The sequence below is a fragment of the Streptomyces venezuelae genome, from assembly GCF_008642375.1.
GTDB classification, from domain to species: domain Bacteria; phylum Actinomycetota; class Actinomycetes; order Streptomycetales; family Streptomycetaceae; genus Streptomyces; species Streptomyces venezuelae_G.
This window is the reverse complement of sequence record NZ_CP029194.1, coordinates 6,809,103-6,865,479: the sequence shown is the minus strand read 5'-3', so window position 1 is coordinate 6,865,479 and position 56,377 is coordinate 6,809,103. Positions and strand designations below refer to the sequence as shown.

The 56,377-nt window shown below is 71.5% G+C and carries 48 protein-coding genes and 1 pseudogene (2 of these 49 only partly in view); 22 read left to right on the top strand and 27 right to left on the bottom strand.

The genetic code is table 11. The annotated features are described in order from the left end of the window. Window positions 1-148, bottom strand: the start of a protein-coding gene (locus DEJ46_RS31380) for a right-handed parallel beta-helix repeat-containing protein (RefSeq protein WP_150271785.1). 1,997 nt of this gene lie to the left of the window's left edge; only the first 148 of its 2,145 coding nucleotides appear in the window; its start codon is at window positions 146-148; the stop codon falls past the left edge of the window. 166 nt (window positions 149-314) lie between these two features. Between DEJ46_RS31380 and hmgA the strand changes: the two genes are divergently transcribed. The 3 genes from hmgA to DEJ46_RS31365 all read left to right on the top strand — a co-directional run bounded on the left by hmgA (window position 315) and on the right by DEJ46_RS31365 (window position 3,796). Continuing rightward, window positions 315-1,628: a homogentisate 1,2-dioxygenase gene (gene hmgA, locus DEJ46_RS31375; protein ID WP_150271783.1), complete on the top strand. Its 1,314-nt coding sequence runs from the start codon at window positions 315-317 to the stop codon at window positions 1,626-1,628. Window positions 1,629-1,724: 96 nt separating this feature from the next. Continuing rightward, complete coding sequence (locus DEJ46_RS31370; protein WP_150271781.1) at window positions 1,725-2,474, top strand: GntR family transcriptional regulator; 750 nt, start codon at window positions 1,725-1,727, stop codon at window positions 2,472-2,474. 14 nt (window positions 2,475-2,488) lie between these two features. Beyond that, on the top strand, window positions 2,489-3,796 hold the full coding sequence (locus DEJ46_RS31365) for a type ISP restriction/modification enzyme (RefSeq protein WP_190622986.1): 1,308 nt from the start codon (window positions 2,489-2,491) through the stop codon (window positions 3,794-3,796). A 6-nt stretch (window positions 3,797-3,802) separates the two neighbouring features. Here DEJ46_RS31365 and DEJ46_RS31360 read toward each other — a convergent pair whose 3' ends face one another. Further along, entirely contained in the window at window positions 3,803-4,525 is a 723-nt protein-coding gene (locus DEJ46_RS31360) for a TetR/AcrR family transcriptional regulator (RefSeq protein ID WP_150271780.1), read from the bottom strand. 63 nt (window positions 4,526-4,588) lie between these two features. On the opposite strand from DEJ46_RS31360, the gene DEJ46_RS31355 reads away from it, so the two are divergent. The 3 genes from DEJ46_RS31355 to DEJ46_RS31345 all read left to right on the top strand — a co-directional run bounded on the left by DEJ46_RS31355 (window position 4,589) and on the right by DEJ46_RS31345 (window position 7,559). After that, window positions 4,589-5,527, top strand: coding sequence for an ATP-binding cassette domain-containing protein (locus DEJ46_RS31355; protein WP_150271778.1), 939 nt, complete (start codon window positions 4,589-4,591; stop codon window positions 5,525-5,527). After that, window positions 5,524-6,300 (top strand): ABC transporter permease, encoded by a 777-nt coding sequence (locus tag DEJ46_RS31350; RefSeq protein ID WP_150271776.1) that lies wholly within the window; start codon window positions 5,524-5,526, stop codon window positions 6,298-6,300. The genes DEJ46_RS31355 and DEJ46_RS31350 overlap by 4 nt, the downstream gene beginning before the upstream one ends. A 62-nt stretch (window positions 6,301-6,362) precedes the next feature. After that, window positions 6,363-7,559, top strand: a complete 1,197-nt coding sequence (locus DEJ46_RS31345; RefSeq protein ID WP_150271775.1) for a CaiB/BaiF CoA transferase family protein — start codon at window positions 6,363-6,365, stop codon at window positions 7,557-7,559. Window positions 7,560-7,714: 155 nt separating this feature from the next. Here the strand turns inward: DEJ46_RS31345 and DEJ46_RS31340 are convergent, their stop codons facing one another. Then, window positions 7,715-7,987: a hypothetical protein gene (locus DEJ46_RS31340; RefSeq protein WP_079037679.1), complete on the bottom strand. Its 273-nt coding sequence runs from the start codon at window positions 7,985-7,987 to the stop codon at window positions 7,715-7,717. A gap of 323 nt (window positions 7,988-8,310) precedes the next feature. Here DEJ46_RS31340 and DEJ46_RS31335 point away from each other — a divergent pair, with 323 nt between their 5' ends. Beyond that, window positions 8,311-9,312 carry a serine/threonine-protein kinase gene (locus DEJ46_RS31335; protein WP_150271773.1) on the top strand — a complete coding sequence of 334 codons (1,002 nt, stop codon included), beginning with the start codon at window positions 8,311-8,313 and terminating at the stop codon, window positions 9,310-9,312. Here DEJ46_RS31335 and DEJ46_RS31330 read toward each other — a convergent pair. Beyond that, window positions 9,296-10,102 carry an SGNH/GDSL hydrolase family protein gene (locus tag DEJ46_RS31330; RefSeq protein ID WP_150271771.1) on the bottom strand — a complete coding sequence of 269 codons (807 nt, stop codon included), beginning with the start codon at window positions 10,100-10,102 and terminating at the stop codon, window positions 9,296-9,298. The two genes, DEJ46_RS31335 and DEJ46_RS31330, sit on opposite strands and share 17 nt — an antisense overlap. A gap of 668 nt (window positions 10,103-10,770) precedes the next feature. Between DEJ46_RS31330 and DEJ46_RS31325 the strand changes: the two genes are divergently transcribed. The 4 genes from DEJ46_RS31325 (at window position 10,771) to DEJ46_RS31310 (ending at window position 14,643) form a co-directional block, all read left to right on the top strand. Beyond that, window positions 10,771-11,601 (top strand): glycosyltransferase family 2 protein, encoded by an 831-nt coding sequence (locus DEJ46_RS31325; RefSeq protein ID WP_150271769.1) that lies wholly within the window; start codon window positions 10,771-10,773, stop codon window positions 11,599-11,601. Continuing rightward, window positions 11,598-12,629 (top strand): glycosyltransferase family 2 protein, encoded by a 1,032-nt coding sequence (locus tag DEJ46_RS31320; RefSeq protein WP_150271768.1) that lies wholly within the window; start codon window positions 11,598-11,600, stop codon window positions 12,627-12,629. The genes DEJ46_RS31325 and DEJ46_RS31320 overlap by 4 nt, the downstream gene beginning before the upstream one ends. A 44-nt stretch (window positions 12,630-12,673) precedes the next feature. Then, window positions 12,674-13,438, top strand: a complete 765-nt coding sequence (locus tag DEJ46_RS31315; protein WP_150274918.1) for a polysaccharide deacetylase family protein — start codon at window positions 12,674-12,676, stop codon at window positions 13,436-13,438. An 86-nt stretch (window positions 13,439-13,524) separates the two neighbouring features. Next, complete coding sequence (locus tag DEJ46_RS31310) at window positions 13,525-14,643, top strand: DUF5925 domain-containing protein (RefSeq protein ID WP_150271766.1); 1,119 nt, start codon at window positions 13,525-13,527, stop codon at window positions 14,641-14,643. Between the two features lie 24 nt (window positions 14,644-14,667). Here the strand turns inward: DEJ46_RS31310 and DEJ46_RS31305 are convergent, their stop codons facing one another. After that, complete coding sequence (locus DEJ46_RS31305) at window positions 14,668-15,042, bottom strand: GntR family transcriptional regulator (protein ID WP_150271764.1); 375 nt, start codon at window positions 15,040-15,042, stop codon at window positions 14,668-14,670. Between the two features lie 73 nt (window positions 15,043-15,115). Between DEJ46_RS31305 and DEJ46_RS31300 the strand changes: the two genes are divergently transcribed. Together DEJ46_RS31300 and DEJ46_RS31295 are read left to right on the top strand one after the other, a co-directional pair. Further along, entirely contained in the window at window positions 15,116-16,039 is a 924-nt protein-coding gene (locus DEJ46_RS31300; protein WP_150271762.1) for a GNAT family N-acetyltransferase, read from the top strand. Next, entirely contained in the window at window positions 16,020-16,502 is a 483-nt protein-coding gene (locus DEJ46_RS31295) for a DUF402 domain-containing protein (protein WP_150271761.1), read from the top strand. The genes DEJ46_RS31300 and DEJ46_RS31295 overlap by 20 nt, the downstream gene beginning before the upstream one ends. A gap of 4 nt (window positions 16,503-16,506) precedes the next feature. Here the strand turns inward: DEJ46_RS31295 and DEJ46_RS31290 are convergent, their stop codons facing one another. The 5 genes from DEJ46_RS31290 to DEJ46_RS31270 all read right to left on the bottom strand — a co-directional run bounded on the left by DEJ46_RS31290 (window position 16,507) and on the right by DEJ46_RS31270 (window position 20,446). Then, window positions 16,507-16,917 (bottom strand): DUF6299 family protein, encoded by a 411-nt coding sequence (locus DEJ46_RS31290; RefSeq protein WP_150271759.1) that lies wholly within the window; start codon window positions 16,915-16,917, stop codon window positions 16,507-16,509. 81 nt (window positions 16,918-16,998) lie between these two features. After that, a complete protein-coding gene (locus tag DEJ46_RS31285; RefSeq protein WP_150271758.1) occupies window positions 16,999-17,463 on the bottom strand; it encodes a GNAT family N-acetyltransferase in 465 nt (154 codons plus the stop codon). Further along, a complete protein-coding gene (locus DEJ46_RS31280; protein ID WP_150271757.1) occupies window positions 17,460-18,956 on the bottom strand; it encodes a tripartite tricarboxylate transporter permease in 1,497 nt (498 codons plus the stop codon). The genes DEJ46_RS31285 and DEJ46_RS31280 overlap by 4 nt, the downstream gene beginning before the upstream one ends. A gap of 3 nt (window positions 18,957-18,959) precedes the next feature. After that, entirely contained in the window at window positions 18,960-19,466 is a 507-nt protein-coding gene (locus tag DEJ46_RS31275; protein ID WP_150271755.1) for a tripartite tricarboxylate transporter TctB family protein, read from the bottom strand. After that, a complete protein-coding gene (locus DEJ46_RS31270) occupies window positions 19,463-20,446 on the bottom strand; it encodes a Bug family tripartite tricarboxylate transporter substrate binding protein (protein WP_150271753.1) in 984 nt (327 codons plus the stop codon). Before DEJ46_RS31270 ends, DEJ46_RS31275 begins: the two co-directional genes overlap by 4 nt. Window positions 20,447-20,579: 133 nt before the next feature. Here DEJ46_RS31270 and DEJ46_RS31265 point away from each other — a divergent pair, with 133 nt between their 5' ends. Further along, on the top strand, window positions 20,580-21,248 hold the full coding sequence (locus DEJ46_RS31265) for a response regulator (protein WP_150271751.1): 669 nt from the start codon (window positions 20,580-20,582) through the stop codon (window positions 21,246-21,248). Window positions 21,249-21,390: 142 nt separating this feature from the next. Next, complete coding sequence (locus DEJ46_RS31260) at window positions 21,391-22,434, top strand: lytic polysaccharide monooxygenase (protein WP_150271749.1); 1,044 nt, start codon at window positions 21,391-21,393, stop codon at window positions 22,432-22,434. Window positions 22,435-22,459: 25 nt separating this feature from the next. On the opposite strand, the gene DEJ46_RS31255 is transcribed toward DEJ46_RS31260, so the two are convergent. The 5 genes and pseudogenes from DEJ46_RS31255 to DEJ46_RS31225 form a co-directional block, all read right to left on the bottom strand. Continuing rightward, on the bottom strand, window positions 22,460-23,212 hold the full coding sequence (locus DEJ46_RS31255) for a D-Ala-D-Ala carboxypeptidase family metallohydrolase (protein ID WP_150271747.1): 753 nt from the start codon (window positions 23,210-23,212) through the stop codon (window positions 22,460-22,462). A 131-nt stretch (window positions 23,213-23,343) separates the two neighbouring features. Then, window positions 23,344-24,213: an esterase/lipase family protein gene (locus DEJ46_RS31250; protein WP_150271745.1), complete on the bottom strand. Its 870-nt coding sequence runs from the start codon at window positions 24,211-24,213 to the stop codon at window positions 23,344-23,346. Window positions 24,214-25,926: 1,713 nt separating this feature from the next. Further along, a pseudogene (locus tag DEJ46_RS40585) lies at window positions 25,927-30,563 on the bottom strand (RHS repeat domain-containing protein); the annotation flags it as partial. Window positions 30,564-31,292: 729 nt separating this feature from the next. Further along, on the bottom strand, window positions 31,293-32,252 hold the full coding sequence (locus DEJ46_RS31230) for a DNA polymerase thumb domain-containing protein (protein WP_150271741.1): 960 nt from the start codon (window positions 32,250-32,252) through the stop codon (window positions 31,293-31,295). Next, a complete protein-coding gene (locus DEJ46_RS31225) occupies window positions 32,249-35,818 on the bottom strand; it encodes a DNA polymerase III subunit alpha (RefSeq protein WP_150271739.1) in 3,570 nt (1,189 codons plus the stop codon). Before DEJ46_RS31225 ends, DEJ46_RS31230 begins: the two co-directional genes overlap by 4 nt. Window positions 35,819-36,000: 182 nt before the next feature. Here DEJ46_RS31225 and DEJ46_RS31220 point away from each other — a divergent pair, with 182 nt between their 5' ends. Both DEJ46_RS31220 and DEJ46_RS31215 read left to right on the top strand, forming a co-directional pair. After that, window positions 36,001-37,050 carry a DUF3533 domain-containing protein gene (locus tag DEJ46_RS31220; protein WP_150271737.1) on the top strand — a complete coding sequence of 350 codons (1,050 nt, stop codon included), beginning with the start codon at window positions 36,001-36,003 and terminating at the stop codon, window positions 37,048-37,050. 93 nt (window positions 37,051-37,143) lie between these two features. After that, the gene (locus tag DEJ46_RS31215; protein WP_150271735.1) at window positions 37,144-38,085 is read left to right on the top strand and encodes a GNAT family N-acetyltransferase; all 942 of its coding nucleotides are present in this window, start codon (window positions 37,144-37,146) and stop codon (window positions 38,083-38,085) included. A 75-nt stretch (window positions 38,086-38,160) separates the two neighbouring features. Here the strand turns inward: DEJ46_RS31215 and DEJ46_RS31210 are convergent, their stop codons facing one another. From DEJ46_RS31210 to DEJ46_RS31175, 8 genes are all read right to left on the bottom strand, one after another. Then, complete coding sequence (locus DEJ46_RS31210) at window positions 38,161-39,015, bottom strand: S1 family peptidase (protein WP_190623291.1); 855 nt, start codon at window positions 39,013-39,015, stop codon at window positions 38,161-38,163. Between the two features lie 186 nt (window positions 39,016-39,201). After that, window positions 39,202-40,056 carry a S1 family peptidase gene (locus tag DEJ46_RS31205; RefSeq protein WP_150271731.1) on the bottom strand — a complete coding sequence of 285 codons (855 nt, stop codon included), beginning with the start codon at window positions 40,054-40,056 and terminating at the stop codon, window positions 39,202-39,204. A gap of 222 nt (window positions 40,057-40,278) precedes the next feature. Beyond that, window positions 40,279-41,067 (bottom strand): DUF1684 domain-containing protein, encoded by a 789-nt coding sequence (locus DEJ46_RS31200; RefSeq protein WP_150271729.1) that lies wholly within the window; start codon window positions 41,065-41,067, stop codon window positions 40,279-40,281. A 50-nt stretch (window positions 41,068-41,117) separates the two neighbouring features. Continuing rightward, window positions 41,118-42,092, bottom strand: a complete 975-nt coding sequence (locus tag DEJ46_RS31195) for an ABC transporter substrate-binding protein (RefSeq protein WP_150271727.1) — start codon at window positions 42,090-42,092, stop codon at window positions 41,118-41,120. Between the two features lie 51 nt (window positions 42,093-42,143). Then, window positions 42,144-42,953, bottom strand: a complete 810-nt coding sequence (locus tag DEJ46_RS31190; RefSeq protein ID WP_150271725.1) for an amino acid ABC transporter ATP-binding protein — start codon at window positions 42,951-42,953, stop codon at window positions 42,144-42,146. Further along, window positions 42,950-43,867: an amino acid ABC transporter permease gene (locus DEJ46_RS31185; RefSeq protein WP_150271723.1), complete on the bottom strand. Its 918-nt coding sequence runs from the start codon at window positions 43,865-43,867 to the stop codon at window positions 42,950-42,952. The genes DEJ46_RS31190 and DEJ46_RS31185 overlap by 4 nt, the downstream gene beginning before the upstream one ends. A 69-nt stretch (window positions 43,868-43,936) precedes the next feature. Next, window positions 43,937-45,796, bottom strand: coding sequence for an FAD/NAD(P)-binding protein (locus tag DEJ46_RS31180; protein WP_150271722.1), 1,860 nt, complete (start codon window positions 45,794-45,796; stop codon window positions 43,937-43,939). Continuing rightward, on the bottom strand, window positions 45,793-46,641 hold the full coding sequence (locus DEJ46_RS31175; RefSeq protein ID WP_150271720.1) for an amino acid ABC transporter permease: 849 nt from the start codon (window positions 46,639-46,641) through the stop codon (window positions 45,793-45,795). Before DEJ46_RS31175 ends, DEJ46_RS31180 begins: the two co-directional genes overlap by 4 nt. Before the next feature lie 420 nt (window positions 46,642-47,061). On the opposite strand from DEJ46_RS31175, the gene DEJ46_RS31170 reads away from it, so the two are divergent. Next, window positions 47,062-47,541 carry a GNAT family N-acetyltransferase gene (locus DEJ46_RS31170; protein WP_150271718.1) on the top strand — a complete coding sequence of 160 codons (480 nt, stop codon included), beginning with the start codon at window positions 47,062-47,064 and terminating at the stop codon, window positions 47,539-47,541. Further along, window positions 47,538-48,515, top strand: coding sequence for an ABC transporter substrate-binding protein (locus tag DEJ46_RS31165; protein ID WP_150271716.1), 978 nt, complete (start codon window positions 47,538-47,540; stop codon window positions 48,513-48,515). Before DEJ46_RS31170 ends, DEJ46_RS31165 begins: the two co-directional genes overlap by 4 nt. Window positions 48,516-48,614: 99 nt before the next feature. Here DEJ46_RS31165 and DEJ46_RS31160 read toward each other — a convergent pair whose 3' ends face one another. Beyond that, window positions 48,615-49,880, bottom strand: coding sequence for a DUF5685 family protein (locus DEJ46_RS31160; protein ID WP_150271714.1), 1,266 nt, complete (start codon window positions 49,878-49,880; stop codon window positions 48,615-48,617). A gap of 311 nt (window positions 49,881-50,191) precedes the next feature. Between DEJ46_RS31160 and DEJ46_RS31155 the strand changes: the two genes are divergently transcribed. After that, on the top strand, window positions 50,192-50,626 hold the full coding sequence (locus DEJ46_RS31155) for a cell division protein SepF (RefSeq protein WP_141297324.1): 435 nt from the start codon (window positions 50,192-50,194) through the stop codon (window positions 50,624-50,626). Between the two features lie 42 nt (window positions 50,627-50,668). Here DEJ46_RS31155 and DEJ46_RS31150 read toward each other — a convergent pair whose 3' ends face one another. Continuing rightward, window positions 50,669-52,399: an MFS transporter gene (locus DEJ46_RS31150; RefSeq protein WP_150271712.1), complete on the bottom strand. Its 1,731-nt coding sequence runs from the start codon at window positions 52,397-52,399 to the stop codon at window positions 50,669-50,671. 406 nt (window positions 52,400-52,805) lie between these two features. Between DEJ46_RS31150 and DEJ46_RS31145 the strand changes: the two genes are divergently transcribed. Then, window positions 52,806-53,687: a phosphatase PAP2 family protein gene (locus DEJ46_RS31145; RefSeq protein WP_190622985.1), complete on the top strand. Its 882-nt coding sequence runs from the start codon at window positions 52,806-52,808 to the stop codon at window positions 53,685-53,687. Window positions 53,688-53,808: 121 nt separating this feature from the next. On the opposite strand, the gene DEJ46_RS31140 is transcribed toward DEJ46_RS31145, so the two are convergent. Further along, window positions 53,809-54,024 carry an I78 family peptidase inhibitor gene (locus tag DEJ46_RS31140; protein WP_150271710.1) on the bottom strand — a complete coding sequence of 72 codons (216 nt, stop codon included), beginning with the start codon at window positions 54,022-54,024 and terminating at the stop codon, window positions 53,809-53,811. Window positions 54,025-54,409: 385 nt separating this feature from the next. On the opposite strand from DEJ46_RS31140, the gene ctaD reads away from it, so the two are divergent. Beyond that, window positions 54,410-56,134, top strand: a complete 1,725-nt coding sequence (gene ctaD, locus DEJ46_RS31135; protein WP_150271708.1) for a cytochrome c oxidase subunit I — start codon at window positions 54,410-54,412, stop codon at window positions 56,132-56,134. Here the strand turns inward: ctaD and DEJ46_RS31130 are convergent. After that, on the bottom strand, window positions 56,061-56,377 hold the end of the coding sequence (locus tag DEJ46_RS31130) for a helix-turn-helix transcriptional regulator (protein ID WP_150271706.1). Its footprint extends 682 nt past the window's final position; the window shows 317 of its 999 coding nt (coding positions 683-999); the start codon falls outside the window, past its right edge; it ends in the stop codon at window positions 56,061-56,063. The genes ctaD and DEJ46_RS31130 overlap by 74 nt on opposite strands.

Sequence of the window (56,377 nt, the reverse complement as noted above, 5' to 3'; positions counted from 1 at the left end):
AGCGGGGCTTCGGGACGGTGCCGGAGCCGTCGGGGAAGGTGACGGGCCGCTCCTCGTGGGCCTGGGCCCCGGGGGCGGTGAGCAGGGCTCCGGCGAGGGCCGCGAGCACGACCGAGAGGGCGAGGACGAATCTTCGGGTCCAGGACATGCGCGTGAGAGTAGAGCATTGTTCATCTTTTCTGCCCCCCTCGCGCAGGCACCAATCCAGGGGGCCGATCCGGAACACCTCCCGCCACGCCCCCGTTGACGGGAGCGCCGCGGAATCCTACGGTCATCCATAGGATTCCCTTGCGGGCTCAGGACAGGAGCGGGCGATGACCACGGAGCAGGCCAGGAAGACGGCCGAGGCGCTCACCTACAGCAGCGGTTTCGGCAACGAGCACAGCTCGGAGGCGGTCCCCGGCGCACTGCCGCACGGCCGCAACTCGCCGCAGCGCGCACCTCTCGGCCTCTACGCCGAGCAGCTCAGCGGCAGCGCCTTCACCGAGCCGCGGGCGCACAACCGCCGCTCCTGGCTCTACCGGATCCGCCCCTCGGCCGCGCACCCGCCGTTCACCCGGACCGACGACGGCACACTGCGCGGGGCCCCCTTCACCGAGACCGTGCCCGACCCCAACCGGCTCCGCTGGAACCCGCTGCCCGAGCCCGCCCCGGGCACCGACTGGCTCGCCGGCCTGTGGACCCTCGGCGGCAACGGCGACGCGACCCAGCGCACCGGCATGGCCGTGCACCTCTACCACGCCAATGCCTCCATGGAGCGGGTCTTCGGCGACTCCGACGGCGAGCTGCTGATCGTCCCCGAGCGCGGCGGCCTGCTGCTCCGCACGGAGCTGGGCCTGCTCGCCGCCCACCCCGGCGAGGTCGCGCTGATCCCCCGCGGCGTCCGCTTCCGCGTCGAGCTGCTCGACGAGACCGCCCGCGGCTATGTCTGCGAGAACTACGGGGCGCCCTTCCAGCTCCCCGACCTCGGCCCGATCGGCGCCAACGGCCTGGCCAACGCCCGCGACTTCCGTGCTCCCGTCGCCGCCTACGAGGACGTCGAGGGTCCGGTCGAGGTGGTCAACAAGTACTGCGGCCACCTCTGGTCCGCGACCTACGGCCACTCCCCGCTGGACGTCGTCGCCTGGCACGGCAACCACACCCCGTACGTCTACGACCTGCGCCGTTTCAACGTCATCGGAACGATCTCCTACGACCACCCCGACCCGTCGATCTTCACGGTCCTCACCGCGCCCTCGGACACCCCGGGGCTCGCGGGCGTCGACTTCGTCGTCTTCGCCCCGCGCTGGCTCGTCGGCGAGGACACCTTCCGTCCGCCGTACTTCCACCGCAACGTGATGAGCGAGTACATGGGCCTGATCGAGGGCGCCTACGACGCCAAGGCCGAGGGCTTCGTGCCCGGCGGCGGCTCGCTGCACAACATGATGTCCGCGCACGGCCCCGACCGGGAGACCTTCGACAAGGCCAGCGCCGCGGAGCTGAAGCCGCAGAAGATCGACGACGGCCTCGCTTTCATGTTCGAGACCCGCTGGCCGGTGACCGCGACCGCGCAGGCCGCGAACGCCGACCATCTGCAGAAGGGGTACGACGACGTATGGCAGGGTCTTGAGCGCCACTTCCGGCCGTAGTGTCCCGGCCGTAAGCCCTTAGGCCCTGTTCGGCAGATCATGGCCGGGGTCCGACCCTGTCCGCCGAGCAGGCCCTAGCCGTCGTACGGAGAACACGTGACCGCCTTCGCCCCCGACTCGCTGGTCCTGAACCGCAAGCTGCCGCTCTGGTATCAGGTCTCGCAGTCGTTGCGCGCCTCGATACTGGGCCGCACGCCCGACGCCTCGCTGCGGCTGCCCACCGAGGAGCAGCTCGCCGCCCACTACGGCGTGAGCGTGCTGACCATGCGCCAGGCCCTCAAGGAGCTGGAGGAGGAGGGCCTGATCAGCCGGCACCGGCGGCGCGGCACCTTCATCGAGCCGGGCGCCCGCCGCTCCACCCCGCGCCGGCTGCTCGGCTCGATCGACGCGATCGTGGCCCAGCAGTCGGGCGAGCGGACGACGGTCCTCGGGCACGGCGCGGAGCCGGTGCCGGGCGAGCTCGCCGAGTACTTCCCTGACGTGCCGGAGGTCGTGGCGTACCGGCGGCTGCGCCGCGACGGGGAGACCGGCGAGCCGACCAACTGGGTGGAGAATGCGGTACGCCCCGAGCTCGCGGCCTCGATCGACCCGGCCGACCTGGAGCGCTGGCCGATGACGAAGGTGCTGCGGGACGTGGTCGGGGTGCGGATCAGCCGCATCACGGACACGGTCGAGGCGCGCCTCGCCGACCCGGAGACGGCGGGCCTGCTCCAGGTCCCGCTGCTCTCGCCGATCCTCCACTACACCGGTGTGACCTACGACGAGGACGGCAGGGTCGTCGACGTGGCCCGCATCCGGTACCGCGGCGACCGCTTCTCCTTCACCGTCACGGTGGAGGCGCACTGACGGCGCTGGCTAGCATGCGGGGCGTGACGGAAGCCTCCGGTGCGGAAGACGCCAGCAGGGACGACGCCGGTACGGAACACGACGTACCCGCGCTCGACGACCTGCCCCTCCTCGACGACCTCATGCCGTGGTCCGTCGCGCCGCTCCGCTTCGGGCGGTCCTGGATCGTGGCGCCGGACGTGCGGACCCTGCGGGCCCGCTGGGACCGGCTGACCGCCGCCGAGGGGGCCGAGCGCGAGGCGCTCTTCCGCCCGAGCCGGGCGCGGACACCGTCGAGCGCGGTGGCGGCCCTGCCCGGCCAGCGCACCGGGACCGCGCGCTTCGCCCGCGAGCCGGGCCCGTGCCCGCAGCCGGTGCGCTTCGCGCACCGGCCGTTCGACGAGCAGTGGCTGCTCCCCGACCACCGGCTCATCGACACCGCGCGCCCCGAGCTGTGGCGGGTCGCCGGGGAGCCGCAGATCTTCGCCGTCGAGCAGGCGTACGTCCCCGGGCCGGCCGGCCCCGGGAAAGCCGTTCCCGGAGCGGCAGGTCACGGAGCGGCCGGCCCCGCGCTCCTGGTGACGGCCGCCCTTCCCGAGGGCCGCTCCCCGGCTGGCCGCCCCGGCCGGATCCGCCCTCTCTTCCGGCGCCCGGGCGGCCGGGAGCCCAATCTCGCGCCGGGCCTGCTGCCCTTCCTCACCCGCCGGTACGGGCACGAGGTCGACGCCCTGGAGTGGCTCGCCTGGACGCTGGCGGCGGCCCTCCCCTCCCCCGCGGGCTGCCGCGTACCGCTCCCCGCGGGCCCGGAGGTCTGGGCGGCGGGCGTGGCACTCGGCCGGGAGCTCGCCGACGTGCAGCTGCGGGGCGCGCTGAGCGGGTCGAAGCCCAGGCAGCCGGGCGGGCGCCGACCCTATGTGCGGGCCGCGGTCCCCGCGCGGCCCGAGGCGGTGACGTACGACGCCGACGAGGAGGCCCTGCTCCTCGGTGAGGGCCGGATCTCCCCCGTACCACCGGAGGCCTGGGAGTTCCGGGTCGGCGGGGTGCGCGTCCTGGAGCAGTGGTTCGCGCACCGGACCGCGCCGGCGGAGCCGGGCTCGCTGGAGGCGATCGGCCCGGCCGGCTGGCCCCAGGAGTGGACCTCGGAGCTGCTCGACCTGGTCACGGTCCTGGCGCTGCTCGGCGCGCGGGAGCCGGAGCGCGCCGCCTTCGCGGCGGCCGGAGCGGCGACCCGGGAGGAGCTGCGGGCGGCCGGGGTGCTGCCGGTGCCGGACCGGGCCCGCCGCCCCGCGTCCGTACTGGACCATCAGGAGGAGGGGCCGGAGGGCCAGTTCGCCCTGCTGTAGCGGCTCCTAGGGGACGAACGAGTCGAGCACCCGCCCCAGCGTCCGCTCGAAGATCTCCTCGGGGTCGGGGGGCTCGGCCCCGGCCGAGGCCAGGACCGCCGCCAGCCGGGGGTAGCCGCCGCCGGCGAGCTGCCGCATCAGATAGGCGCCGCGGACGGCCTGCTCCTGCTCTCCGGACCAGGGCAGGGAGCGGGCGCGCTCGGCGAGGGCGATCTCGTTGGCGACGATGGTCATCACGGTGCCGTTGACGCTCGCGATCAGTTCCATCTTGGCGCCGCCCGGCAGGTCGAGGCCGTCCAGGCAGCCGAGGCAGTGCTCCAGGAACCGCAGGGCGTTCGGGCCGTAGGCGTAGCCGGTGGTCATCAGGCGGATCACCCAGGGGTGGCGGTGCAGGATCCCGCGCGCCTGCCGGCCCATGTCGATCATGTCCGCGCGCCAGTCGCCAGCGGACGTGCCGAGCGGGTCGGAGAGTTCGTACTCGGCGCTGACGGCGTCCACCATCAGCTCGTACAGGTCCTCCTTGCGCGGGACGTAGTTGTAGAGCGACATCGTGCCGCAGCCGATGTCGCCCGCGAGGCGGCGCATCGAGACCGCGTCGATGCCGTCGGCGTCGGCGACACGGACGGCGGCGGCCACGATGTCGCTCCGGCTGTAGGCCGGTTTGGGGCCGCGGCCCGCGCGCTCGGGCCGTGCCCAGATCACTTCCGGTTCGGCCGCTCGGCCCGCCATGGATCATCACCTCGACCCCCATCGTAGTTACGTACACCGTACGTAGTGGGGTATGGTCGCGCCATGACGACTACGTACGCTGTACTTAGTGAGGGTCTGCGGAAGCGATACGGCGAGGTCCACGCACTGCGCGGGCTCGACCTGGCCGTCCCCGAGGGCACGGTCTGCGGCGTCCTCGGCCCCAACGGCGCCGGCAAGACCACCGCCGTCCGGGTCCTGACGACGCTGGTCGCGCCCGACGCGGGCAGCGCGCGGGTCGCCGGGCACGACGTGGTGCGCGACCCGGCGGGCGTCCGCGGCAAGATCGCGGTCACCGGCCAGTACGCCTCCGTCGACGGCGACCTGACCGGAGCCGAGAACCTCAGGCTCTTCGCCCGGCTGCTGCGCGCCCCGCGCTCCCGCGCCGGCGAACTCCTGGAGCGGTTCGGCCTGACCGCCGCGGCAGACCGGCCCGCACACACCTACTCGGGCGGGATGCGGCGCCGCCTCGACCTGGCCGCGAGCCTCCTCGTCCGGCCCGAGGTCCTCTTCCTCGACGAGCCGACGACCGGCCTCGACCCGTACAGCCGGAACGGCATCTGGGACGTCGTAAGGGAGTTGGCGGCCGAGGGCACCACCGTCCTGCTGACCACCCAGTACCTGGAGGAGGCCGACCGGCTCGCCGACGACATCGTCCTGATCGACGACGGGCGGGTCGCCCAGCGCGGCACACCCGCCGAGCTCAAGGCGCTCATCGGCCACCACGCCGAGGTCGTCGTCGCCGACCCCGCGCTCCTGGAGGCGGCCGCCGCCGTCCTCGACCGGCTCACCGGCTCGGCCCCGCTCCTGGACGCCGAGCGGCGCACGGTCGGCGCGGTGACCGCGGACACCACCCTCACCCTCCCCCGGCTCGTCCGCGAGATCGACGCCGCCGGGGTCCACATCGTCGACGCGTCCCTGCGTCCGCCCACCCTCGACGAGGTGTTCCTGCGCCTCACCGCCCGGAAGGAGCCCGCAGCGTGAGCGCGCTCGTGCACGACGGGACCGCCGTTCTCGGCCGCCATCTCCAGCGGATCCGGCACGCCCCGGCCATCACCGTCATGACCCAGACGATGCCGATCGTCTTCCTCCTCTTCTTCGGGTACGTCTTCGGCAGCGCGCTCGCCATGCCGGGCGCCGAGTACCGGGCCTACCTGGTCCCCGGCATCCTCGTGGCGACGGCGGCCGGCGGCCTGATGACGGGCATGTTCCAGGCCGCCCAGGACTCGCACCGGGGCGTCATGGACCGCTTCCGGACCCTGCCCGTGAGCCGGGCCGCGGTCCCCCTCGGGCAGGCCCTCGCCGACCTGGTGGCGAGCGCGGTCGGCACGGTCCCGCTGATCCTCGTCGGACTCGCCATGGGCTGGCGGATCGAGGGCACGGCCCTGGAGGCCCTGGGCGCCTTCGGCCTGCTGCTCCTTTTCCGCTTCGCGACGACCTGGATCGGCATCCTGCTCGGCCTCGCCTCGCAGAGCGAGGAGGCGGCGGGCCAGCTGGGCAGCGCCACCTTCATGCTGCCGCTGCTCTCCAACGCGTACATCCCGACGGAGGGCATGCCGGGCTGGCTGCGGACCGTCGCCGAGTGGAACCCGATCTCGGCGGTCACGGCGGCGGTACGGAAGCTCTTCGGCAACGCGCCCGTACCGGCGGACGCGGCCTGGCCGGTGGCGCACCCGGTGGCGGGGGCGCTGCTCTGGTCGCTCGCCCTGATCGCGCTCTTCGCCCCGCTCGCGGTCCGCCGCTATGCCCGCCGCTGACCGGGCCGGGGTGACGTAGCCCCTGATGACAAGGAGGGCCCGGCAGGGTAGGCAGGGCTGTCATGAGCACTCAGCCACTCCCCCTCGAAGGGATCACGGTCGTCGCCGTCGAGCAGGCCGTCGCCGCCCCCTTCGCCACCCGGCAGCTCGCGGACCTCGGCGCCCGTGTCGTCAAGATCGAGCGCCCCGACGGCGGGGACTTCGCCCGGGGGTACGACACGGCCGCCCGCGGCCTCGCCTCGCACTTCGTGTGGTGCAACCGCGGCAAGGAGTCGGTGGCGGTCGATCTCAAAGACCCCCGGGGTCTGGCGCTCGCCCGGCGCCTGGTGGCCGGCGCCGACGTCTTCGTACAGAACCTGGCGCAGGGCGCCGCGGCCCGACTCGGCCTCGACGCCGCCACGCTGTGCGCCGCGCACCCGCGGCTGATCGCCGTGGACGTCTCGGGGTACGGGGCGGCGGGTCCGTACGCGCACAAGCGGGCGTACGACATGCTCGTGCAGTGCGAGGCGGGGCTCGTCTCGGTGACCGGCACGCCGGACCAGCCGGTCAAGTCGGGGATCCCGGCGGCCGACATCGCCGCCGGGATGTACGCCTTCTCGGGCGTCCTCGCCGCACTCGTCCGGCGCGGCACGACCGGGCGCGGCGGCCCGGTGGAGGTCTCCCTGCTCGACTCACTGGCCGAGTGGATGGGGCATCCGTTGCACCACGGGTCGCACGGAGGCACGAGCCCGGCGCGAACGGGGCTCGCGCACGCGGTGATCGCCCCGTACGACGCCTATCCGACGGCCGACGGGGGCTTGGTGCTGCTCTCCGTGCAGAACGACCGCGAGTGGCGGCGGCTCGCCGAGCGGGTCATCGGCCGCCCCGAGCTCGCCGAGGACCCGGCCTTCGCGACGAACACGGCGCGGGTCGCCGGGCGCGCGGCGACCGACGCGGTGGTGGCTGAGGCGCTGGCCCCGCTCACGGCCCCGGAGGCGCTGGCGCGGCTCGACGCGGCGGGTGTCGCCTGCGCCCGGCTCAACTCGGTCGCGGAGCTCGCGGACCATCCCCAGCTGACGGCGAGGGACCGCTGGCGGCCGGTGGACTCCCCGGTCGGGCCGCTGCGTTCGCTGCTGCCGCCGATCGTCTTCCCGGACGGTCCGGAGCCGCGCATGGACCGGATCCCGGCGCTCGGACAGGACACGGACGAGGTCCTCGGGGAGCTCGGGGTGTCCGAGACGGAGCGGAAGGAGCTCAGGAGCGCGGGTGTGATCGCCTGACGCCCACCTGACGAACCGGGGCGGCGGACCGGCCAGGACACGACGGAACGCCGGACGGGCGGGGACACGTCCGGCGTTGTCGCGAGCGGGTCGTACGGAAGACCGGGCGGAAGCGGGCGGGCGGCCTCGGGGTACGCGGCCCGGCCCCCGGTCCTCTAGTGGCGCGCGCCGAAGAGCGAGCGGCGCAGTCGGCGGAGCGGTGCGAAGAGCGAGACCCGCGCGCTGCGGCCACGGTGGCTGTGCACCGGCGCCTCCGGCATACGTGACGTCAGTTCCCGCATCAGCAGCGTCGCCTCGGCCACCTCGCGCTGGGGCACGGCGGGGCCGCCGAGCACCGCGAGATGGCGGTCGAGGCGCGAACTCGTCGCGCTGCTCCCGCAGGTGATGGCAGGCACTCGCGGCCTGCTGCGCATTGCTATCTGTTCCATGTCACTCCCCACCCGTACAAGGGCACCCGGCCCGGGCAGGTTAACCCTATCGCTCCACCGTCACACCCGTGTATCCCGCCGACGGGATTCACCGCCCCCGTACGAGGGTTGACGGTCACTGTGCGAATCCATCTGATTCCAGGGTGAGTTGGACAGGCCTCGAACACCTGTCGAACCGTCACGAACCATCCTGCACCGAGGACGTCGACCTCCGGCCACGCGGACCGGTGTGATCTCCGCCACCAAGATCGTTCCATCGCGCCGGACCGTGCGGTGCCGTACGGACCGGAGTCGGAAGGACACCGCTCGGTTACCGTGGAGCCATGACGGTGATCGCGGGTCGTTACCGGCTGCTGGACGTCCTCGCGGAAGGGGCGACGGGCACGGTCTGGCGCGCCCTCGACGAGACGCTCGTCCATGAGGTGGCCCTCAAGGAGCTCCGCGTCCCGGCCGGACTCCCCGCCGACGAAGCCCCCCTGCTGTACGCGCGCCTGGAGCGCGGGGCGCGGGCGGCCGCCCGGATCTCCCACCCGTCGGTGGTGCGGGTGCACGGCGTGGCCACCGAGGACGGCCGGCCGTGGGTCGCGATGGAGCTGGTCCGCGGCCTCAGCCTGGCCGAGACGCTGGAGGCCGGCGGTCCGCTGCCCCCGCCGGAGGCCGCTCGCGTCGGCGCGGAGACCCTCGCCGCGCTCCGGGCGGCGCGCGCGGCGGGCGTCCCCCACCGGGGCGTGGACCCGGGACACGTCCTGCTCGCCAACGACGGACGGGTCGTCGTCACCGGCTTCGGTACGGGGATCACCACCCCGCCGGAGGCCGAACCGGACGCGGCGGCGGAGCTGCGGTCCCTCGGAGCGCTCCTCGACACCGCCGTGGGAGGCCGGCCCGGGCCGCTGGCCTCGGTGATCGGGCGGCTCCTCGGCGAGGACCCGGAGCCGGCCCTGACGGCGGATCAGGCCGAGCGGGAGCTGCGGCGGGCGGCGCCGGGCGGTGCGCCGCGGGCCGGCGGCGGGTCCCCGCGTGCGGAGTCCGACACCACGAGGAGGCCCCCGACCGCGAGCGAGGGTGACGAGGGGGCGCGCGGCGGGGGTCCGGCGCCGGCTCCCGCGGGAGCGCGGCCGCCCCGGCGATCGGCACGGCCCCGCCGGGGCCCGGTCCTCGCGGCCGGGCTGGTCGGGGCCCTGCTGATCACCGGGGCGTTGACGTACCACCTCGTGCGGGACGGGGAGCCGGGAGCCGGTCCCGGTCCGGGCGGGGTCACGAGCACCGCTCCGGCCGGTCCCGGCCCGACGGGCACCGGGGACGGATCCGCTACACCGCCCCGTTGAAGGACGGCAGGTAGCCGCCCGACTGGCCGGCCGCGGTCGGGTGGTAGGACTCCCCGATGTTGAGCCAGTTGACGCTGTGCAGCCACGCGGAGCCGGAGCAGATCTCGTGGCCGGTGAAGGTCGGGACGACGCTGGCGAAGGTGTAGCCGTGGTCGGCCGCGCGCTTGGCGACGGCGGCGTTGAGGTAGTCCGAGGCGCCGTTGATGGCGGTGCGCTCGCCCTCGCTCAGGCCGGCGACACAGCTGCCGCCCAGCTTGTAGAAGCGCGGGTAGCCGAGGACGACGACCTCGGCGGCGGGCGCCTTGTTCCTGATGGCCGTGTAGACGGAGTCGAGCTTGCCGGGCAGCGTGGAGTCCACGTAGGCCTTGGCCTGATTCACGCGGTTGATACAGGTGGCCTCGGACTGCAGCACACAGGTCGTCATGACGTCGGCGAAACCGGCGTCATTTCCCCCGATCGTGAGAGAGACCAGGTCCGTGGCGGCCGAGAGGGGGCCGAGCTGATTGGCGGTCACATCACCCGTTCGGGCGCCGGAGCAAGCGGTGAACGCGAAGGACGAAGGGGCGTTGGCGTTCTTCCAGAGCACCGGAAACGCCTTCGTGGAGCGCTTGCAGTCGCCACTGGCGCTGTCGTAGCTGCCGGCACCGACACCGGAGGAGTACGAGTCCCCCAGCGCCACGTAGTCGAGGGCGGCGGTTTCGGCCGCCTGGGCCGCGCTCACCCCGGTGAGGGCGAGGACGGCGCCGAGCAGGAGCGAGGACGAAAGGGCCGCGAAGCGGGGCAGTCTCATGGAACCTCCCTGTAGCAGGATCTCTGCGTTACCAGGTAGTAGCATCGGATCCGCCCGACCGGAAGTGTTCATGTCAAAACTGGTGCCGGACTCCAGCGGCGCTCAGGTGAACCTCCGGCGGCGACGGTCGAGATCCGGCCATGACAGGAAGCGGAACTTCCGCTCCCGATAAGCGATCGAACGTGACCGCGACACCTTCGCGACACATTCGCACAACAAGGCACAGAAACGTGATCCCGCATCACTGTTCCCTACATGCAAACGGATTGACCGAATCCGACCGGGACAGTTGCGCATCTGACCGACGAACCTTCGCCAAACTGCGGAAAAGCGGGCCACCGATCCGGGACTTGCCATACAGTCCCATTCATCAATACCGTCGTACATCTCACCCGCACAGGACCATCAAGCAAAGCGGCTCAGGGGAGGGCTCTAGCGTCGCGATGGCTCCGGTGCGGGGCGCGGTAGGGGGGTGCCGTGCTCGGTGTTCGTTGGGCGCCGGGTCGCGGGTACCGCGCGGCCAGTCATGCCAACTCGCCGATCCCGCAAGGAGATCGACCCTGTGTCGATGCCGCGTGGGCGAGGCGAGCACCCCCCTTTCGAACCGGACACACCATAGGACCGCCCAAGGGGTGGGCGGCCCACCGGACGAGAGGGAATCAGGACCCATGAGCTCGTTCCTGCGCCCGGCCACTACGGGCCAAGAAATGACCGAGCCGAGTCGAATAGCGGCCCAGTACCGCGCCATCACTTCGCATTTGGCGATCACTCCGCCGGTGAGTGTCGTCATTCCCGCGATGAACGAGGCCGAAAATCTTCCGTACGTCTTCAAGACGCTGCCGGAATGGATCCACGAAGTCGTCCTCGTCGACGGAAATTCCACCGACGACACCGTGAACGTCGCCCGTGAACTCAGGCCGGACGTCAAGGTCGTCAAGCAGGTCGGCAAGGGCAAGGGCGACGCCCTGATCAGCGGCTTCGCCGCCTGCACCGGCGACATCATCGTCATGGTCGACGCCGACGGCTCGGCCGACGGCCAGGAGATCGTCTCCTATGTCTCCGCCCTCGTCGGCGGCGCCGACTTCGCCAAGGGCTCGCGATTCGCCAACGGCGGCGGCACGGACGACATGACGGCCATTCGCCGACTCGGCAACTGGGCACTCTGCACGCTCGTCAACCGCAAGTTCGGCGCCCGCTACACCGACCTCTGCTACGGCTACAACGCCTTCTGGCGGCACTGCCTCGACAAGATCACCCTCGACTGCACCGGCTTCGAGATCGAGACCCTCATCAACATCAGGGTCGTCACGGCCGGCCTCAAGGTGCAGGAAGTGCCGAGCCACGAATACAACCGCATCCACGGCGTCAGCAATCTCAACGCCGTGCGCGACGGCATCCGGGTCCTGAAGGTCATCCTCAAGGAGAAGGCCGTCAGCAAGGCCGCCCGCCGCCGGCCGGCCCCGTTCTCGGTCAACGTCCCCCGGGGAGAGGCATCTTGAACGACCGCACGTCCCCGCACGGCTTCTCGGTGGTGATCTGTGTCTACACGGAGGAGCGGTGGGAGGACATCCTCGCCGCCGTCGACTCCGTACGGAAGCAGTCGCTGCCGCCCCTGGAGACCCTGCTCGTGGTCGACCACAACGAGCGGCTCCGGGAACGGCTCACCGAGGAGTACGCGGACGAGCGGCTCCACGAGGAGGTGCGGGTGCTCGCCAACGCGGGCCCCCGCGGCCTCTCCTCCGGCCGCAACACCGGAATCGCCGCCGCCCGCGGCGAGTTCGTGGCCTTCCTCGACGACGACGCCGTCGCCGAGCCGGACTGGCTCCACCACTTCGCCGCAGCCTACGACGGACCCGAGGTCATGGCCGTCGGCGGCCGGACCCTGCCCGCCTGGGCCTCCGGCCGCCGCCCGGCCTGGTTCCCCGAGGAGTTCGACTGGGTCGTCGGCTGTACGTACCGGGGCCTGCCCCCGGGCCGGGCCCGCGTGCGCAACGTCCTCGGCGGCAACGCCTCCTTCCGCCGCACCGCCTTCGACGCGGCCGGCGGTTTCGCCACCGGCATCGGCCGGGACGGCGACCGGCGGCCCCTCGGCTGCGAGGAGACCGAGCTGTGCATCCGGCTCGCCAAGGCGATGCCCGGGGCGGTTCTGCTGATCGACGACCGGGCGGTCATCCACCACAAGGTGCCCGCCGCCCGCGAGCGCTTCGGCTACTTCCGTACCCGGGTGTACGCCGAGGGGCTCTCCAAGGCGCTCGTCGCGCGGAGCGTCGGCGCGCAGAAGGGGCTGGAGTCCGAACGGCGCTACACGACGCGGGTGTTGCCCGCCGGGGTCCTGCGCGGTGTGCGTGACGCACTGCGCGGCCGGTCCGGCGGCGCGGGGCGGGCCGGGGCGATCGTGACCGGCGTGACGGTCGCGGCCGGCGGCTACGCGCTCGGCACGCTGCGGACCCGGCGCGGCGGACCGACGTTCTCCTGGGGCCCGATCGAACGGACCGAGGAGAGCGCCGTCGAGAGGGCCTCCTCGTGAGCACCGATTGCGAGGACGGGTACACCCGGGGCGTGCCCGTCCTCATGTACCACGCCGTCGACCGGGATCCCGCTCCCGCCACCCTGGGGCTGTCCGTCACCCCCGAGGCCTTCGCCGCGCAGATGGCGGTGGTCGCCGAGCGCGGGTTCACCCCGCTGACGACCGCCGCGCTCGCCGCCGTCTGGCGCACCAGCGCCCCGCTGCCCGCCCGGCCGCTCCTCATCACCTTCGACGACGGCTACGAGGGCGTCCACCGGCACGCCCTCCCGGAGCTCGCCCGGCACTCCTTCGCGAGCACCGTCTTCGTCTCCACCGGCTGGCTGCGCGGCAAGCACGACGAGGGCGGCGCGCTCGACACCATGCTGGACTGGGAGCAGGTCCGCGAACTGGCCGACGCCGGCACGGAGATCGGCGGCCACAGCCACACCCATCCGCAGCTCGACCAGCTCGACGCTCGGCGGCTGCGCTTCGAGACGCTGCGCTGCCGGGAGATCGTGGGCGAGGAGCTCGGGAGCGCCCCGGCCTCCTTCGCGTACCCCTACGGATACTCCAGCCGTCGGGTCCGGCGCACGGTCCGGGAGGCCGGCTTCACCCAGGCGCTCGCCGTCGGGAACGCCCTGGCCTGCCGCTGCCAGGGGCCGTACGCCCTGGAACGGGTCACCGTGCGGCGGTCGACGGACATCAAGGAGTTCACCCGGCTCGTGGAAGGCCGGGCGATCGGCCGGAACTTCGCGGCGGACCGGGCCATGACGAAGGGGTACGCGCTCGTGCGACGCGCCCGGGGTGCCATACGGGGTCACTGGATCTGACGTACCGCCGGACCGGCGGACGGACCGGCGACCGGGGGGAACGTCCCGTTCAAAACACGGTGCACGGAATGCCCGGTTGCCGGATCATGGGCGCCATGGCTGACACCCCACCGGTACCGTCCGAGCCCCAGCGGTCGCTGCCCATCAGGCTCAACCTCGACGACAGCGACTCGCCGTCGGACGTCGTCGACGCGCTCTTCCTCGGCCGCTTCGCGACCGGCGAGCAGCCGCACTCGCACAGCACCACCCTGGACCGGGTCAAGGCCGAGGCGACGCTCCTTCCGGCGGGCGCCGTGGTGCTGCGGGCCGCGAAGGACGACGACCGCAGTGCCGTGCTCGCCGAGGGCGAGGGCTGGACACTGCTGATCTCCCGCTGGAACCGGGGCGCGGACGTCACCGTCACCGCGGTGGACGCGGAGCTCGCGGAGCGCATCCTGAAGGAGGCGACCGACGGGGCGAAGGACGAACCGGAGCCGCAGCCGGAGAACGTGACGATGGGGTTCTGGTACGTGTCGCCCCGGCGCGGCCCGCACCGCACCACCCGGCAGATCAGCGCCGGGACGTGGGACGAGGTGCGGCCCAACTACTCGGCGCCGGTGGCCGAGTCCATGGACCGGCTGATGAAGGTGACCCCCGAGTCGATCGCGGGCCGTCTCCTGCTGCTGCACGGGCCGCCGGGGACGGGCAAGACCTCCGCGCTGCGGACGCTGGCGCGGTCCTGGCGGGAGTGGTGCCAGGTGGACTGCGTCCTGGACCCGGAGCGGTTGTTCAACGACGTCGGCTATCTGATGGACATCGCCATCGGGGAGGACGAGGGGACGGCGAAGGGCCGCTGGCGGCTGCTGCTGCTGGAGGACTGCGACGAGCTGATCCGGGGCGAGGCGAAGCACACGGCGGGGCAGGCCCTGTCGCGGCTGCTCAACCTGACGGACGGGCTGCTCGGTCAGGGGCGCAACGTCCTGGTCGGGGTCACCACCAACGAGGACCTGGAGCGGCTCCACCCGGCCGTCGTCCGCCCCGGTCGATGTCTGGCCCGGATCGAGGTCGGGCCCATGACCAGGGCGGAGTCGGTCTCCTGGCTCGGGCACGAGGAGGGCGTGCCGCGCGAGGGCGCGACGCTGGCGGAGCTGTTCGCGCTGCGCCGCGGCACGCCCCCGGCGGACCTCCCGGAGCCTCGTACGGCGGGGGCGGGGCTCTACCTGTAGAGCCGAACGGCGGTCAGGGACCGGTCAGCTGTCGTACGCCGCGCGCAGGGCCTCGCGCACGGCGCCCTCCGCCGCCTCGCGGCTGAGGCCGAGGCGACGGGCCTCCTCGGCGTACTGGGCGGCGGCGGTGGCGGCGCGGCGGGTCGCCGCGTCGCCGGCCGCCGCGACGAAGGTCCCGTGGCGGCCGCGGGTCTCGATCACCCCGTCCGACTCCAGTGCCTTGTACGCCTTGGCGACCGTGTTCGCGGCGAGGCCGAGCTGCTCCGCGAGCCCGCGTACCGTCGGCAGCTTGTATCCGACCGGCAGTCTGCCCGACCGGGCCCGCTCCGAGATCTGGGCACGCAGCTGTTCGTAGGGAGCGGTGGTGGATTCGTGGTCCACGGCGATGGTGAGTGTCACCCCTCCGATTCTGCCCCCACCCCGCGGGAAAATGGGAGGCGGCGGCCACCATCCACACGTAGCGTGCGGCCACATGACTGTGATCGTCCGTGATGTACGTACCGAGGACGCCGAGGGTTTTGCCCGCGTGCGCCGAGCAGCGGTTCCCTTCATGCTGGCCACCGCCGAGCAGGTCGCGTTCGACTGGGCGCACGCCCATCCCGACAGCCACCACCGTCCGCTGGTCGCCGTGTCCGAGGACGGCGCGGTCGTCGGGACGGCCCAGGTGGGGATCGCGTACGAGGCGCCGGAGCCCGGCATCGGCTACGCCAACGTGTACGTGGACCCGGCGCACGCGGGGCTCGGCGCCGGCACGCTGCTGCTGCGCGCCGCCGAGGAGCACCTCGCGGAGCGGGGCGCGCACACGCTGTACAGCTGGGTCATGGACGAGCCGCGGAACCGCGCGTGGGCCGAGAAGCGGGGCTACGCGCCGAGCCGTTCCGCGTACTTCCTCCGGCTCGACCTGGCGGCGGTCGAACTGCCGCCGCTCCAGGAGCCGCCGGCCGGTGTCGAGCTGCTGACGGCCGAGGACTTCGCGGCCGATCCGCGGGCCCTCTTCGAGCTGGACGCGGTGACGACCGCGGACGAGCCGGGTGATGTGGGCGCCGAGCTGGACGACTACCCGCACTGGCTGGAGACGACCTGGAACCATCCCCTCCTCGACCGGGCGCTGACGACGGTCGCGGTGGTGGACGGGGTGCCCGCCGCGTTCAGCGCCGCGCAGACCGACGGACTGGGCCGGTACGCCTCGGGGATGACGGGCACGGCGCCCGCCTTCCGCGGCCGCGGTCTCGCGAAGCTCGTCAAGACCGCCTCCCTGCACCGGGCCCGGGCCGCGGGCTGCGTGGAGGCGTTCACGGGGAACGACGCCGGCAACGAACCCATGCTGGCGATCAACAAATGGTTCGGCTACGAGATCGGCGCGGTGGAGGTACGGCATGTCCGGACGGTCGCTTGAGATCACTCTGGTGAAGGCGGGGCGGACGAAGATCCGCTACCCGGCGGAGGTCCTCACGGAGGAGGGCGGCCGTCTCTCGGTCCGTGCCCCGTGGGCCGCCGAGGGGGTACGGGACTTCGGTTTCGTCCGGTTCGAGCCGGGCGACGTCTTCGTGGAGCACTACTGGCGGGACCGCTGGTACACGGTCAAGGAGGTGTGGTCCGCGGACGGCACCCTCAAGGGCTGGTACTGCGACATCACCCGGCCGGCCGAGATCGACGGCTCGGGGGTCGTGATCGAGGACCTGGACCTGGACCTGTGGGTGTCGGCGGACGGCAGCGAGGTGCTGCGGCTCGACGAGGACGAGTTCGAGGCGAGCGGTCTCGCCGCCTCCGACCCGGAGGCGGCGGCCCGCGCCGTCGTGGCCCTCGACGAGCTCGAAGTGCTCGGCCGTGAGGGCCTGATCGACCTGCTGGGTCGTTAGCCGGTCAGTGCAGCTCGACGTCCGACTCCTCCACCACGAGGAAGCCGGGCGTCGGGAGGCCCAACTCGTCGGCCGTGAGCTGCACGAGGGTGGCCTCGACCCGGGCGGCGCCCGGCTGGTAGGCGGGGTCCTTCACGACGGAGGTGTTGACCCACTCGCGGAGGTGCCCGTCGCAGACGGCCCGGGTGCCGCCGATCCCGGCGGAAAGGTTCCCCTGGCGGAGGGTGGAGCTCACGAAGACGGGGCCCGCGCTGTCGTCGGTGCAGCGGTACGTGCCGGAGAGGGTGACGGTGCTGTCCTCGGCGACGGTGCCGTATCCGTGGACGGACAGGTCGTCGACCCCTCGCGCGTGAGCGAGAGGGGCGACGGCGACGGCGAGCAGGGCGCCTGCGGCGAGGGCGGTACGGACGCGCATGAGCGGGGGTCCCTTCGGGGCGTGGGGGGTTGGACTACTGCCCGCCAGGGATACCGGATCAAGCCGCTTCATGTCTGAAACTCACCCCATCAGGGGCGAGTTGAGCACTTTTCGGTAGTGGATACGATCGTACGGTCCGTCCACGCGCCGCTCGACGACCTCGTAGCCGTACCGCTCGTACAGCTTCTGGTTCTCCCACATCATCGCGTTGGTCAGCAGCCGCACCTCGGGGAGGCCGAGCTCCCGCGCCCGTGCCTCCACCCACTCCATGAGGACGCGGCCGAGCCCGGTGCCCTGGGCATCGGGGTGCACGGCGATCTCGTCCAGGTAGAGGTGGTCGGCCTCGGGGATCACCACGACGAGGCCGGCCACCGGGTCACCGACGACGAACACCCTCCCCGCGGCCACGTTCGCCGCGTGGTCGTACTCCATCGGCGCCGGCACGAGACCGATCCGGTCGATGTAGTGGTGGAAGGCCGCGTCGGTCACGGCCTTCACCGCGGGCACGTCGGAGGGGACTGCCGGGCGGGGTGTCTCGTGGATCATGCCGATACGTTACGGCGGCGGATGATCACCCGCTTCACCAGCGGCCAGGCGAGCAGGACCACGACGACGGCGTACACGGTGACCGAGAACGGCGTGTTCACCAGGCCCGTCAGGGAGCCGTCGCTGATCTGGAGGGCGCGGCGGAGCTGCTGTTCGGCGGCCGGGCCGAGGATGACGCCGATGACGGCCGGGAGCACCGGAAGGCCGTAGCGCCGCATGCCGAGGCCGATGAGGCCGACGACGAGCAGGATGACCAGGTCGAGCGCCTCGCCGCCCACCGCGTACGCGCCGACGGCGGCGAAGAAGAGGATGCCGGCGTAGAGGTACGGGCGCGGTATGCGCAGCAGCTTGGCCCAGACGGGCGCGAGCGGCAGGTTGAGGGCGAGCAGCAGCACCATGCCGACGAAGAGCGAGGCGATCAGGCCCCAGACCAGGTCGGGTTCGCGCTCGAAGAGCAGCGGGCCGGGCTGGATGCCGTACTGCTGGAAGGCGGCGAGCATCACGGCGGCGACGGCGGTCGTGGGCAGCCCGAGGGTGAGCATCGAGACGAGCGTGCCCGCCGCGGAGGCGGAGGCCGCCGACTCGGGTCCGGCGACGCCCTCGATGGCGCCCTTGCCGAACTGCTCCCTGTGCTTCGAGAGCCGCTTCTCCGTGACGTACGAGAGGAAGGTGGGGATCTCGGCGCCGCCGGCTGGGATCGCGCCGAACGGAAAGCCGATGAACGGACCGCGCAGCCACGACTTCCAGGTCCGCTTCACGTCGTCCCGGCCGAGCCAGGGCCGGCCCACGGGGATGGCCTCGCCCGTCGTGCGGCGCAGGTGCGCGGCGACCCACAGGGCCTCGCCGATGGCGAAGAGGCCGACCGCGACGATGACCACGTCGACGCCGTCGGCGAGCTGGAGCGAGCCGAAGGTGAGGCGCTGCTGGCCGGTCATCTGGTCGAGCCCGACGAGGCCGATCGTGAGGCCGATGAGGAGGGAGGCGAGGCCGCGGATGCGGGAGGAGCCGAGGACGGAGGTCACCGCGATGAAGGCGAGGACCATGAGCGCGAAGTAGTCCGGGGCGCCGATGTCGACGGCGAGCGCGGCGACGGTCGGGGCGAGGACGACGAGCAGGATCGTGCCGATCATGCCGCCGGCGAAGTGGCCGATGGCGGCGGCGGCGAGCGCCTGCGCGCCCCGGCCGGTCTTGGCCATCGGATTGCCCTCGATGGCGGCGACGACGGCGGCGCTCTCGCCGGGGGTGTTGAGCAGGATCGAGGTCGTGGAGCCGCCGAACATGGCTCCGTAGTAGATGCCGGCGAACATGATGAAGGCGCCGGTCGGTTCGAGTCCGTACGTCACCGGGAGCAGCAGGGCGACGGCCATGGCGGGGCCGATGCCGGGCAGGACGCCGATGGCGGTGCCGAGGAGCACGCCGACGGCGGCCCACAGCAGGTTCATCGGGGTGAGGGCGGTCCCGAAGCCGTCGATGAGGGAGTACAGGGAATCCATGGCTCAGATCACTCCCATCAGCGGGCCGCCGGGCAGCGGGACGCCGAGCAGCTTGTCGAAGACGCCGTAGGTGAAGAGGGAGAGGGCGGCCGCGACGAGCGGGTCGCGGTGGACGTGGCGGCTGCCGAGGGCGTAGGCCGCTCCCCAGAAGAGGAGGGCGCCGGCGACGGGGAAGCCGAGGGGGCCGATGAGGACGGCGAAGGCGAGGAAGACCCCGGCGAGGAGCAGGACGGTGCGCCAGTCGGCGGGCTCGGTCAGGTCGACGTCCTCGCCGGCCTCGGCCTCGCCGCGGCCGCCGCGCAGGACGTCGACGGTGAGGAGGACGGCGACGACGAGGAGGCCGCAGCCGACGACGAGGGGGACGGTGGCGGGGCCGACGGGGCCGCGGCCGGTGACGTCGGTGTCGAGGGTGAGGGCGTCGGTGAGGACGAGGACGCCGAGGAGGAAGAGGAGGACGCCGACGCCGAGCTCGGAGCGCTCCCGCAGCCAGGACTTCAGGTTCGTGGTCACAGGCCGAGCTCCTTGAGGACGGAGGCGACGCGCCGGTCCTGCGCGGTGAGGAACGTGCCGAACTCCTCGCCGGGCAGGAAGGCGTCGTTCCAGCCGTGGGTCTTCAGGGACTCGCGCCACTGCGGCGAGTCGTGGAGCTTCGTCACGAGGCCGACGAGCTTCTCGCGCTCGGCGTCGGAGAGGCCGGGCGGGGCGACGACGCCGCGCCAGTTGGTGAACTCGGTGTCGAGACCGGCCTCGCGGAGCGTGGGGGCGTCGAGGCCGGGGACACGCTTCGTACCGGTGACGGCGAGGAGGCGCAGCTCGCCCGCCTTGATCTGGTCGAGGTACTCGCCGACGCCGGAGACGCCGAAGCCGACCTTGTTCCCGAGGATGGAGGCGAGGAGCTCGCCACCGCCGTCGAAGGGGACGTAGTTGACGTCCTTCGGGGCGATCCCGGCGGCCTGGGCCATCAGCATCGGGGCGAGGTGGTCGGGGCCGCCGGGCGAGGAGCCGCCGCCGACGGGCAGCTTGCCGGGGTCCTTCTTCCAGGCGGCGAGCAGCTCCTGGATGGTCTTGTACGGGGAGTCCTTGCCGACCACGACGATGTCCTGCTCCTCGGTGAGCCGGGCGATCGGGGTGGTGTCGGCGAGGGTCCTGGGGGTCTTGTTGGTGTGGACGGCGCCGACGACGCCGAGGCCCATGGACATGGCGAGGCGGCCGTTGCCGCGTTCGCCGACGAGCCGGGTGAGGCCGACGGTGCCGCCCGCGCCGGGCAGGTTGAAGACCTCGATGTCGCCGGTGAGGCCCGCCTCCTCGGCGTTCTTGGCGGCGGTACGGGCGGTGATGTCGTATCCGCCGCCGGGGGTGTTGGGGACCATGAAGCGCAGTCCGGGTATCTGCGTGCCGGTGTCGGATCCGCTGCCGGTGGTGAGCAGCGGCGGACCCACGAGGACCAGCAGCGCCGACCCGAGGAGAGCGAGGGGGGTGCGCAGACGCACGTGTGCCGCCTCTCAGGTAGGAGGTAGATGGGGGTGTGAGGTGGCCCACATGTTGCACGTACGTGAAGAAGCTGTCTCTCTTCCGCAATCAATGGACGTTGTGGTCCTTGTGGTCGCGACCTAGCGTGTCGGCGTGACGAATGTGCTGGTGGTGGACGACGACTTCATGGTCGCCAAGCTGCACTGCCGCTATGTGTCGGCGGTGGAGGGCTTCACCGTGTCCGGGGTCGCGCACAGCGGCGCCGAGGCGCTGCGCGCGGCCGAGCGGCTCCGCCCCGACCTCGTGCTCCTCGACGTCTTCCTGCCGGACATGGACGGGATCCGGGTGCTGCGGGAGCTGCGGGCGGCGGGTCTGGGCATGGACGCGCTCTTCATCACCGCGGCCCGGGACGTCGGCACGATCCGCTCGGCCCTCCGCGCGGGCGCGCTGCACTACCTGATCAAGCCGTTCACCCAGGCGGCCCTCCACGAGCAGCTCCGCCACGTGGCGTCCCTCCACACCCGCCTCGACGACCTCGACGAGGCCCGCCAGGAGGACGTGGACCAGATCTTCGGCACCCGCCCGCGCGGCTCCCGCGAGCTCCCGAAGGGCCTCGCCGCGCACACGGCCGACCTGGTCGACTCGATCCTCCGCGCCCACCCGGAGGGCCTCTCGGCGACGGAGTGCGCGGAGGCCGGCGCCCTGTCCCGGGTGAGCGCCCGCCGCTACCTGGAGTACTTCGCCCAGACGGGCCGCGCGGAGATCACCCTGCGGTACGGCGGGACGGGCAGGCCGGAACGGCGCTACCGACGGCTCGGCTGACTTTCCTCAGGCGCCTCTTTCCTCCACCTTAAAGCGGTCCTAAGGATCGCCATCTCCCCCTCCGCACGGCCTCTTTCACGGTTCCGGACGGCTAGTTTCCTAGCCGACCCCCCACACCACCCTCGTGAAGGAGCTGTCCCCCATGACCTCTCGCCGTACGACCGCGGCCGTGACCGCCTCCGCTGTGCTCGCACTCTCCGGGCTGGCCTCCGGGTCCGCCTTCGCGCACGGGTCGATGACCGATCCGGTGAGCCGGGTGTCGGCCTGTTACGCGGAGGGGCCCGAGGCGCCGCGGTCGGAGGCGTGCAAGGCGGCGGTGGCGGCCAGTGGGGCGCAGGCGTTCTACGACTGGAACGCGGTGAACATCGCGAACGCCGCAGGGAAGCACCGGGAGCTGATCCCGGACGGCAAGCTGTGCAGCGCCGGCAACGACAAGTACCGGGGGCTCGACCTGGCGCGGAGCGACTGGCCCGCGAGCCGGCTGGACTCCGGGGCGCACACCTTCCGCTACAAGGGGACGGCGCCGCACCGGGGCTCGTTCGAGCTGTACGTGACGAAGGACGGGTACGACCCGTCGAAGCCGCTGACCTGGGCGGACCTGGAGGAGAAGCCGTTCGCGACGGTGACCGACCCGCGGATGGAGAGCGGCGACTACGTCTTCGAGGGGACGGTGCCGAAGAAGTCCGGCCGTCATCTGATCTACTCGATCTGGCAGCGCTCCGACTCCCCCGAGGCGTTCTACACCTGCTCGGACGTGGTGTTCGGGGCGGACAGCGGCGGGGGTACGACTCCGGCGCCGACCGCCTCCGCGCCGAGCGAGGAGCAGATCGAGGACGGCAAGGACGAGTCGTCCGTCGAGCACGGCGGGCACGGGGACCACGACGCGTCGACCGGGGCGGAGGAGACGGCGGCCGCGCCCGCGACGGCCGCCCCGGCCACGGAGCCGGCCGCCGGGACGACGGAGGCCGCCGAGCCGAGCGAGACCGTCGCGACCACGGCGCCGGCCGCTGAGAGCACCGCGCCCAACGCGCCCGCGCCGGCGGCCGGTTCGGGGTCCGGGGTGGAGCTGGCCGAGACCGGTGGCGACGCCACCACCCCGTACCTCGCGGTCGGTGGCGCCGCCGTGCTCGCGCTCGGCGCGGCCGTGCTCTTCGGGGCCGCCCGGCGACGCCGGACCCAGGGATAAGGGCCGGGCGCCGGCGCCGGTCCTGTCAGATGCCGCAGCTGGACGCGGACCAGAAGCGGCCGGCGCGGTGGTCGACGTGGGTGTGGTCGCCGTGTCCGGGATAGCCGGGCCCGAGGATGCCGTTGAAGCCGTGGTTGCGGGCCTGCTGGGCGAGGCGGCACAGCGAGTGGGGTCCTGAGCCGAGGTCGGCCGCGTCGCCGTACAGGTGTCGGCTCGACGCGGCCCCGCCGACCGCGTCGTTGCAGGCGTGACTGCGGAAGCCGCTGGTGACCCGGACGGACTGGTCGCCGAGTGCGTGGCGGAGGGCCTCCAGCTTCCACATGGTGCGCAGCGCGTTGGCCTTGGCGGCGGACGCGCTCACTGCGCCGCCCGCCCAGGTGGTGTTGCAGGTGTTCAGCTCGGCGTAGGAGAAGTGGACCGGTGTGCAGTCGTCGTCCTGGAGGCTGTAGATCGTGCTGAAGGTCGCGGGGCCCGCGACGCCGTCGGCGACCAGTCCGTAGGCGGCCTGGAAGCGCTTGACGGCTGCGGCGGTCCCGGGGCCGTAGGCTCCGTCGATCGCGAGGACCCCGCCGTAACCGGGGTAGCCGGCCACACGGATCTGCAGCTCCGTCACATCGGAGCCGGAGGATCCCTCGGAGAGGGTGCGCGACCAGGTGTAGCAGCCGTCGGCATGGGCGGTGCCGGCGGTTGCCACCACTCCACCCACCGCAGAAGCCATGAGCATGACAATCGAGAGAAGAAGGCGGACGAACGAGGAACGTGCGGTGCGTCGGGGCATCGAGCCTCCATTGCCTCACAGGACCGGGGGTGACCCGTGACGTCGGGCCACCCCCGAGACTGGCCGCCGCGTCGACGCGCGTCAACCACATCCGACGAGCGTCATTTGTCGGCCCAATGACGGGACCTGCTCTAGCCGATCACCGAGAGGCAGGTGGTCGGCGTCGCGCGGGCCGGATCGAGGGCGTTGGCCACCTCGTGGAAGGTGACCCGGTCCACCGTGCCGATCGCCACGTGCTCGGACAGGTCGAGCGCGCACTTGTCCTGGATGAGGACGTTGGTGACGTTCGGGCCGGTCAGGAACTGCGAGCGGTACGGGGTGACGACCTGGTCGTACTGGGTCGCGATGACGTGGTAGCGGACGCCGGGCACGGTGTCGCCGCCCTCGTTGAGCCGGGTGATGAACGGCGAGCCGGCGATCTGGTCGGCGAGGCCCGGGGTGTTGGCCTTGATCAGGTCCTCGGCGCCGGGGAAGTACGGCAGGAGCTTGGTGAGGCCGAGGAGGGTGGTGCCGTGGTTGTCGGGGGCGATCCCGACGAGCGCGTTCACCTTCTCGGCCCCGCCGAGGAACTTGAGGTACCAGCGGGGCATCATGCCGCCCTGCGAGTGTCCGACGAGGTCCACCTCGGGGGCGCCGGTCGCGGCGAGGACCCGGTCGACGTACGCGTCGAGCTGCTCGGCGGACTTCTCGATGGGGCCGAGCCCGTGGAAGAACGGCACGTTCGGCAGCTGGCCGTAGTCGAGCGAGAAGACGCAGTAGCCGCGGTTCACCAGGTAGGGCGCGAGGACGAGCCAGTTGTCGACGGAGTTCCCGAGGGTGCCGTGGACGAGGACGACCGGGCGCGGGTGGGCGGCGGACGGCTTGCAGGAGTAGTCGTTCCAGCCACGGCTGGCGGTGGCGGTCTCGGCCTGGGCCGAGGCGGCGGTGGTCGGCGCGAGGGTGGCGGCGGCGGTCAGGAGCAGGACGGACAGCGCTCTGACGGCGTGCTTCCAGGGCAGCATCGGGCGATCTCCTTGCGGCTCAAGGGGATGGTGGGGGTGCTGTGCCCTGCGGCCCGGACCACAAGTGGGGATGCGCGGTGGGGATGCGCTTCAGCCAAGCTACGCACCGGTAGCCTCGACTGGGAAGTTACGCGTCGGTAAAAAATGGGGTGTCGCCAAGGGGCGCGCGCAAAAGGGCGATCAGGCCGCGAGCGAGCCCGGCAGCACCGCCCTCGGCCCGAACTTCGCCCGCGCCCGGTCCGCCACCGCCTCGATCCGTCGGGTCTTCTCGTCCACCGGGTCCAGGGACAGCTGGTGGGTCCGATCTTCTGCCTCAGGGCTGCCTTGTGCGGGGCCAGAAACCGCAGGACAGACCAATCGAGGGCGGGTGGGCAAACACGCGAAGCTCCTGGCGGGCACGTGTGATCTTGGCTGAGAACCCGTCCACCAGGAGCTTCGTCATTGCGCAGGACCGCCCAACTTGCGGTCAGCACCAACAGGCTGGAAATGACTCCGCGGCGGGCCGACGCGGACTACGATCGCGCCGCGACCTGCGGAGTCACATGATCACTGGGGCTTCACAACGCCCCCGCGTCACTCCTGACAGTACATTCCGATGAACACCTCACCTTTCCACGCTTCACCCTCCGGAACGTAAGCCGTGTAGTCCACCAAGCATTCCCCGTTCCACTCGCGAGCGTGCCGATTCCTCAGGTAGGACTCGCCACCTTTCAGATTCCACCCCTCCTCCTCAGTTCGGGAAAGTCGACTCACATCCGCTGGAGAGACTGGAACGAAATCGTTCCAACGCATGCCCAACGAGGCCAGGTAGGCAACACTCTCCTTGGAGTCTGCAACAAACGACATTTTTGCCGCGAATCCATCCGCATCCCCTTTCTCGCAAAAACTAAAAGAAGTGACTTCCGGGAGTTCCCCTAGCGAGTACTTCGCCTTCGTATCTTCCGAGAGCTCCCCGGCAGAGCAACTCTGCGAACTACTCGAAGGCGATACGGAGCACGCCGAAGCAGCCAACCCGAGGACCGCAAAAAGAGCGGCAACAACTTTCGATCGCATCTTAGATCACCCCACGAACCTCTGCAGTGAACTTTCGCCCACCATCCTGAATTCCCGTGCCACCCCAAGTTCGTGGAGCCTGGCGAACGGCTCTAGCGAGATATCCACGCCCACGATTGGGAGGGTAGCGGTTTTCTGCTTCTCAAAATTCCAATCCTTGTAAAGGCTCACCGTGTAGTTCGCCGTTACACGCTTCCGATCCCCGGCCACCTGCATCGATCCCTTCAGCCGCATTTGAGCATGCCCAATAGCTACCGCACCATCCGAGCCGGTAAATTGAGTACCAAGCCACTTACTATCCAGCGTGTAGCTGCAGGACCCAGAAGGGCATTTACGGCGAGCTTCAGCAGCCCAGTCATCGAGGACCGAATTCACCCCCGTCGAATTGGGGTCGACCCCCACACCTTCAGTAAACCCACTGTCCTCCGCCAAGAGGTTGTCCACGTTGACGGTTTTCTCCCCACCAGCAGCCGTGGAGTAGTATCCCCACAATTCGCAAGTCAACCGGAGCCCCTTCGCGCACGCAAGCATTGACAGTCCAGTGAACTCGGCCGAATCCAATCCGTTCCTGGCATCGTAGGGGCTGTACCAGTGCCAGGCGGAGCCGAAGGGGGCGTTCTCGCTGGGGGTTTCGGGGTTGTCGCGTCCTGGGGACGGAAGTGTGCCTCCGCCCCCGGTGCCGCCACCTCCGCCGCTACCGCCACCGCTTGAGCCGTGGGTGTTCATGGGGTGAGTTCCCGTTGCACCCTTTCCGCCATCCCGCCCATCACCTTGGCCGCCGCCGCCGTTCCGCTCCTCAACAATCGGCGAGTGCCCATTGCCAACCTCGCAGGAAGCTCCGACAGCACCACATACGGCTGCGAGACCCGTAGGGTCTGCGAGTGTGGCGGGATTGTTGTTGGCGTAGCTATATCCGTTGAGTGACTGGTGTTGGTCGAGCGCAAGAAGGGGATCAACGCTGACGAACTGCCCCAGGGTGGGGTCGTATTCGCGGGCGCCTATGTGGGTGAGGCCGGTGGTGGTGTCGGTGGGCTTGCCGAGGAATGTCTTGTCGTCGGGCCAGGCGCCACCGCTGGTTCCGCGGGCGGCGCCGAAGGGGGCGGTGTAGCGCTTCGTCAGCGTCTGGGTGCTGTCGGCGGTGATGGAAAGGTTGCCGGTGTTGTGGTGGTCTGCGGCGAGGAAGTGGAGCTTCTCGCTGCCGGTCTCATTGGTGCGCAGGGCGATCGTGGAGCCGGCCGCTGAGTAGTAGCGGTTGGCCCAATCCTTGGTGCCCTTGAGGTGAACTTCGGTGGCGCCGAGGTAGAGGACCGTCTCACCGCTGGTGCCTGAGGCGCGGCGGATGAGGAGTTCTCCGTCGGCATCGTAGAGGTAGTCCGTCGAGCTGGCGCCTTCGGCGAGCTTGGTGAGCTTGCCTTCGGCGGACCAGGTCAGGGACTGGGCGGTGGTGCTGCCCGCTGATTCAACGCGAGTGATGGTGTTACCTGTCGCGTCGTAGGTGTAGCGGGTGGTCTCGTCGGTGCAGTTGCCGTCGGTCGCGGTGGCCTTCAGCGCGTGTGTGCGGGGCGCTGAGTTGTAGCAGTAGGTGCGGGTGACCGGGTTTGCGGTGTTCTGCTTTTCCGTGGCCCGCTGACCTGCCGCGTTGTAGGTGTACGACGTCCAGTACGGTGCGGCTCCGCCGAGGTTCGCCACCGTGCGGCCCATAGTGGCGCAGTCGGCGGTCTTGGGAGTCCATGCTTCGGTCATGCGACGCTGGCCGTCGTAGGTGAAGCACTGGAAGTCCGCGCCGTTGCCGGTGTTGGCGTAGTCAAAGGTTGACGTGACGTTGCCGGCAGGATCGTACGAGTACGTGGTGTCGCGTACGGGACCTCGGGTCTGGTCGTCCACGTCCGCATCGGTCAGGCGGCCGGTGCCCAACTCGTAGAAGTTGGTGAGGAAGACCCTCTTGGCTCCGATGACGGTCGAGGTGCCCAGTGTGAGCTGCTGCACCTGCCCCAGGTCGGTGTACGAGGCACCCAGGAGGTATCCGGAGATGCCGGAGAGACCGTTGGGCAGACCGTAGCTGTTGTAGGCGGTGCTGACGATCTCCTTGGCCAGGCCTCCTGCGGCCGGCTCGGTGGTGCTCTTGAGGGTGCCGTCGATGCGGTAGGCAGCCTCCACCGTGGTGGTGGCGGTGACAGCGCCGGAGGTGACCAGCGGGTCGTCGGCGGGGAGCGTCAGCGTGGTGGTGGTGGGCCGGCTCATGGAGTCATAGGCCGTGACTCTCTTGGTGTAGGCCTTGCTGCCGGTCTGGCCCTTGCCTCCGGTGTAGCGGATGGAGGCGTCGGGCATGCCTTCGAGCAGGGCGTCGTAGGTCCACTCCGTAAGACGGTTGGCATCGCTCACGCTGGTCTGCCACAGGCCGGTCTTGCGGCCGATCTCGTCGTAGCCGTAGACAAGGGTCCGGTTTGCCGCGTCCTTGGTGCTCTGGATCTGGTCGAGAGCGTTGTAGGCGGTGGTGGTGGTGCCCTTGTCGGGGTCGGCTGCGGTGTCCTGCCGGCCGTAGAGGTCGTAGGTGTACGACCACTTCGCGTTGTCGGGTCCGGTGACCTGCTTCTGCTTGCCGTCGCGGAAGTAGTTGTACTTGACCCAGGTGTACGACGTGTCGGTGGCTGCGCCGTATTCGATCTCGTTGGGTTGAGTGCCTGCGTAGGTGCGGGTCTCGGTGGTGCGCCCGAGGACGTCGGTGAGGGTGCGGGTGGCGGTGCCGCCTTGCTGGGCGGTGGTGGCCACGGAGTCACCGGTGTAGGTGGTGACGACGGGAGCGAACTTCGGGTTGCCGTTGACGAAGAGCGTGGACTTCACCTGGCGGCCGAGGCCGTCGAACTCCATACGCGTCTCTCGCGGGGCGCCACCGGATTCGGCCTGGACCCTGGTGCTGTTGGGTGCGGTGGTGGAGTCGAAGATGTCGGCGAACGTCTCGTAGGCCAGACCTCGGTCGTCGTAGCGGGTGTCGGTGAGGATGCGGCCGCCGTTGGGGGCCGGGGCCTGGGTCTGGAGGGGACGGAGCAGGGAGTCCACCAGGCTGTAGCTGGTGCTGTAGGTCTGGCCGTCCGCCTTGAGGGTCGAGACCGAGGTCCAGGAGGGATCCTTGATCTGGTTGATGCCGTATCCGAAGGTCGCCGTGGGGGTGTCCCCGCCGGACTTGGAGCGGTTGGGCGCCCAGGTCTCGGCGATGCGCCCCAGCGCGTCGTAAGTGGTATCAGTCCGCTTGAGGTTGGTGTCCAGGCTGTGGGTCACCGAGCCGCGCGCGGGGTCGTAGTAGGTGTAGGACTTGTGGGCCTGCCCGTTGGCGAGAGTGGGCTTGGTGACGATGAAGGCGGTGAGCGGGCCTGCAGATTCCGGGTAGTAGGTCGTGGTGGTCTTCCTACCGGCGGAGTCGGTCACGGTGAGAGGGCGGCCGAGCTTGGCTGTGGCCCCGTCGTAGGTGACCTTGGTCAGGGTCTGCCAGCCGGTGGGGTTGCGGTCCGCGGTGCTGCCGGCGACCGCGGCCGCATAGCCCTTCGCGCGGCCGGTCCAGGTGGGCTGACCCAGCGTCGGGGTCTGAGCCGCGCTCCAACTGGTGGCTGCGGTGTTGTCGTAGACGGTAGCGGTGTCGGACAGAACGTCACCGCGCTGGTCCGGGGCCTCGGCGGGCGTGTACTTGTGTGTGAGAGCGGTGGGCATCAGCAGCAGGTCATCAGTGGCCGAGCATGCCTGGCCCGTGGTTCGGCTGCGGGAGACCAGACTGTTGATCCCCTTGGCGTCGTTGCGCGCGTACCAGGTGCGGGTGCAGGTCTCGTCCCCCGTGGACGACGTGTCGCCGAGGTCTTCCTTGCGGGTGACCATGCCATAGCCGTCGAAGGAGTAGGCGGTTGCCGAGATACGCCACGCCTTGGCCGCGGTGAGGTACGTGTTGGTGTACGTCTTCGGGATACGGACGTACATGGCCTTGACGTTCGCGTACGACTTCTGCTGGCTCGCGGTCTGCTTGTACCAGAAGTTGTTGACCGTGTTGCCGACCGCGACAGCGCCGTTGTATGTGATCTGCTGGCGCAGCTGGCCCGCGTACTGATCGGCGTCGGTGGCGTCGCCGACGGCTATCTCGTCGCCGGTGCTGCCGGCGACGTTGTCGATGTCGATGCCGGGGACGATGACGCTCTTGGTCCGATGGCGGTACCGTTCTTGCCGGTCCGCTTCAGCCCCTTCAGCGTCCACACCTGGTCGGAACTGTTGCCGATGTCCTGACCGTCGAAGATGTCCTGGGTCAGGGTGTAGGTGTCGACCGGCTTGTAGGCGTCGGGCTCCGCAGCCGTTGACCAGACGTGGGTGTTGATGCCCGAAAGGATCTTCCGGGTGAAGAACGCCGGCCCGGTGGCCTTGCAGTCCGTCTCGCTCGAAGTGCAGATCGAGTCGAAGGGGACGTCAGGCCAGTTCTCGGCGGTGTCCTCAGTCAGCGAACCGCAGCCGCCGCCCAGGTCCTTGCAGCGCTCCCTGTAGCTGAAGGTCACCTTGCCGGAGGTGACTCCGGTGAAGAGGGTGTCGGACCGCTGGCCGTAGCGGATCTCGTTGAGGTAGCCACCACGTGTGTACGCGGCGAGGGCGGTCTTGTCGCCGTTCTTCGCGTAGTAGTTCGTGTCGGCTGTGTACCAGCGGGTGGACGCGTTGCCGTGAACGTCCTCGACCAGGTCGAGGTTCCAGCGCCACGCCTGCTTCTTTGCACGGCCGGAGAAGGTGGTGCTGGTGGAGTAGCCGGGCTCGCCCGAGTCGTCGCCGAAGACCGGGATGGTCCACACCGAGTTCGTGCGCTCGCTTCCGGCGCCGTCGAGCTTGTTCTTTCCGAAGGTGTAGGTCGTGCCCTCGCCGGTGATCACCTTCCAGTACTCGCCGGCTCCGTCGATGGCTGCGTCGCCTTCGTCGTCGTTGTCGGCACCGGTCTCATGGGTGACCGTGGAAGCGTCGTCGTCCTTCAGCCGCCACTTGCCACTGTCGTCGTCCTTGACCAGCTCAGTGGCCTTGCCGTTGAGGACGAGGGAAGCATTCTCGTACTTCCAGCACTGGTCGTTCTTGCCGGTCTGGCCGTCGTCGTCGCACGAACCGTACTTGCGCTCGATGTACGAGGAGGTCAGGTCGAAGCCCTCGCCGACCATCGAACCCTGGTTATTGGTGTTCGCCGTACGACCGTCGATACTGCCCGAATCGTAGGAGATTCCCAGGGACGGAGCGGGCCCGGCTGCCGCCGGCGGAACCGAGATCGGATAGGACCACGTGAACGACCCGCTCACCATCGAGACGAGGCTCGGGCAACTGGCCAGGCCAGCGCATCGAAACCGACTGCCCGTCCTGCCCGATCGTCACCAGATCGGCTCCCGATCCACCGGTGGAGAACGACACATCCACCACTGCGGCCTTCGGACCGATCGAACCGTCCTCGCGACGGACCAGCGTCACGTCAGGCTCAACCCAACCGGCCCCCGTGTCCGCCCGGACCGGGACGATCGACTTCTCCAGAGTGAACGTCGCCCCATCCGGGTTCGCGAACACGGTCTCCCGCTCCGTCCGCTCCCCCACCACCTCGACGCGCTCACCAGAGCCAGCGGCTTCCTGTAGCGCCTGCTCGGACTCGGTCAGAGCAACCGCAGGGGTCTCCTCCGCCATCGCGGGGCTGGACGCCAGCACCGGCGCGACACCCGCGAGGAGCGTCCAGGCCGCCGTCATGGCGAATCCCATCACCGACGGGGAGTGAATCGGGCGAAGCATTCCAACCCATAGTGACGAAGGCCACAGAAGCCCTGGGCTTCGCGGGGAACTATTCGTCATGTCCGATCGCGGGCACGTCGCGATGAGGGTGAATCGGCAGCCGAGGTTCCAGCAGGTAGCCCCGACAGCGAATCCGTAAATGCTTGGACGTCGACGACTTCTGGCGATGACACCCGAAGCCGCGAGGGATCGCACACGACAGCCTGCCGGCTCCACCGCACTCGCAATCGGACGGATGCACGGCTAGGTGATCAGGCCGCCAGCGAGCCCGGCAGCACCGCCCTCGGGCCGAACTTCGCCCGCGCCCGGTCCGCCACCGCCTCGATCCGTCGGGTCTTCTCGTCCACCGGGTCCAGGGACAGCTGGTGGGCGGCCCCTTCGGCAGCCGTCAGGCCCTCGGCGCGCAGGGCGATGCCCCGCACCCGGGCCCGCTGGAGGCCGAAGGAGTCGTGGACGGCGTACGCGAGGGCGGTGAGCGCCGCCGAGTGGGCGGTCGGTTCGGGCAGGGTACGGCTCCGGGTCGTGGTGCTGCGGTCGGCGTACCGCACGGTGACCGCGAGCGAGCGGCACACCTGCCGCTCCGTGCGGAGCCGTGCGCCGAGCTCGGTGGCGAGCGAGAGGAGGGCCCTGCGGTGCTCCGTACGGTCGATCTCGTCGTGCGGGAAGGAGCGTTCGGCGGCCGTCGACCGGGAGACCGCGTTCGGGACGACGGGGGTGCGGTCGATGCCTCGGGCCCGTTCCCACAGCTCGCGGCCGGTCTTCGCACCGACGAGCCGCTGGAGCACGCCGAGCGGCGCGTCGGCGACCCGGCCGACGGAGTCGAGTCCGTAGCCGCAGAGAGTACGGGCGGTGGCGCGGCCGACGCCGTCGAGCGTGACGACCGGCCGGTCGCGCAGGAAGGCGGCCGGGTCCTCGACGACGAGGGTGACGCCGGGCCGGGCCTCGCTCGCGGCCATCCGGGCCAGCATCCGGTTGGGCCCGGCGCCGATGACGCAGTCGACGCCGTACAGGGCGAGCGCCCTGACCCGGATCACCGAGGCGAGCTCGGCGGGGTTCCAGCCGAAGTAGCGCAGCGCGCCGCGCACGTCGGCGAGCACCTCGGCGGGCGGGGCGGCCTCGACGGTCGGGGTGAACTCGCCGATGAGTTCCACCAGTTGCGGGAGCAGGGCCTCCCCCATCGGTTCGAGGCGGAAGCGTACGCAGAGGATCATCCCGCGCTCCCCGGGCTGCTGTGCCAGAGTTTCCGCGGCGGTGCGGCGGCGCCCTCCCCGGCCGGCCGGAGGTCGGCCCAGGGGTTCATCTCGTAGCCGGTGGGCATCGTGATGCGGCGGCCGGAGTCGCCGCGGTCGCCGGCGGGCGCGGAGTCGGCGCCCCCGCCGGAGTCACCGTCCCCGCCGGTCGGTCCCGGTTCGGCGAGCCGCGCTCCCACCGCCTCCAGGCCGCCGGAGGCCCGGAGTTCGACCAGTTCGGCGAGGTTCCAGGCGGCCGAGCCGACGACGCTGAGGCTGCGCGGGCCGCGCCGCTGCACGACGCCCCGGACGAGGAGCAGCCAGGAGTGGAAGACGGTGTGGGCGCAGCGCTCGTGGGCGTCGTCGAAGAAGGCGAGGTCGACCAGGCCCGTGCCGTCGTCGAGCGTGCTGAAGATGACCCGCTTCCCGGAGCGGATGGGCGGGGTCTGGGTGGCGGCCTTGGCGCCCGCGACCAGGACGGTCCGGCCGTGGGGGGTGTCGCGCAGCCGCTGGGCGGAGACGACGCCGAGTTCGCGGAGGAAGGCGTGGTGGTCGTCCATGAGGTGGCGGGAGGTGTCCATGCCGAGGATGCCGAGCTCGGCGCTGAGGCGTTCCGTGTCGTCGAGGTCGGGGAGGCCGACGGGGGCGGTCTTCCCGCCCTGGGCGAGCGGGAGTTGGCCGCCGTGGGAGGCGGCGCCCCGGTGGATGCGCCGGAGTTCGGTCAGATGGAGCAGCAGGTCGCGGCGGTTGGCGCCGAAGGCGTCCAACGCGCCGACCTGGGCGAGCCGTTCGGCGACGGGGGTGCGCGGGCGGGCCCGTTCCCAGAAGTCGAGCAGGGAGGCGTAGGGCTGTCCGGCCTCGATGCGGGCGCTCTCGGTCTCGCCGATGCCGTGGACGTCGGCGAGACCGAGCCGGAGGCCCCACACAGCCGGGACATCGGACACCAGTTCGATACGATGGGCGACCGCCGAGCGGTTCACGTCCAGCGGCAGCACCGGCACCCCGCGCCGCCGCGCGTCCGCGAGCAGCAGCCGCTTGGGGTACATGCCGGGATCGTGGGTGAGCAGCCCCGCGTAGAAGGCCGCCGGGTGGTGCGCCTTGAGCCAGGCCGACTGGTACGTCGGCACGGCGAAGGCCACCGCGTGCGCCTTGCAGAAGCCGTACGAGCCGAAGGCCTCCACGATCTCCCAGGTGCGGGCGACGACCTCGGCCGCGTACCCCTTCCGCTCCGCCTCCCGGGCGAACCACGCCTTGATCCGGCCCTGCGACCCGGGGTCCGAGAGCCCGCGCCGCACCTGGTCGGCCTCGTCACGGCGGCAGCCCGTCATGATCCGGACGATCTCGATGATCTGCTCGTGGAAGACGACCACGCCGTACGTCTCCTTCAGCGGTCCCTCCAGGTCGGGGTGCGGGTAGCGGACGGGGGCGCGGCCGTGCCGGGCCTCGATGAAGGGGCGGACCATGTCGGCGGCGACCGGCCCGGGGCGGAAGAGCGAGATGTCGACGACGAGGTCGTGGAAGGACGCGGGCTGGAGCCGGCCGACGAGGTCGCGCTGGCCCGGGGACTCGATCTGGAAGCAGCCGAGGGTCTCGGTGGAGCGGATGAGCCGGTACGTCTCGGGGTCGGCCTCCGGGATCGCGTCGATGTCCGGGCGGGCGCCGGTGACGCGCTCGACCTCGGCGACGGCGTGGGCCATCGCGGACTGCATGCGCACGCCGAGGACGTCGAGCTTGAGCAGCCCGAGGTCCTCCACGTCCTCCTTGTCGAACTGCGACATGGGGAACCCCTCGCCGCTGGTCGGCACCACGGGGGTGCGGGTGAGCAGCGAGGCGTCCGAGAGCAGCACCCCGCAGGGGTGCATGGCGATACCGCGCGGCAGGGCGTCGAGCGCCTCGACCAGCTCCCAGAGCCGGCCGAACCTGTCGCGCTCACCGGCGAGTTCCCGCAGCTCGGGCAGTTCGTCGAGGGCGGCGAGCGCGTCCCGGGCGCGGATGTGCGGGAAGGCCTTGGCGATCCGGTCGATCTCGGCCGGGTCCATGGAGAGGGCCGCACCGACGTCCCGTACCGCGTGGCGGACCCGGTAGGTCTCGGGCATGGAGACGGTGGCGACCCGCTCGGTGCCGAAGCGGCCGATGATCGCCCGGTAGACCTCCAGGCGGCGGGCGGACTCGACGTCGACGTCGATGTCGGGCAGGACGGTGCGGCGCTTGGACAGGAAGCGCTCCATGAGCAGGCCGTGCTCGACCGGGTCGGCGTGGGCGATGCCGAGGAGGTGGTTGACGAGGGAGCCGGCGCCGGAGCCGCGGGCGGCGACCCGGATGCCCATGCCCCGGACGTCGTCGACGACCTGGGCGACCGTCAGGAAGTAGGTGGCGAAGCCGTGGTGGGCGATGACGTCCAGCTCGCGGTGCATCCGGTCCCAGTAGGCGCGGCGCTTCTCGTACCCCTTGAGGACCATGCCGGCGGCGGCCCGGGAGGCGAGGACGCGCTGGGCGGTGCGGTGTTCGGCGCCGACGAGGTACGGCTCCGGGAAGTGCGCGGAGCCGATGCCGAGGTCGTCCTCGGGGTCGACCAGGCAGTCGGCGGCGACCGCCGCCGTCCGGTCGAGCAGCCGGTGGGCGGCGTCCCGGCGGAAGCCGGCCGCCTCGACGATCAGTTCGGCGGCGGCGAGCATGCCGTCGGGTCCTTCGGCGCCCTTGAGCCAGGCCTCTCCGCTGTCGAGCTCCTTGCGGGGGTCGACGGGGACGAGCCGGCGGGCGGAGTCGAGGACGTCGGCGACGGGCCCCAGGCCGGGGTCGGCGTAGCGGACGGCGTTGGTGAGGACGGGCGGGACGCCCTGCTCGGCGGCGAAGCCGACGGTACGGGCGGCGAGCCGCAGGGAGCCGGGGCCTGTGCCGGTACGGCCGTGGTGGACGGCCTCCAGGCGCAGCGCGTCGCCGTACCGCTCGCGCCAGGGGGCGAGCAGCCGGGCGGCCCGGTCGGGGCGGCCCGCGGCGAGGGCGCGGCCGACGTCGGACGCGGGGCCGAGGAGCACGGTCAGCCCCTCGTCGTACCCGGCGGCCCAGGGCAGCAGGGGCTGCCCACCCGTACCGGCCGCGCCCCCGCCACTCCCGCCCGCGACGCCCGCACCCGCACCCGCACCCGCGGCACCGCTCCCGCCCGCGCCGCTCCCGGCGTGGGCAGCGGTGATCATGGCGCAGAGGGAGGCCCAGCCGGCGCGGGAGCGGGCGAGGAAGAGGGCGCGGGGGGCGGACTCGTCGACGAAGGCGCCGCCGCGCACGGGCACCCGGCGGGCGGAGCCCTGCCCCGTGTCGTGCGTCGCCGGCTCCGGCGCCTCATGGGCGAGGTCCACGCCGAAGAGGGGGCGGACGCCCTCCTTCGCGCACGCCTTCGCGAAGCGGACCGCGCCGGAGAGGGTGTCGCGGTCGGTCAGGGCGAGCGCGTCCATGCCCCGCTCGGCCGCCCGCGCGGCCAGCCGTTCGGGGTGCGAGGCCCCGTAGCGCAGGGAGTAGCCCGACGCGGTGTGCAGGTGCGTGAATCCCGGCATGGCGCACCTCCCGCACTCCCGCATCGAATTCGTACGTACGTTCCCACCCCCTCGTTCCCACCCTAACCCATTTCGAACGTCCGTACGATAACCCGTGCGCGGGACACCCCTCCCTCGCCCAGGTCAGCCATTCGGACCCCTCCCACCTGCGGAAACACCGCACCCCCAGGAGCCTGGGGGGCATGAGTCTCGTCGATGAACTGAAAAGCGCCGTCACCCCCCGAGCCGCCCTGCTCGTCGTCGGCGTCTTCGCCCTCCAGCTCCTGTTCATCACCTCGTACGTCGGGGCCCTGCACCACCCGAAGCCGACGGACGTGCCCTTCGGCGTCGTCGCGCCGCCACGGGTCTCCACCCAGCTCGTCGAGCAGCTGGAGCAGCTCCCCGGCGGGCCGATCGACCCCCGGACCGTCACCGACGAGGCCGAGGCGCGGAAGCAGATCATGAACCGGGACATCGACGGGGCCCTCGTCGTCGACGTCACCGGCCGCACCGACACCCTGCTCGTCGCCTCCGGCGGCGGCACCGTGCTCTCCTCCGCCCTGGAGACGATCTTCACCAAGCTGGAGGCGACCCAGCAGCGCACCGTCCGGACGGTCGACGTGGCCCCCGCGTCACCGGAGGACTTCGACGGACTCTCCGCCTTCTACCTCGTCGTCGGCTGGTGCGTCGGCGGCTACATCTGCGCCGCGATCCTGGCGATCAGCGCCGGTTCGCGCCCGGCCAACCCGGAGCGGGCGATCATCCGGCTCGGGGTGCTCGCGCTCTACGCGGCCCTCGGCGGGCTCGGCGGCGCGATCATCGTCGGCCCGATCCTGGGCGCGCTGCCCGGCAGCGTCGCGGCCCTGTGGGGCCTGGGCACCCTGGTCGTCTTCGCCGTCGGCGCCGCCACGCTCGCCCTGCAGTCGGTCTTCGGGATCGTCGGCATCGGCCTGGCGATCCTCCTCATCGTGGTCGCGGGCAACCCGAGCGCGGGCGGCGCCTTCCCGCTGCCGATGCTGCCGCCGTTCTGGAAGGCGATCGGCCCGTGGCTGCCCCCGGGCGCCGGCACCTGGGCGGCGCGCTCGATCGCGTACTTCAAGGGCAACGACATGACCACCTCGATGCTGGTCCTCTCGGCCTGGGCGGTCGTCGGCTCCGTCGTCACCCTGGTGATGTCCTCGCTGAAGCGCAGGCCACAGGAGGAGCCGATCGCCACGGAGCTCGACACCGCGGGCGGGGCCGGGGCCCGTTGAGCGGCGGGCGCCCCAAAACTCCTGGCCCAACGGCCCGTCGAACCCTTACCTTCACGGGGCATCACCGACCGTCCCCGAACGACAAGGTTCTCCGTGACATTCGTCCGCCCCGCCCGTCCCGACGAACTCCCCGCCCTGGTCGAACACCCCGACGACCCGGAGCGCAACGCCGCCACCCGCGCCTACCTCGCCCAGCTCCTCGACAGCGCGTGCACCCGGCCCGAGTGGTGCCTGGTCGCCGAGGACGACGACGGGCGGCTCACCGGCAGCGTGGTGCTGTGGACCATACCGGGGCACGAAGTCCCGCTCGCCTTCGTGCTGTTCGAGGCGCCGGAGGACTCGCCGGAGACCGGGGCGGCCCTGCTCGACACGGCGGCGGCCAAGGCCCGGGAGCTGGGCGCGACGGAGCTCGAGCACGTCGTCGACTCCCCCGCCCAGGCCCCCCAGTACCAGCGGAATCCGGAGCACCGGGGCGAGCTGCTGCGGACGTCCGGCTACGGCGTGGTCCGCGACGGCCGGCGGTTCAGCCTCCGCACCCCCGGCGCACCGGACGGGCCGCCCGCCGACGACCCCCGGCTGACCTTCCGCTCACTCGCCGAGCTCGGCCCCGAGCCCTTCGTCGCGGCCCTCGCCGAGCTGCTCGCGGACACCGCCGACGCCCGGCTCGCGGCCGACGTACGGCAGCACGGCGCCCGCCGCGCGGCCGAGCTGCTCTTCGAGGAGACGGCTGAGCTGAAGCACGAGCCCGAGTGGTGGGAGCTCGGCTACGACGCGGACGGCACGGTCGCCGTGATCAGCCTCCCCGCCGAGAACCCCAGCGTTCCGGTGATCGGTTTCGTCGGCGTCACGCCCGCCCACCGAGGCAAGGGGTACGCCACCTCCGCCGTCGTCCGGGGCACGCGTGTCCTGACCGCCGCCGGGGCCACGGAGATCCGCGGGGACTGCGACGCCGCGAACGTCGCGATGGCCAGGGCCTTCGAGCGGGCCGGGTACGTGAACTTCGCCGACCGGCTGGAGTTCGCCCGCACCCTCTGACGAGGACCGCGGGGCGACGAACGACGAGGACCGCGGGGCGACGAAGTGCCGCCCCGCGCTTCCTCGCGCTGCCGCCTAGTAGACGCTGACCCCGTAGGCGCTCAGCGCCTCCGTCACCGGCTGGAAGAAGGTCGTCCCGCCCGAGGAGCAGTTGCCGCTGCCGCCCGAGGTGAGGCCGATCGCCCGGCTGCCGGAGTAGAGCGGGCCGCCGGAGTCGCCCGGCTCGGCGCAGACGTTCGTGCGGATCATGCCGTAGACGATGTCCCCGCCGCCGTAGTTCACGGTGGCGTTGAGGCCGGTGACCGAGCCGCTGTGGGTGCCGGTCGTGGAGCCCCGGCGGGTGACCGACATGCCGACCGTCGCGTTGGCGGCGCTGGTGATGTCCACGCCGCCGACGGTGCCGGACTTGGTGACCGAGCTGTTGGTGTAGCGGACGATGCCGTAGTCGTTGACCGGGAAGCTCGACCCGGCGGTGGAGCCGAGGACGGTCGACCGCGAGGAGTTGGAGTACCAGGTGCCCGCGCCGTCGGTGCAGTGACCGGCGGTGAGGAAGTAGTAGGCGCCCCCGCTGTCCCGGACGTTGAAGCCCAGGGAGCAGCGCCAGCCGCCGTCGGCGTAGGTCGCGTCGCCGCCGGAGATCAGCTTGGTGAAGGTGCCGGGGGTCCGCTCGACCCGGATCGCTCCGGCGTTGGCCCCGGCCTGCCGCTTGATCTTCGCGATCTCGGCGGCGGAGACCGTGGAGTCGGCGGTGACGACGACCGCGCCGGTGGCGCTGTCGACGTGCCAGGCGGTGCCGGCCACGTCGGCGGCGAGCACGGCGTCGCTCGCCGCCGACAGCCGTTCGGCGCCGTAGGTCTGTGCCGTGTCGGCGCTCGCGGTGGGGACGGCGAGCGCCGCGACGGCGGCGAGACCGGCCGCGACGGCGAGCATCCGGACGGTTCTCGTGGGGGTGGTGCGCGTGGTCCTCACTTCTCGTTCCTCCAGAGGGGAATCGGGGGCCCGCCGTGGGGTGCCGGGCCCGTGAGGCGCGGCCAGGGGCCTGCGCTGTGGGGGAGTTTCGGACCGTACGACTTCACGCCGCAAGGGCGCCTTTCGGCCGTACGGTCCCGGGCGGGCTCAGTAGAGACTGACCTTGTACTTGGCGAGGGCCTCCGGCACCGGCTGGTAGAAGGTCGTCCCGCCGGTGGAGCAGTTGCCGCTGCCGCCGGAGGTGATGCCGAGCGCCTTGGTGCCGTCGTAGAGCGCGCCGCCGGAGTCGCCGGGCTCGGCACAGACGTTGGTCTGGATCATGCCGCGCACGGTGCCGCCGCCGGAGTAGCGGACGGTGGCGTCGAGGCCCGTGACCGTGCCGCTGCGGGTGCCCGTGGTGGAGCCGGAGCGCTTGACCGGCTCGCCCACATAGGCGTCGGCGGCGGTGAAGCCGCCGGGGTGGCCGAGCGAGGCGTTGTCGTAGCGGACCAGCGCGTAGTCGTTGCCGGGGAAGCTGGAGCCGACGGTGGCACCGATCAGGGTGGACTGCGCCGAGGTGGTGTACCAGGTGTTCACGACGTTGCCGCAGTGGCCGGCGGTGAGGAGGTAGTACGTGCTGCCGCTGCGCACGTTGAAGCCGAGCGAGCAGCGGTAGCCGCTGCCGTAGATGGCGTCGCCCGCCCCGAGCAGGGGCGTGAAGACGCCGGGGGTGCGCTGGACCCGGAGGGCCCCGGCGTCGGCGCCGGCCGCCGCGCGGATCTTCGCGATCCCCGCGTCGGTGACGGTGGAGTCGGCGGTGACGACGACCCGGCCGGACGCTCTGTCCACGTACCAGGCGGTGCCGCCGACCCCGGCGGCGTCGACGGCGGCGTCGGCGCGGGCGAGCTGGGCGGCTCCGGCCGGGCCCGGGGCGGGGGCGGCCTGGGCACCGGGGAGCCCTACGGCCGTCACGGCCGCGATTCCGGCGACGAGGGCGAACAGACGGGTGCGGGTGTTCCTCACTGTGCTCCTCACAATTCTCCTTCTGGGAAAAGCGGAGGGGCCCGTGGATGACGGGCCCGTGAGGCGCCATCAGGTGACGTGTTCCTGACATGCACCGTGAGCGATGGTGACGTGCACGGAGCGGACGCACAAGACCGCGGAACGGACGGGCGCCCCCGGCCGTCGCGGCCCGGGGGCGCCCGTCGTCCGCGCACCGCGCGGAAATCCCCTGGTCAGAAGGGGTCAGGAGGGGTTCAGCCGCCGCTCACCCGCCGGGACGGCCGTGTCGAGCGTGTTGCCCGGCGGCGGGAACGGGCAGATGAAGTGGTCGGCGAAGGCGCACGGCGGCAGCAGCGCCCGGTTGAAGTCCACCGTCACCGATCCGTCCGCCGCCGGGGCCTCGGGCCGCAGGAACCGGAAGCGGTAGCTGTCCCGGCCGCTGGTGGCGTCCGCGAAGACCGCCCACAGCGAGCCGTCGTCCTCGACGGCCACCTGGAGGGTGTGCTCGCCGCCGTGCAGATCGAAGGCCAGCTCCCCGGCGAGCCCGAGGCCGCGCTCCCGCCCGTCGGCGTTCTCGACCCGCACGCTGCGCGTCTCCTCGTACGGGCGGAAGACGCCGGGCACCACCCAGCGCTCGTCGTACGGGGTGGCCTCGATGCCCGCGAAGGCGCGGCGCGCCTCCGAGCCGGGGTCGAAGTCCCGTACGGCCCAGAGCCCTTCACGCCGCAGGACCACGAGCCGCCGGCCGGCCGACTCGACCCGGGACTCGTGGATCGGCGGATGGTCGGCGGTGAGCCGCACGGTGCCGGCGAAGGGCTTCCCGTCGACGGTGATCGCGTCCCCGGCGTCCGCCGTCAGGACCACCTCGTCGCCGTCCTCCCGCCACTCGCCGGGAACGGCCGGAATTCGACCCTCCGGGTGATCCGCGAGCCAGTGCGTGCCCGTGAGGGAGAGCGGGCCGTACGAGGAGGAGACCGCCGCCTCGCGCTGCTCGTGCCAGTGCTGCCAGTCCTGCTGGGGATCCGTACTCATGGTGTTCCACCTTTCCATACGGGCTCGCGAAGCCCGTGGCGCGCCTTGGGTCAGTTCTTGGTGCGGGGCAGGCCCGGCGGGTTGATCTCCGACTTCTCCACCGCCTCGCTGCCCAGCCCCCAGCGCTCCAGCACCTGCTTGTAGGTGCCGTTCCCGACGATGTGGTCGACGGCGGCCGCGTAGGCGGCGACGAGGCCGCTGTCCTTCTTCGTGGTGGCCGCGATCTTGCCCTGGAGCCCGTCGCCCGCGCCGGAGAACTTCCCGGCGACCTCGGTCTCCCCGGCCGAGGCCACGTGGTAGGCGACGACGGGGTTGGGGCCGAGGTAACCGTCGATCCGGCCGGACTGGAGGGCCAGGTAGTAGTCGCTGGTGTTCTGGAAGTACGAGATCTCGACGCCCTTGCGGCCCGCCTTCTCGTTCAGCGCGGACCACTCGACGAGGATCTTCTCCTGGTTGGTGCCGGAGCCGACCGCGATCTTCTTGCCCGCCACGTCCTCGGGGCCCTTCACCGTCCAGCCGGAGCCCTTCTTCGCCTCGAAGGCCAGGTCGTCGAGGCGGTAGGTGGCGAAGTCGTACTTGTCCTTGCGCTCCTCGGTCACCGTGACGTTGGAGAAGACGGCGTCGTACTTGCCGCTGTCGAGACCGACGAAGAGGTTCTCCCAGGACACCGGCTCGAACCGGGGCTTCAGACCGAGGGTGTCGGCCACCAGGGTCGCGAGGTCGAGCTCGGCCCCGATCAGCGTCTTGTCGTCGGTGGCGCGGAAGGCGAGCGGCGGACTGCTGTTCGCCGAGACGCCGATGACGAGCGTGCCTCTCTTCCGTACGGCCTCGGGCACCTGCGCGGCGATGGCCTCGACCTTGGCGGTGTGGACGCGCTTCTGGTCGGGGCCCACGTTGATGCCGTTCCCCTTCTGCCCCTCGGGCTTGATCTCGCCGGTGGCGGCCTCGCCCGCGCCGCAGGCGGTGAGGAGCCCGAGGGCGGCGAGAGAGGCGAGGGCGGTGAGGACGGTGCGGCGGGACTTCATGACGGTGCTCCTGTGCGTGTGGGTGCGGGAGGGAGAGGGAGGAAGCGAGGATCAGAGGACCTTGGAGAGGAAGGCGCGCGTGCGCTCGTGGCGCGGGCTGTCCAGGACCTCGGCCGGCGGGCCCTGCTCGACGATCCGGCCCTCGTCCATGAAGACCACGGTGTCGGCGACCTCGCGGGCGAAGCCGATCTCGTGCGTGACGACGATCATGGTCGTGCCGGAGGCGGCCAGGTCCTTGATGACGTCGAGGACCTCGCCGACCAGTTCGGGGTCGAGCGCGGAGGTCGGCTCGTCGAAGAGGAGCAGTCCCGGTTCCAGGGCGAGCGCGCGGGCGATGGCGACCCGCTGCTGCTGTCCGCCGGAGAGCTGCTTGGGATACGCCTCCGCCTTGTCGGCGAGTCCGACGCGGTCGAGGAGCTTCCGGGCGGCGGCCTCGGCGTCCTTGCGGGGGCGCTTCAGGGCCGAGACGGGCGCCTCGACGATGTTCTCCAGGACGGTCAGGTGCGGGAAGAGGTGGAAGTTCTGGAAGACGAAGCCGATCCGGGTGCGCTGCTTGAGGATGTCGCGCTCCCGCAGCTCGTAGAGCTTGTTCCCGGAGCGGCGGTAGCCGACGAGGGTGCCGTCGACGCTGACCGTGCCGCTGTCGACCTTCTCCAGGTGGTTGATGGTCCGCAGGAGGGTCGACTTGCCGGAGCCCGAGGGGCCGAGGACGACGGTGACCTCGCCGGCCCGGACGTCGAGGTCGATGCCGCGCAGGACGTGCAGCGGGCCGAAGTTCTTGTGGACGGAACGGATCTCGACCTTGGCGGTGGGGGCCTCGGGGACGGTGGTGGTGGCGGAGACGGTCACGGCGGAGCTCATCGGGCGCTGCCCTTCGCGTAGTGGCGTTCGACGTAGTGCTGGACGACGGAGAGCGCGGTGGTGAGCAGGACGTACCAGGCGGTGGCGACCATCAGGAGCGGGACGACCCGTCCGTTGCGGCCGTAGACGACCTGCACCTGGTAGAAGAGCTCGCCGATCGCCATGACGGAGACGATCGAGGTGCCCTTGAAGAGCGAGATGATCTCGTTGGCGGCGTTGGGCAGGATCGAGCGCATCGCCTGCGGCAGCACGATCCGCCGCAGCTGACGGAGCCTCGGGATGCCGAGGGAGGCCGCCGCCTCCGACTGGCCCTCGTCCACGGCGAGTACGCCGCCCCTGACGATCTCCGCCGCGTAGGCCGCCTGGTGCAGGGCGAGCCCGAGAACGGCGGCGCTCATCTCCCCGACGAGGCCCATCGTGTCGAAGGAGAGGAAGCTCGGCCCGAAGGGGATGCCGATGCTCAACTCCTTGTAGAGGTAGGCGAGGTTGAACCAGAAGAGCAGCTGGACGATGAGCGGGATCGAGCGGAAGGCCCAGATGTAGGCGAAGGCGACCGACCGCAGGAAGGGGCTGGCCGAGAGGCGCATGAAGGCCAGCACGATGCCGATCGCGAAGCCGAGGGCGGTGCCGTGGAAGGTGAGCTGGAGGGTGACCCAGACGGCCTGGAGGATCGTCTCGGTCGTGAAGAACGCGGCGAAGACGTCCCACTCCCAGCCGGGGTTGGTGACGAGCCCGTGGGAGAACTGCACGAGCAGGACGGCGGTGGCGGCGACGGCCACCCAGCGCCAGGGGTGGCGGACGGGGACGACCACGAGGACGGCGGGTGCCGAGGAGGTCGTGGAGACGGCGGTGACGGCGGCTTCCGGGTCTTTCGTGAGGGGGACGGCGGAGGGCGGATCGCTGGTGAGAGCCATGGCGGTACCTCGGGATCGGGTCGGGAAGCGAGGAGGCGGGAAACAGGGGCGGGAGCGGCAGCGCGCGGATCAGGCGCTCAGCGAGGCCGGGAGCCGACAGCTCCGGTCGGCCAGGTCACGCAGGAAGGTCAGCGCGGCCCGCGCGGTGACGTCGTTCTGCCCGAAGGCGATCCCGCCGGTACGGGGCCGGGTGAAGGCCCCGCCGGCCCGGGCGGTGGTGTGCGGGCCGAGGGCGAAGCGGCGCGGGTGCGGGCGTCCGTCGTGCTCCAGGATCCGGGCGTCGGCCGGGTCGACGACGAGGAGGCCGCTCGCGGTGGCCCGGGCCCCGTCCTCGTACAGGGCGCGCAGCAGCGGGCTGTCGGTGAGTTCCGGGGTGGGGTCGGGCAGCCGGGCCTCGACGAGGGCGCGGGCCTCGGTCCACTCCCCCGGGACGGCGGCGGACGCGGCCCGGAAGACACCGCGCTCCTCGTCGGTCTCGACGGTGACCTGGGGTCCGAGGAACCGGACCACGCCGGCGCGGGAGAGCGCGAGGAGCTGCCACAGCCGGGGCCCGGGCGGGCCGGAGGCGAGGTAGCTGAAGAAGCCGTGCCACCAGCCGCCGGTGTCGACGCGCTCGCCGAGCCTGAGGAGCTGTGCGTAGACGGAGAGCAGTCCGGCGAAGACGGCGGCGTCGGGGCTGTGGGCCGGGTCGTGGCGGCGGGTCAGGTCGTCGGTGACGTAGGCGCGCAGGCCGTCCTGGAGCGCCTCGGCGGAGTCGAAGCGGATCCCGTCGAGGGGGTGGTCGAGGCCGTCCGGGTCGAGCCGGTCGGCGGGGTCGGGGACGGCGGCGGAGACGAGCGCGGCGACCTCGGCCCCGCGCGGCGGCGCCGCCGCGTAGGCCTGCTCGAAGTCGCTCCAGGCGAGGGTGGTCCGCTCGGGGTGGGTGGAGAAGAGCCGGTGGTAGTGGGCCCAGCCGAGCTCCTTGTCGATGAGCGGCCACACGTCGCGCCGGAAGTCGAGCGGCCCGGCCCGGTCGAGGAGGGCGTCGGTCTGCTCGGGGCCGAAGAACCGGGGCAGCGGGGGCCGTTCGCCGTCGAGGACGTACCCGATCTTCGAGTGGTACGGGACGCCTCGCCGCGATCCGACGTGCAGCACGGGCTCCCGGCCGGAGGGTACGTAGACGAGGTCGTCGCCCTCGCCCTCGTACCGTCCGCCGCGGCCCTCGGTGAGGAGGACCATCAGGTCGACGAAGGCGAGGCCGAAGCCGCGGACCAGGACGGGCTCGCCGGCGGGCAGTGCGGAGAGGTCGGCGTCCGCGGTGAAGTCGGGCGGGAGGTGGACGAGCCGGTGGCGGGCGGCGAAGCCGGCGAACGCCCGCTGTTCCGGGCCTGGTTCGGCGCCGAGATGGCCGACGGTGAGGACGACGAGGTCGGCGAGGAGGGGCTCGGCGCCGGCCTCCAGCCAGACCCGCTGGCGTCCGTCGCGGGGGCCGCCGATCCGCAGCGCGGTGGTGCGGTGCTCGTGGACGGTGACGGAGGCGGGCAGGGCGGCGAGGGCCCGCTCGTACACCCAGCGCAGGTAGGCGCCCTGCTGGGGGCGAGTGGGGAAGGTGCGGCCCTCGATGCCGGCCCAGTCGGCGAGGGTGGGTCCCGGCCGGACGGGCCCGTCGAGCCGCACGGTCTCGTCGGTGAACATGGTGACGTCCTCGGCCTGGGAGTTCATCCAGAGCAGCGGGGACTGTTCGGTACGCCAGATCCGGCCCGGGCCCGGCGGGTGCGGGTCGACGAGGTGGACGTCGAGGGGGGCGTCGCCGTACAGCTCGGGCAGGCTGGCGGCGAGCCGTTCGAGGAAGCCGGTCCCGCGCGGCCCGGCGCCCACGACGACGATCGAGGGGCGGGGGCCCGTCGGGCGAGGGTCCGTCGAGCGGGTGCCCGTCGGGCGGGTGCTCATCGGGCACCGCCCGTGCCGCGGGCGTAGTACCGCTCGACGTAGTGCTGTCCCAGGCTGAGGACCGAGGTGACGGCGACGTACCAGAGGGTGGCGACGAGGAGCAGCGGGATGACCTCGTACGTGCGGTGGTAGATGAGCTGGGTCGAGTAGAGCAGGTCCTGGACGGCGATGACGGAGACGATCGAGGTGCCCTTGAGGGTGCCGATCAGCATGTTCCCGGCGGGCGGGACGATCGAGCGCATCGCCTGGGGCAGCACGATCCGGGTGAGCCGGCGCCACCGGCCGAGGCCGAGGGACTGGGCGGCCTCGATCTGCCCCCGGTCGACGGAGAGGATGCCGCCGCGCACGACCTCGGCGGCGTAGGCGGCCTCGTGCAGGGTGAGGCCGATGACGGCGACGGCGACGGGGCCGAGGAGGTTGACCGTGTGCACGCCGAGGACGGTCGGGTAGAGCGCGCCGAAGTTGAACCAGAACAGCAGCTGGACCAGGATCGGCGTGGACCGGAAGAACCAGACGTAACCCCAACTGACCGCACGCAGAACGGGGTTGGCGGACAGCCGGAAGACGGCGAGCAGGGTGCCGAGGACGAAGCCCAGGGCCATGACGAGCACGGTCAGCCACAGGGTGAGGACGAGCCCGCGCAGCACGGACGCCGAGGTGAAGTACTGGGCGACGACGTCCCATTGGAAGGCCTTGTTGCGGGCGACCGAGAGGAGTCCGAGGCCGAGGAGGACGAGGACGACGGTCGCGGTGGCCCACTGGCCGGCGCGCCGGGCGGGGACGACGCGCGGAGGCGGCTCGGCGGGCGGGGCCGTGGAGGGGGTCTTGAGGAGGGTCGCGGACATGCGGAGGCTCCGTGGATGCCAGAGGCGGATCGAACACGGGGGTGCGCCTCCACACGCGCAGAGCGCGGACCCGGGCCCCTCAGCCCGATCCGCCCTTCGAGGCTATGCGGTCAACACGCCCTGCTGTCAAGGGTGTCCACAGGGTGAGCCGTGCGTCTCATCATGGTTGACGCGGAAACGGATGCCTGTTCCACTGGGGCCATGCATCCGCAGCAGCAGCTGGTCACGCGCTCCCACATCGACTTCGGTCGCGTGTGGTCCTCTTCCTGTTGAGCCGACCCCCGCTCTGCCCCTGCCCGCGTGCTGTTTTCCGCGGCGCCTTCACACGCGGCCCCGTCGTGGCCGCTTGAGCTCTCCCCTCCCCTCGCCCTGCCTTGCCTTGCCCTGCCCTTCTGCCCTCCTTCGCCCTGAAGGACCTTCATGACCTTCGCGTTGTCCGTACGCCGGACCACGACCACCGACCCCTTGGCCCGCCCGCTCCTCGACGAGCTGGCACACGAGTACACGACCCGGTACGGCACCGCCGACGACCTGAGCCGCTACCCGGCGGAGGAGTTCACTCCTCCCCACGGCACCTTCCTGCTCCTCATGGAGCAGGGCCGGCCCGTGGCCGGAGGCGCGTACCGCCGCTACGACGAGCACACCGCCGAGCTGAAGAGGATCTGGACCCACTCGGCGCACCGCAGGCGCGGGCTCGCCCGCCGCGTCCTCACCGTGCTCGAACGCGAGGCCGCCGCCCGCGGCTACACCCGTCTCTATCTGACGACCGGTGCGCGCCAGCCGGAGGCCAGGGGCCTCTACCTGGCGACCGGCTACCGGCCGCTCTTCGACGTGTCCGCCGATCTCGAGTCACTGGGCCCCCTGCCGTTCGAGAAGTTCCTGGAGAACCCGAAACCATGAGTACGCGCACGAGTTCCGGAACCGCCCGCACGACCCTCGGCTTCGCGCTGATCACCGCCGCCGCGCTCACCCTCACCGCCTGCTCCGGGGGCGAGCCCGCGACCGCGCCTGCCGGGGCCTCCGGCGCGCCGGGCGCCGCGAAGGGCACGCTCCCGACCGAGGACGTGGTGTCGGCGGTGAAGAAGAACGAGGCCGCGGCGAAGCTGCTCCCCGCCGACGTGCGGCAGCGGGGCTCCTTCACGCTCGCCGCCTCGGTCGGCACCCCGCCCAGCTCGACCTATCTGTCCGACGGCAGGACCGTGGCCGGGGTGGACGCCGACTTCGCGGCCGCCGTGGCCAAGGCCCTCGGGCTGGAGCTGAGGCGCGAGGTCGTCGGCTTCGAGGCGATCCTGCCGGCGCTGGGCAGCGGCAAGTACGACGTCGGCACCGGGAACTTCGGCGTGACCGAGGAACGGCGCAAGGCGATCGACTTCGTGACGTACATCAACGACGGCCAGGGCTTCGCCACCCGGGCCGACAGCCCGCTGACGGCGGTCACCGACCTCACGCAGCTGTGCGGACTGAAGGTCGCGACGGGCGCCGGCACCACCTTCGAGCAGACCCTGGAGAAGAACAAGGACCGGTGCGCGAAGGCCGGGAAGCCGGTGTACGAGGTGAACGTCTTCAACGAGACGGGAGCGGTCTGGATGTCGCTCCAGCAGGGGCGCAGCGATGTCGTGATGAGCACGATCAACGGCGTGCGGTACGCGGTGACGCAGCAGAAGAACGTGAAGTTCCTCAACGAGTACCGGCGGCTCGACGTCGGCTTCGCCTTCAGGAAGGGCACCCCGCTCGCCCCCGCCTTCCAGGCGGCGGTGAACGGCCTGAAGGCCGACGGGACGTACGACCGGATCGTGCGGAAGTGGGGCGTGACGGCGTCGGGCATAGAGCGGTCGCAGATCACCCCGCCGGAGATCCCGGCGCCGACGAAGTAGAGACGTACGCGCCTCAGACGGGGCTCGGCGGGTCCGCGGGATCCCACAGGTCCGCGGGATCCCACAGGCGCGCCGGGCGGCGATTTCGGCGCGCGGGCGTCAGCAGTCGCAGCCGCAGTCACAGCCCCCGCAGCAGCCATCACCCTCGCAGCAGGAGGAGCAGTTGCTACAGCAGTCACAGCAATCGCAGCAGCTGCCGGGGTCGCACTGCTGGCAGAGTCCCTCGCGCCGCTGGCGGCTCCACGGGTCCTCGAAGGTGCCGCAGCACATCTGGCAGGTACAGGCCAGGCCCACCCAGAGGGCGCATCCGGCTATGAGCCCGCGCCGGTTGGGCGGTTCGGGCGGGAACGGCCCGCCGGGGCCACCGGGACCGCCGGGACCGGGGGCGTACGGACCCCCGGGGCCGGCCGGCCCGCCGGGGGCGTACGGGTTGCCGGGGGTGGCGTACGGGTTCCCCGGGACCGGGCCGTGCGCGTGCGGGGCACCCTGCCCCGCCCCGTGCGAGCAGCTCGTCGTGCCGAAGGCGCGGTCCACCGAGCTCCGGAGCTCGTGGGCGAGGAGGACGTGGACGAGCTTGTCGTCGGCGAACTCGGCGTCCCGCAGGGCGAGCCGGATCCCGTGCAGGGCGTCGTCGGCGAGCCGGCGGGCCTCCTCCCGGGAGGTGCCGGTCGCGGTGAGCGGGTTCCAGGCGCCCGCCACCGCGTCGGCCGGCTGGTCCTCGACGGCGTCGAGGAGGTGGGCGAGGCGCCCGAAGAGCCGGCCGGCCTCGGCGAGCGGAGCCGCGTTCTCCGGGCGTCCCGCGAGGACCGCGGTGTGCGCGAAGGCGGCCGCGGTCGCGGTCTCGGTCGGCTCGGTGACGGTCAGCAGCGGGGTGCCGAGTCCCGCGAGGGTCTCGATCCCGGTCTGCCGGTCGACGGCGTCGACGAGGACGGCGGTGTCGAAGCCGAGGGAGCGGCCGGTCCTGGCGCCGGCCTTGTCCCAGGAGCGGGCGACCCGGCGGGCCGCCGCGGCAACCGGCCTGCGCGCCAACAGGCCGTCCCGGTCGGCGACGTGGTCCCGTACCTTCGCCGAGGCGAGGACGAGCGAGACGGCGGCGGCGAGGCGCGCGCCCTCGCCCTGGGCCACGGGCGCGGTCCGCATGGCGCGCAGCGCGCAGGGCCCGGCCGTGCGGCGGCCCGCCGCCGTCACCCCGGTCTGAGCCTCCGTCAGAACCGAGACGATGAGCCCGTCGTAGTTGGTGACGACCCGGGCGAACTGCCCGTGGTCCGCGCGAAGTGCCAGGCAGAGGCCGCAGAGGTGGGCCATCCACTCGGTCTTGAGTCCGTCGGTGAGCCGGTGCGTGCAGGGCCTGACGATTCCGAACATGAGCTTCCCCCGTGAGCCGTACGCAGTGCCGTCGAGCGGCTTCGCGGCATGGTAGCGAGCCGGGCCGTTCACCCGTACGCGCCCACCGTCACCCTTCTGGCCCGACTTTCATATTTTAAGTTGCGCGCCCCTCCGTCAGGCCCCGCATACCGCAAGTTTCCTGACGTATCGCCAGAAATCGACGCTCACGTTCTGCACCAGTACCGTCACGAATCTCCTGCACGGCGTGTATCCGCTTGGCGCGCGATCCGCATCATGGACGACGATAGGGACTGCGGAACCACAAGTGACCGCGCTGAAAGGAGGCGTCCATGGGATCGGTGCGCAAGGCAAGTGCCTGGCTGGGACTCGTCGAGGACAACGACGAGCGTTACTACGACGACGAGTACGCCGACGGTGCCGAGAACGGCGACGCCTGGGTGACGGACCCCCGTGTCCGGGTGGCCACGGACACCGCCCAGGAGCAGGGCCGCCGGATCGCCACCGTCTCGCCGGACGGCTTCCGGGACGCCCGGGGCATCGGAGAGCTCTTCCGGGACGGTGTTCCGGTGATCGTGAACCTGACCGCGATGGAGCCGAACGACGCCAAGCGCGTGGTCGACTTCGCCGCCGGTCTCGCCTTCGGGCTGCGCGGCTCGATCGAGCGCGTGGCGACGCGGGTCTTCCTGCTCACTCCCGCCGACACCCAGATCGTCGGCGGAGAGACCCGTCGGCGTCCGCAGGACGGTTTCTTCAACCAGAGCTGAGCGGGTCCGCCGGCCCGACCGGACACCACCCGAGGGATCGGGTCAGTGCGCCGGGCGTCCGGAGCCGGCGGGCTCGATCGCTTCCCGGGTCGCGGGCACCCGCGGCTCGGCGGGCTGAAGGACCTCGGCAGGCTGACGGGCCTCGGCGGGATCGCACGACTCGATCGGCTCGCACGCCTTGGCCGGCCGGCACGACTCGTACACCTCGTACGAGTCACCCGACGCGTCCGCTTCCGCCGGGCACTCCATGACCCGGGGCAGCCGCCGGGCCATCACCGCGCCGACGAGCAGGAGGACGGCGCTCACGCAGAGCGTGATGTGCAGACCGTCCACGAAGGCGTGCCGGGCGGCCTGGTGCAGGGCCGCACCCGCCGTGCCGCCGAGCTGGTCGGCGACCTTGTAGGCCTCGCCGAGGGAGTTCGACGCGGCTCTGCTGGCCTCCGCCGGGACCCCGGGGACCGAGGCGAGCCCGGGGGCGTACGCGGCGTTCATCACGCTGCCGAGCAGCGCGATGCCCATGCCGGCGCCGAGCTGGTACGAGGTCTCGCCGATCGCCGCCGCGCCGCCCGCACTCTGCTGCGGTGCCTCGCTGAGCATCGACTCGTACGCCGAGAAGAGCGTGGTCTGCAGGCCGAAGCCGAGCAGCACGAAGCCCACCGTGAGCAGCAGCGGCCGGTCGTCCTGCCCCATGAGCGTGAGCAGCAGCACCGCGCCGGCGGTGAGCACGAAGCCCCAGCCGACCATCCGGCGCGGGCCGATCCTGCGCAGGGTGTACGAGCCGGTGGCGCCGGCCGCCATGGCGGCGAAGGTGAGCGGCAGGAGGCGGAGCCCGGTCTCCAGGGGGCTCAGTCCGAGGACGAGCTGGAGGTACTGGACGGCGATGAGCTCCAGGCCGACCAGGGCCAGCATGCCGATGACGATGCAGCCGACCGAGGTGGTGAAGGCGGCCCGGGAGAAGAGCCGCATGTCGATCAGCGGGTGCGGGCGGCGCTTCTGTCTGCGGACGAAGAGGACGAGGAGTCCGGCGCCGAGCAGCAGCGGTCCCGCGGTCGGGAGGGCGAGCAGCGGCTCGCCGGCTCCGGCGCGCTTGACCCCGAGGACACAGCCGAGGACTCCGGCGGCGGCCATGAGGGCGCCGAGGACGTCCCAGGGGCCGTCGGCGTCGCCGCGGGACTCGGGGAGGAGGCGGCGGCCGAGGGGCAGGATCAGCGCCATCAGCGGGATGTTGATGAGGAAGACGGAGCCCCACCAGTAGTTCTCGACGAGGAAGCCGCCGAGCACCGGTCCGGTGGCGGCACCGATCGCGGCGGTGGCGGTCCAGATGCCGATCGCGGTGGCGCGCTCCCGCCGGTCGGGGAAGACCGTCCGGAGGATGGAGAGCGTCGCGGGCATGATCATGGCGCCGCCGACCCCGAGCAGCGCGCGGGCCGCGATGAGGACCCCCGGCTCGGTGGCGAGGGCGGCGACCGCCGAGGCGACGCCGAACAGCGCGTAGCCGAGGAGGAGGACCCGCCGTCTGCCGACCCGGTCGCCGAGGGTGCCGAAGAGGATCAGCAGCGAGGCGCAGATCAGCGGGTAGGCGTCGACGATCCAGAGCAGCGCGGTGGAGCTGGGGCGCAGGTCCTCGGTGAGCGAGGGGACGGCGACGTGGAGGATGGTCGCGTCGAGGGCGACCAGGAGGAGGCTGACGCAGAGGACGAGAAGGACGACCCAGCGGTTGGTCCCGCCGTCGGCGGCACGCGCTCGCGCTCGGGCCGTGATCGTCCGCTGCATGTACGTACCTCCCAGTGAAGCTCTCGCGCTCGGCAGGCGCCGACCAGGGCGTATGCCCCTGGGGCGGCCCGACATCGACGGGCGAGTGAGCCGTCAGCGTACGCGAGTTCAAGCGCCGAGCGCGTGGTGCAGCTCTCACCCCGGCGGGCCTCACGGTGTGGCGTACGCCACTTGGCGAGGGCCGCGCGTCGCATGGAATTCCGTACGTATATCTGTTTGAGGCAATTCCCCTGCCCTCAAACACCCTTCCGGAAAGAGCCGTGCCGCCAATAGGGCTGAAGGTCATCGGATTTACCGACGGACGCCGGGAATGGAGCGGCGACTGAGACCTACTCCACATCACATGGTCATCACGAAGACACCGGATCGACCGGGTCTGCTTCTCACTCCCTGTAACGTCGATTGGGTGCGTACCGACATCTTTGCCCGGCTGGACCGGGAGCCGGAACCGCCGAAGATAGAGGTCCCCAGGATGACCCGCACGCGTCTCGCGCTCTTCGGCGGGACGTCGGCGTTCTATCTCGCCATTGTCGTGGCGGTCCTGCTGTCGACCTGGCTGGTGACCCTCGACTGGAAGATCATGCTGTTCCGGCCCTATCAGCAGTGGCCCGAACTGCACGCCTTCCTCGACTACTACGTCGTCCTCGGTCAGCGCGGCCCCACGGCCGTGATGGTGGCCGCATGGCTGGGCTGGCGCTCCTGGCGTCAGCACACCCTGCGGCCACTGCTGTGTCTCGGCGCCGCCCTGCTGCTGCTCAACGTCTCGGTCGGCGCGGTCAAGCTCGGACTCGGCCGTCTCGGCCCCCACTACGCGACGCAGGTCGGCTCCGCCGAGCTCTTCGCGGGCGGCGACATATTCCCCTCCGGGCACACCGCCAACGCGGTCGTGACCTGGGGCATCCTCGCCTACCTGGCGACCACCCCCCGGGCCAGGCGCTATCTGTCCGCGCTCTCCGCGGTGGTCGCGCTCGGCGTCGGCCTCACCACGGTCTATCTGGGCACGCACTGGCTGAGCGACGTGGTGCTCGGCTGGGCCGCCGGGCTCCTGGTCCTGCTCGCCCTGCCCTGGTGCGAGCCGCTCCTCGCGGTGGCGGAGTCCTGGATCCTCGCCGTGCGCGACCGCCTGCGGGAGCGGCTGCGCGACCGTCGCCGGCTGGTGCCCTCGCTGCCCGTGGCCTCCGGCGGTCCGCGCCCGGCCTTCTTCCCGCAGCGTCCGACCGCGGGCGAGGAGCCTGTCCGCGAGAGCGTGGGAGTGGCCCGCGGCCGCGCTCCGGCGACCCGCGGCTGACCACGACCGACATCGGGGAAGGGCCCCGGCCGAACCAAGGCCGGGGCCCTTCCCGTGTCGGTCGCACAGCCTGTTCCGCTGCCTGTTCCGCTGCCCGTTCCACTGTCCGCCCCACTAGGGGTCAGCCCAGCCAGCAGCGGGTGACGGCGCCGTCCTCGACCTCGAAGTTGATGCGTCCGGACAGGTATTCCATGGTGATGATCGAGCCGGGCGGCAGGGACCTGACGACCTTCCAGCCCCGTGCCCTGGCGAGCTGCTCGGCGCCGCCCGCATCCAGTCCCACATAGGACTCGGGAGCGTCGCGGGGCGGTTCGGGAGTGCGCGATGTGGGTGACATGGGCCTCACGTTAGCCTCTTCGCGGTCACGCTTGTGTCACAAGTTCTCGACATATGTTTGACACGCCGGCCGTCACTCGATGGGACAGTTCCGGGCCGATTCTCCAGCAATTCCGAAGAGCCTCCGGCACTTCGCACAAGGGGATCACGGGGCCGGCAAATCCCGTGGAATTCCCGGTTCCCCGGGCGCCGCGCGGTGAATTGTCCGGGCCCCGCACGCGGCGCCCTCACGTTTCCCTTACAGAACGCTTACGCCGGCTCCGCCGGGGCGGTGTCGGCCGACCGGAGCAGCGGCCCCCACCGCCTCCCCGCCCCGCGGGCCCGCCGCCCGCATCATGTCCCGATGCCCGGCGAGCGGGGTCCCGAGAGCGAGGCGGAGGGCAGCGATGGGCACCGAGACAGCGACCGTAGCCGTCGAATCGGGACGGCAGCGGCACGGCCGGGTCCTGATCGACTGGCTCACCACGACCGACCACAAGAAGATCGGCCACCTGTACCTGGTCACCTCGTTCGCCTTCTTCCTGATGGCCGGACTCATGGCGATGCTGATGCGGGCCGAGCTGGCCCGCCCGGGGCTCCAGCTCGTGTCGAACATGGAGTTCAACCAGGCCTTCACCCTGCACGGCACGATCATGCTGCTGCTCTTCGCCACTCCCACCTTCGCCGGCTTCGCCAACGAGCTGGTGCCGCTGCAGATCGGCTCCCCCGACGTCGCCTTCCCGCGGCTGAACATGTTCTCGTACTGGCTGTTCCTCTTCGGCGGGCTGATGGTGATCGGCTCGCTGCTCACCCCGAGCGGCCCGGCCGCCTTCGGCTGGACCGCCTACGCCCCGCTCAACAGCCTGGAGCGGTCGCCGGGCGTCGGCGTCGACCTGTGGATCATGGGGCTCGCGCTCTCGGGCTTCGGCACGATCCTCACCTCGGTGAACTTCCTCGCCACGATCATCGGGATGCGGGCCCCCGGCATGACCATGTTCCGGATGCCGATCTTCACCTGGAACATCCTCTTCACGGCGGTCCTGGTGATCGTCGCCTTCCCCGTCCTCGCGGCGGCGCTGCTCGTCCTCGAGGCGGACCGGCGGCTCGGCTCCGTGGTCTTCCAGCCCGAGAACGGCGGGGCGCTGCTGTGGCAGCACCTCTTCTGGTTCTTCGGCCACCCCGAGGTCTACATCATCGCGCTGCCGTTCTTCGGGATCGTCAGCGAGATCATCCCGGTCTTCGCCCGCAAGCCGATCTTCGGGTACTCGACCCTCGTCGCGGCCACCATGGCGATCACCGGCCTCTCGGTGGTGGTCTGGGCGCACCACATGTTCGCGACGGGCGCGGTGCTGCTGCCGTTCTTCTCGCTGCTGTCGTTCCTGATCGCGGTGCCGACCGGGGTGAAGTTCTTCAACTGGACCGGAACGATGCTGCGGGGCTCGCTGTCCTTCGAGACGCCGATGCTGTGGTCGGTCGGCTTCCTGGTGTCCTTCCTCTTCGGCGGGCTCACGGGCGTGATCCTCGCCTCGCCGCCGATGGACTTCGCCGTCACCGACTCGTACTTCGTCGTGGCCCACTTCCACTACACGGTCTTCGGCACGGTCGTCTTCGCGATGTTCGCCGGCTTCTACTTCTGGTGGCCCAAGTTCACCGGCCGGATGCTCGACGAGCGGCTCGGGAAGGTCCACTTCTGGACCCTCTTCGTCGGCTTCCACCTGACCTTCCTGGTACAGCACTGGCTCGGTGCGGAGGGCATGCCCCGGCGGTACGCCGACTACCTGGCCGCGGACGGCTTCACCGCGCTCAACACGGTGTCGACGATCGGCGCCTTCCTGCTCGGCGTGTCCACGCTGCCGTTCCTCTACAACGTGTGGTGGACCCACCGGTACGGCGCGAAGGCCGAGGTGGACGACCCGTGGGGCTTCGGACGCTCGCTGGAGTGGGCGACCTCGTGCCCGCCGCCCCGGCACAACTTCGACGCCGTGCCCCGGATCCGCTCCGAGTCTCCGGCCTTCGACCTGCACCACCCGGAGTTCGCGGCCTACGAACGGATGCGGATCACGAGCCCTCCGCCGTCTCCCCCGCCGCCCGACGGTCCGTCCGATCGAGAGCGCGGGACAGCCGGTCCCTGAGGTCGCGGACCCGTTCCGTCAGCTCCGGAGGCTCGACCACCTCGAAGTCGAGCCCCATGAGCACCACGTGCACCACCGCGACGTGGAGGTTGTGCGCCCCCGCCCGCAGCAGGCAGCTCCCTTCGCCCTCGGGTTCCAGGACCCCGTCCATCGGCCCGATGACCGTGGCCGCCTCGGCGAGCGGGACGAACAGCCGGACGGTGACCTCCGTCGCGTAGGCCGCGCCGGACACCCCCTTCGACA

Excerpts from the sequence above, each read along its gene's own strand:
- DEJ46_RS31190 (WP_150271725.1), bottom strand. The coding sequence starts at position 42,953 with ATGAGCTCCGCCGTGACCGTCTCCGCCACCACCACCGTCCCCGAGGCC.
- DEJ46_RS31360 (WP_150271780.1), bottom strand. The coding sequence starts at position 4,525 with ATGGCGGGCCGAGCGGCCGAACCGGAAGTGATCTGGGCACGGCCCGAG.
- DEJ46_RS31365 (WP_190622986.1), top strand. The coding sequence starts at position 2,489 with ATGCGGGGCGTGACGGAAGCCTCCGGTGCGGAAGACGCCAGCAGGGAC.
- DEJ46_RS31220 (WP_150271737.1), top strand. The coding sequence starts at position 36,001 with ATGAGTCTCGTCGATGAACTGAAAAGCGCCGTCACCCCCCGAGCCGCC.
- DEJ46_RS31280 (WP_150271757.1), bottom strand. The coding sequence starts at position 18,956 with ATGGATTCCCTGTACTCCCTCATCGACGGCTTCGGGACCGCCCTCACC.
- DEJ46_RS31255 (WP_150271747.1), bottom strand. The coding sequence starts at position 23,212 with ATGCCCCGACGCACCGCACGTTCCTCGTTCGTCCGCCTTCTTCTCTCG.
- DEJ46_RS31260 (WP_150271749.1), top strand. The coding sequence starts at position 21,391 with ATGACCTCTCGCCGTACGACCGCGGCCGTGACCGCCTCCGCTGTGCTC.
- DEJ46_RS31185 (WP_150271723.1), bottom strand. The coding sequence starts at position 43,867 with ATGGCTCTCACCAGCGATCCGCCCTCCGCCGTCCCCCTCACGAAAGAC.
- DEJ46_RS31140 (WP_150271710.1), bottom strand. The coding sequence starts at position 54,024 with ATGTCACCCACATCGCGCACTCCCGAACCGCCCCGCGACGCTCCCGAG.
- DEJ46_RS31180 (WP_150271722.1), bottom strand. The coding sequence starts at position 45,796 with ATGAGCACCCGCCCGACGGGCACCCGCTCGACGGACCCTCGCCCGACG.
- DEJ46_RS31355 (WP_150271778.1), top strand. The coding sequence starts at position 4,589 with ATGACGACTACGTACGCTGTACTTAGTGAGGGTCTGCGGAAGCGATAC.
- DEJ46_RS31345 (WP_150271775.1), top strand. The coding sequence starts at position 6,363 with ATGAGCACTCAGCCACTCCCCCTCGAAGGGATCACGGTCGTCGCCGTC.
- DEJ46_RS31285 (WP_150271758.1), bottom strand. The coding sequence starts at position 17,463 with ATGATCCACGAGACACCCCGCCCGGCAGTCCCCTCCGACGTGCCCGCG.
- DEJ46_RS31315 (WP_150274918.1), top strand. The coding sequence starts at position 12,674 with ATGTACCACGCCGTCGACCGGGATCCCGCTCCCGCCACCCTGGGGCTG.
- DEJ46_RS31170 (WP_150271718.1), top strand. The coding sequence starts at position 47,062 with ATGACCTTCGCGTTGTCCGTACGCCGGACCACGACCACCGACCCCTTG.
- DEJ46_RS31160 (WP_150271714.1), bottom strand. The coding sequence starts at position 49,880 with ATGTTCGGAATCGTCAGGCCCTGCACGCACCGGCTCACCGACGGACTC.
- DEJ46_RS31195 (WP_150271727.1), bottom strand. The coding sequence starts at position 42,092 with ATGAAGTCCCGCCGCACCGTCCTCACCGCCCTCGCCTCTCTCGCCGCC.
- DEJ46_RS31150 (WP_150271712.1), bottom strand. The coding sequence starts at position 52,399 with ATGCAGCGGACGATCACGGCCCGAGCGCGAGCGCGTGCCGCCGACGGC.
- DEJ46_RS31165 (WP_150271716.1), top strand. The coding sequence starts at position 47,538 with ATGAGTACGCGCACGAGTTCCGGAACCGCCCGCACGACCCTCGGCTTC.
- DEJ46_RS31225 (WP_150271739.1), bottom strand. The coding sequence starts at position 35,818 with ATGCCGGGATTCACGCACCTGCACACCGCGTCGGGCTACTCCCTGCGC.
- DEJ46_RS31330 (WP_150271771.1), bottom strand. The coding sequence starts at position 10,102 with ATGAGACTGCCCCGCTTCGCGGCCCTTTCGTCCTCGCTCCTGCTCGGC.
- DEJ46_RS31340 (WP_079037679.1), bottom strand. The coding sequence starts at position 7,987 with ATGGAACAGATAGCAATGCGCAGCAGGCCGCGAGTGCCTGCCATCACC.
- DEJ46_RS31290 (WP_150271759.1), bottom strand. The coding sequence starts at position 16,917 with ATGCGCGTCCGTACCGCCCTCGCCGCAGGCGCCCTGCTCGCCGTCGCC.
- DEJ46_RS31175 (WP_150271720.1), bottom strand. The coding sequence starts at position 46,641 with ATGTCCGCGACCCTCCTCAAGACCCCCTCCACGGCCCCGCCCGCCGAG.
- hmgA (WP_150271783.1), top strand. The coding sequence starts at position 315 with ATGACCACGGAGCAGGCCAGGAAGACGGCCGAGGCGCTCACCTACAGC.
- DEJ46_RS31335 (WP_150271773.1), top strand. The coding sequence starts at position 8,311 with ATGACGGTGATCGCGGGTCGTTACCGGCTGCTGGACGTCCTCGCGGAA.
- DEJ46_RS31250 (WP_150271745.1), bottom strand. The coding sequence starts at position 24,213 with ATGCTGCCCTGGAAGCACGCCGTCAGAGCGCTGTCCGTCCTGCTCCTG.
- DEJ46_RS31210 (WP_190623291.1), bottom strand. The coding sequence starts at position 39,015 with ATGCTCGCCGTCGCGGCCGGTCTCGCCGCCGTCGCGGCGCTCGCCGTC.
- DEJ46_RS31230 (WP_150271741.1), bottom strand. The coding sequence starts at position 32,252 with ATGATCCTCTGCGTACGCTTCCGCCTCGAACCGATGGGGGAGGCCCTG.
- DEJ46_RS31300 (WP_150271762.1), top strand. The coding sequence starts at position 15,116 with ATGACTGTGATCGTCCGTGATGTACGTACCGAGGACGCCGAGGGTTTT.
- DEJ46_RS31155 (WP_141297324.1), top strand. The coding sequence starts at position 50,192 with ATGGGATCGGTGCGCAAGGCAAGTGCCTGGCTGGGACTCGTCGAGGAC.
- ctaD (WP_150271708.1), top strand. The coding sequence starts at position 54,410 with ATGGGCACCGAGACAGCGACCGTAGCCGTCGAATCGGGACGGCAGCGG.
- DEJ46_RS31200 (WP_150271729.1), bottom strand. The coding sequence starts at position 41,067 with ATGAGTACGGATCCCCAGCAGGACTGGCAGCACTGGCACGAGCAGCGC.
- DEJ46_RS31310 (WP_150271766.1), top strand. The coding sequence starts at position 13,525 with ATGGGCGCCATGGCTGACACCCCACCGGTACCGTCCGAGCCCCAGCGG.
- DEJ46_RS31295 (WP_150271761.1), top strand. The coding sequence starts at position 16,020 with ATGTCCGGACGGTCGCTTGAGATCACTCTGGTGAAGGCGGGGCGGACG.
- DEJ46_RS31325 (WP_150271769.1), top strand. The coding sequence starts at position 10,771 with ATGAGCTCGTTCCTGCGCCCGGCCACTACGGGCCAAGAAATGACCGAG.